This is a genomic window from Streptomyces sp. NPDC004561 (assembly GCF_053602155.1).
On the sequence record NZ_JBSGDB010000012.1, the window covers coordinates 1 to 47306 of the forward strand.

Consider the following 47306-nt stretch of genomic DNA (forward strand, 5'->3'; position numbering starts at 1 on the left):
GGCCGTGGAGCGCTCAGTTCGGATCGGTCGGTTCCAGGACGAAGACCGGGATCTCCCGGGACGTCTTCTCCTTGTACTCGGCGTACACGTTGTCAGTGTGCGCGATCACTGCCCTCACCTGCGGTTTCATGGCCTAGTGTGGGCCTGTGGGGCGCCCAGGGACTTCTCAGGGACATTCGGTTGTGGATCTTGATCGAACCACTCGTCCATGGCGGCCAGGCCCCGCTTGCCTGCCCCGGGCATGAAGTGAGCGTAGTGCGTCAGTGTGGTTTGCGGCGAAGCGTGCCCGAGCCACGCCGACACGCTCACGATCGACTCGCCTGCCTCAAGCTGGGTGCTCGCGTACGTGTGCCGGAGGACGTGGAACATGTCCTCCCTGGAAACTTCGTAGATGGGGTACCGACGGCTGTGGCCTCCGTATGTCCTGACTTTCTCGCCGACCTTCTTCAGGACACCGGCCGTTGTGAGCGCGGGCCGCCAGCTCAGCCTGTTCCACATCGAGTAGTTGATTCGATTGCCCTGCGAGGTGATCAGGACCAGCCGGACGGTGATCGGTTTGCGCTGTCGCGCTTCCAACTCGGTCGTCGGCGGCTCAGGGTTGCGCCACGGGAGCGTGCAGGCGACCGAAGGAAAGCGGCGCAGATGGTTACGGACACGCTTGGCGAGGTTGGGGGGAACGTCTCGCGTTTTGCCGCCTTTGGGCAGGCAGAAGTACGGCCTTCCCTTGGAGTCCCACCGCAGCTGTCGGCGGACGTGTACGACACCGGCATCGAAGTCCACATCCTCCTCGCCGAGCCCGAACGCCTCGCCTTGGCGCAGGCCGAGGCCGACACCGAGGTCCACCGCGATGCGGTATCGATCCTGGAGGCCCGCCCGGACGGCCTCCACGGTCGGCCTGGCCCAGGCCTTGGCCTTCCTCTTCGCTGGTTTGGGCGCCTTGACAGTCCGGCGGGCCTTGCAGGGGTTCTTGACCACGCGGCCGTCGTCGACGGCGGCTTCGAGGATCGTGGAAAGGTGGATCCAGATCACGTGGGCCGTGGACGCCTCGACCCGTGTCAGCAGTTCGGCCTTCCATGTGCGCAGCACGGCAGCGTCGATGTCCCGGAGCGCCGTCGTACCCAGGAACGGGATGATGTGGTTCCAGATCTTGCTGCGCATGGGGGCGGCGGTCGACGGTTCGTCCGATCGACCCGGCCACCAGTGCTTCTCGATGTACTGGGCGAGGGAGATCGCCCCGTCTCGGGGGTCGACGAATTCTCCACGCGTGGTGTCGGTCTGCGCCTTGGCGAGCCACTGCTTTGCGTCTTCGCTCGTGTCGAACGAGCGGTCCCGGACGCCCGGGATGCCCTTCACTCGATAGCGCTTTCCCTGGCCCCACAGGGCAGTGCGCTCCCGCTTACCGGTGTCCTTGTTGGGCTTCTTCTTGAGCCAGCGGTCTTCTATGTACCCCGCCAAGGGAACGTTCTCCTATGAACTCAGTTGGGTATGGTCGTATGGCATGGTGGGGAGTTGGGCGCCGGGACTCCGAAAGATCGACGCACCGCCTTCGGGCTCGTGGACAGCCTTCAAGGAGTGCGTACGGTGCGCTTCATCGGCTTCTGGGTGAGAGGATTGAGAGCAGCGTTGGAACGTGAATCCGCCTGCTCCTGCTCTATGACCCACTCGTTCAGCGCCGAGATCCTGTACATGACGCGGTGGCCCATGCGGAAGCTCGGCGGACCCTGCCGCCGGTGACGCCAGACATACAGGGTGTTCGGTGAAATTCCAAGATATTCTGCCGCCTTGTTCAGGTTCAAGAACGCGGCTTCATGCGTGGATGCGATCTGGTCGTGCATGTCCGGTCTCCAGTGTGAGAAGTGTTGATGCGCACACGATCCGGAGAAGTCCGGTATTGGTGAAACCGGGAAATTGTGGTAGTGCGTGTTTTTGGCTGCATCAGGGGTGCTGAGGTGCGACTGTTGATTCCGTGTTTAGCAGTCCATGGCGCTGGATCCTCCTCTCGCTGAGCTGCCGTTTTGCCAGCACCCGTACGTTGACATGGTGTTCGCGCAGGTCTCAAGTCATGGCCGTCTGCCGTAGGCGAACTGCCGTGAGTGCCAGCGACCGGTGAAACGACGGGGGCTGATAGCCGCGGCGCTTCCGTCAAACGCCAGTTGTGGCCGGCGTGATGTTGCGATCAACCAGTTGCCTGAAGGAGGTCGTTAATCCAGAGCATTGACGCGCGGAGGTGGACGCCGGGGAGGTAGCTCTCGGGCTGCAGCTGCCGAATATTTCATCCGACTAGATCAGGCGGGCGTGCTGATACGGGTGGATAACTCCGGCGAACCGGTCTCGGCGGCGTATGTCCACGACGGCTGCGGGAAAGGCCTGCTCGGCGTACGACGGCTGTCGAGATGAAGCTCGCCACGCGGTCTCCGGAGCGGCAAAGCGAGGACGACGTGGTGACCATCGGCTTCGCTGTGGTGATGCTGCTACTGATGCACAACCACGCAGGGCCATTTGCGCCGCCGGACACGTCGTGGAGTCCGGCGCCGGACATATCACGGTGGGCGCCACCAGCAGAGGATCCACCCGGGCCAACTCCGTGGGAGTCGGTATATTCGCCAGGGCCAAAGGTCTGAGCGGGTGGTGAGGTGACTCCTTGAGTGGATGGCTATGCCCGTCACGCGCTGGCCGGGCTGCCCGAACGGCGGCGTAGCAGAGCTCCTGCCGAGGCCGAGGTAGGGGCTCCTTCCGTACCAGCCATTCGCGAGATGCCCCTGCGTCTGACGGCGGGCGCCGCCCCTGCCCCGTTTCTGGGTGCGACAAGGAGTTGGACGGAGGCCGCGGCGTAGCTGTGACGTACGGCATGGTCACTTTCCGGTCAGTCGTGGACTGGGACGGCGTCAAAATTCCGTGACCAGGCAAGATCACGACTATCGTGCCTGGGTTGCTTCTGTTACGGATGGAGATGGCAGGGGCACCACAAGCGAGTGGCTAAGGCGCTGCTGAGGGGCTGATCGCACGGGGGAGGACTCGATGGCCGGCAACACGGGGGATCCGCAGGCAACTGCGGCTGCGCTGGAAGCGGCTGCCGGCGCGCTGGCCGCGTCTGGCATCGGGCCGATCGCAGGTGCCGGTGCCCTCATGGCTCGGGAGCTGCGGGTCGAGGCCGAGACACTGACTGCCTTCAAGAACCGGGTGAACGACCTGCTGACTCGGCTGGAGAAGTCGAAGGCTGCCCCGCAAAGGATCGCGGACGGCGCCCTGCCGACGGGACGGTTGGGCAACTTCGACGAGGCCGACGCGCTCCACGGTGCCTACACCCAGGTGCATTCCCAGCTGGAGCGCCTTTCCAAGCTGCTGGCGCTGCAGATCGAGGGGCTGATGGTCACGGTCGATGCGTCGAAGAGCAACTATCACAATCTCGACGCCGACGTTCGCGATCGCCTGCACCGCATCCGTGTCGAGGCCGACAAGCTGGCTGTCAATGAGGCCCGGCCGGAAGCAATGGGACACGTTGGCGGCGGGGCGGGTGCGTCCGGCCATGGCCGACACGGCTCCACGTCGGACTCGCAGGCAGGTGACTTGTGATGTCCGTGGTGATGAGACAGCGCGACGGGATGATCTCGACAGGGAACGCGGTGGGGCTCCATGTCTGACTTTGCCAGCCGCATGTGGGAGACGGTCAGGCAGGAGCGGTTCCTGCTTCAGGACCCCGAACAGCTCTGGGCCATGGTCGAGTCGGCCGACGGGCCGACGGCCAGCGGTCTCGGTGAGCTGCTGAAGGAAGCCGCCAAGACGATCAAGGAAATCGGCGGCGATCTGCGGACCCACAGCATGGCGGTCGAGTGGGAGGGCGAGGGCGGGGCGGCGTTTAGGACCTGGTGCTACCAAGCAGCGCTGACCACACTGAGCCTGGGCGATTACAGCGAGAACGCGGGCAAGTGGCTGGGCCACGCGGCGGACACGCTGCACGAGGTCAAGCCTCAGCTGGAGATCCTGCGGAAGCAGAGCGCGGGCCCGCGCTCGGTGCTGGAGGCGCATGCGTCGAAGGCGACGAACGTCGGCGATCACGGCGGCGGTCCGTCGGACTCCGAGGTGACGAAGGCCAAGACTCAGTACGCCAACACCCGTGCCGAGGCCGGTGGGCTGATGATGAAGCTTGCCCAGTCGTACAAGGCCTCCACGGAACAGATCCATGCGCTGGAGGCACCGAAGTTTCCCGAGCTGCCGCAACAGTTCGTGCCTACCAATATCCGTGGCGGAGCCCCTGTTGCTGTCCCGACCACGCAGGGGAACGCGGGTTCGGCGACAGTTGCCCGCGTGGAGCCGAACGCCCATGAGGCGGCGGTCGGTTCCCGTTCCGGCGCGACCGGCTCGCTGCCTCAGCCGTCCACGACGCATCGTCCGAAGGATCAGATCGACGTCCCTCATGACGTCCCTCATCACGTGCTGCCGAACGCTCACGTGGATGTACCGAACACGAGGATCGACAGCACTGGAACTCTTCCCCCCGCCCCGACGGTGCCTTCCGCCCATTCGGCGCCGCCGGCTGGGCCGAGCGGCCCGGACGTAAGGACGCCGTCGGCGACCGGTGTGCTCCCACCCGTTTTCGGGGTCGGAAAAGTGCCGACACCGGGTGTTCGGGGAGGCGGTGAGCGTCCCGTGTACAGAGGGCGGGGCTCATTGCCCACACCATCGGGACCGGGCACTTCCGGGAGTCCGCGCGTCCCGGGACGTGTGCCTTTCGGTCCCAACGTGAATGGGAGCGAGCCTGACCCTGAGCGCGGGCCGCTCAGTCCCACCCCCGCCCGAGGCGCCAACGGCGTCACAGGCGGCCGCCCGGTCTCACCGTCGGCAGGAAGGCCTCCCGGTGGGATTCCGCGCGGCAACGTCATTGGGGGTACTCCGAACGAGCAGCAGCCTCCAGGGGGCCGTGGCGCGACGCCCGGACGCCCTACTGCCAGGACCACGTCGACCCGCGGCGACGACCCCGTCGTGAACCGCGAGGGTGCACCGAGGGGGCGCATGCCTGCCTCTTCCAACGGCATCGTAGGGGGACAGCCCAGACCCTCCCGAGACCGCCGACGGGCAGGGACCACCTCGCACGGCGTACGACCCGCAAGTGAAACAACCGCAGACGAGTCACTGCCGCGCCGTGGTGGCCCATCCCGTGGCGCCTCCGCCTCGGCCCGGAAGCGTGATGACCGGTCCTCTCGCGACAGGCGCTCTGACAGCCGAGCAGCCGATCGGACAGAGGACAGGGATCTCCAGGCAGAAGCCAGGGAGAGCCGACCGACCCCGCCGCCCCTGCCCAAAGGGCCCGATGGAGACCTAGGACGAGAAGGATGACCATGCGCAGGCGCAGCGAGCGGGCCGGATGGCGCAGCCGGGCCGTGTCCGCAGCCGTCGGGGTCTTGTTGGCGAGCCTCGCCGTAACCCCCGCCCACGCTGAGACCATCAAAGACCGGCAGTGGCACTTGAAGGCCATGCAGGCCGAGCAGATGTGGAAGGTCAGCACGGGCAAGGGCATCACGGTCGCGGTGATCGACACCGGGGTGCAGGCCGGCATCCCCGACCTGCGCGGCCAGGTCGTGGCGGGCAAGAACTACTCCAAGCATCCCGGGGACGAACGCAGTGACTACGACGGTCACGGCACCGGTATGGCCGTCCTCATCGCCGGCACCGGCGGCCGGGGCACCGCCAATGGCTCCTACGGACTGGCCCCAGGCGCGAAGATCCTGCCGATCCGCATCCCGGACTTCATCGAGCAAAGCCGTGCCGACGGCAACCCGGACGACTACCCCACCTACATGGCCAAGGCCATTCGATTCGCGGCCGACTCGGACGCCCAGATCATCAACATCTCGCAGGGGAGCACCGCGCACTCCAAGGAGTTGACGGACGCCGTCGCCTACGCACTGTCCAAGGGCAAACTGATCTTCGCGGGCGTGGGTAATGACGGCGACGCCCTCAACGAAGTCAATTACCCGGCGGCTACTCCTGGCGTAGTGGGTGTTGGGGCCATCGACGAAAGCGTCAAGGCGACGAAGGAGTCCGAGCACGGCCCCCAGGTCGATCTGGTCGCGCCTGGTGAGGACATGGTGGCTGCGTGCCTCGAAAGCGCCACAAAGGTGTGTAAGACGCATGGCACCAGCGACGCCACGGCGATCGCCTCCGCCTCCGCCGCCCTGATCTGGTCCAAGCACCCGAACTGGACCAACGACCAGGTCCTGCGGGTCATGCTCAACACCGCGAGCAAGCCGACGAACGGCAAGGCGCGCACCGACTACCTCGGCTACGGCGCCGTTCGCCCCCGCATCGCGCTGACCGCCCCCGGCGACCCCGGCCCGGCCGACGTCTACCCGCTGCCCGACTTCAAGCAAGCGGCATCCAAGGCACCCAACGGGTCGGCCACGGCCTCCGCGAAGGATGACAGCAGCCCATCGCCGGCAGCATCCGCATCTGGGAGCGACGGCTCTGCACTGTCATGGATTCTCGGGGGCGCGGGGGTTGTCGTTGTTGCGGGTGGGGCTCTGGCCGCTGGGGCGGTGCGCAGGCGCCGACGCGCAGCGGCGGTAGCTCAGGCCCAGGTAGCCATGCCACCTGTGCCGGGGCAGACGCCGTGGTACGGAGACAGCAATTACGGGGGGAGGCCCTGAGATGGCGTGGGACGAGTGGGAGCAGCTGAAGGCCGACGCGCTGGCCCGTCGGCAGAACGGGATGCAGCTGGACAGCGCTGCGGGTACGGGAGGAAGCGGCGCCGCGGGCGCCCCTGACCTGAAGACGAACAAGGCGGGGAGCGACACCGCAGTCAAGGCCTTGCAGGATGAGATACCGCGGGGAACGGACAAGGCCGGCAGTCACGCGGACGAGTCCTCAGCCACGGCCGTGCGGGAGTTCAGCGGCTGGCAGACCGGTTCTGGGCTGAAGGACGCCCACACGGAATGGGAGTTGCAGGTCAAGAACCTGAAGGCGCGCCTGGGGCAGGACAAGGCGGCGCTGGAGGGCAGCGATCAGCATCTCCAGTATGTCGACTACGGAGTCGGCAGCCGGACGGCGCAGATCAATGCCGGGCCCCGCCAGGGGCGCGAGGTCTAGGAAACCGGGGAAACGGGGACGGGGAGAAGGACGGGCATGCTCAGCTATCAGGACGTGGTCACCATCAAGCTCGGCACGCTTACGACGGCGGCTACCGACTGGGACGACATGGCCCGCGGCTTCGAAGGCTTGGAGGTCCTCTACGCCGCGAAGGTGGAGTCGGCCGCGACCGAGGACACGGCAGGTCTCACTGCCACGGTCAGGGCCGCGCAATTGGCGGCCACTCGCCAGCAGTTCAAGGACGCGCACACAGAAGCACACGCCATCGCCTCCATCCTGCGGGAAGCCCATCAAGAGTTCTCCAAGCTGATCGGCCACGTGAACGACGTTGTCGATCAGGTGAAGGCGGACCATATGTCCGTCAACAGCCAGGGCGAGGCGGTCTACGACTTCAGCAAGCTCACCCCCATGCGACACGACGAGGAGTACCCCAAGTACGTGTCCCAGGCGAAGGCCGCCGAGGCAGCCTGGACGAAGAAGATCAAGGACGCTGTGCAGGCCGTGGACGACGCCGACCAGGGCGTCAAACACGCTCTCTACGAAGCGGCCGGCATCAAGAGCTGGATCCAGCGCGCGTTCGACGAGGCGATGGGGCAGGGCGATCACACCTTCAACGGCTCCGCCGTCGGTGACATCAAGGTGTACGAGGCCCGCGAGGCCAAGCAGTACGCGAACGTGATTCTGGCCGGCGACAAGCTGGACGGTGACGACCTGAAGGAGTGGCAGCGCCTGATGCGCGACCACTCCCATGACAAGTTCTTCAGCCAGACCCTCCTCAACTCTCTCGGCGCGGACAAGACCCTCAAGCTCACCAACAAGATCGACGACCTGGCGTACTACGACGACACGAAGGACAAGAACGCCTACCTGCAGATCAACGGAGGCCTGGCCGACTCGCTGGCGACCGCTACCCGTGTCCCGGACTTCAAGGACGCGAACGGCAAACACCTGCCCTTCGGGTCGAAGGGGTACAACGACGCCTTCGACAACTGGCTGCGGACCGACGACGCCCAGTTCTACGTCAAGTTCGGCAACGACCTGAGGGAACACGGCGCCGACGGGTACGATCTCAAGGCTGCCGGGGACAAGGTCAACACGGTCGCCAAGGGACACGGCCAGCAGGTGCGCGGCTATCAGAGCCTGGTCACCCTGATGCAGCAGGGACATAGTGGCTACTCACCGCAGTTCCTCGCCGACGTCACCGACGGCGCGATCGCCGCGGAGAAGGATCACCCACACGTCTGGAACCTCTACGGCAACTTTGACGGCAAGAACGGCGACGGCTGGTTCGCCAATGACCCGGTTGACGGCGCCCTGGGCATCATGGCCCGTGACCCGGAGGCGTCCACCGGCTACCTCGATCCGCACGCCGATGGCAGCAACGACCGTCTCCACTACCTCCTCAAGGACCGAGACTGGAACGTTGTCAACACCACTACGTGGCAGGGTGAGCGGGAAATCAACGGGCCCGATGCCCTGGACACGGACGATCGCAGGGGACTGGGCGACGCCCTGACCGCGGCGGCCACAGGTATTGATCCGCACGGGCCCCGACCGGTGGGACCGACGTCGCACACGGACGCCAACAACAGGGTGTTCGTGCACGCGCTGGATGACCTGTCCAAGCAGGGAGACGCCATGCCGGCGTCCCTGCGCGACGACATGGCGAAGATCATGACTAATCATGGTCATGAGACTTATGTGGCGATGAGCGACGCGAGCGGTACGCGCCATCCCGATGTCGGCCCCACGCTGAATCAGAAGCAGGTCATGGAAATGACCAAGCAGATCTCCCGGAGCCAGAACTCGTATGGTCTGCTTCATGAGGGCATGAACTACGCCATCATGGACGACATCCACGACAGATCGCGCCGACCGGAGGACACCCTCAGTTCGGCCGGATACGCCGTCGGGTTCATGGAGGATGCCCGGTACGCCGCGCTCAAGGGTGATCAACATGACTACACCTGGGACAAGACGTGGAGCTATCACGTCTTGGGAACGGGGCTGAACTTCATCCCCGGTCTCGGAGATGTCGCCCAGCGTGGAGCGGACGCACTCACCACCGCCTGGATCATGGATGAGCAAAAGCACCAGGCCGACAAGCTGACCAGCGATAGCCAGCAGACCTACTACCTGCGTCGCAATCAGCTAAATTCCATCGCCGATCAGTGGTACTCAGTCAACTCCGACTGGGCGTCCAGCCAAAGCCACCCGGGATATTCACCCAATGACGGCGTGTACAAGCAAATCGAAGGCTGGGCCAATGATGGCGGTGCCCAGTTCCGTGGGATGGCAGGAATTCACTGATGGTGAAAGCATGGCGCACTGCACAATTGGCCTTTTGTGGGGCTATCGTACTCATGGTGGCAGGGTGCAGTAAAACGCAACCTGGCATTCCAGATAATTTCTGCCATGTCCCCGTTGATAATTCGGTCATCGCGCCGCTTGTTCCAGACGGAGACAGCCTGGAGCAGAAATACACGCCCTTCGATTCACACCCCGGCGCACAGTGTGACCTGAGCGTGGACGGCCGTGGTGTCCTGTCCGTCGCTGTGCACCGATGGGATCGGGCGCCGGACACGACAGACTGGAACAAAGTGGGATCGCCGTACAAGTACGCTGCCCAACGAAAAGTCGCGTTCCCGGGGCACGCGTCGATCGGAAGTGACCATGCCGTGGTCGAGGCAACGTGTAACACCAGGACCGCATACGTGTCCGTAGTGGTGGACTTCTGGGGCAACCGCGTCGAGGACACTCCCGCCGGCTACAAGAAACTTCTGCGCTTCGTCAACGACTTCATCCCTCGCGAAACAAAGAAACTGGACTGTACCAATTAGCCGGCATTGATCGAAGTTCAACGCGCGCCGGACGGGCCTGGTGGAACGGCCTGCTCCCTCGCCTTGCGGTCGACGCCTTCTATGGTGCAAGTCCGCGGGGCCGACTGCCGGGCCGTGCGCGCGACGCGCGACCGAGTAGCCGGGCCGCTGTCGCACGTGGTAGGCAGAGATCCGGACCACCGTGAGGACGTCCATCAACCGGCGCATTACAGACTGTTGCCACGCAAACACCCGCGATAGCCTGCCGTGTGCCTTGTGCGGCACAACCGGCAACACGCGAAGGGCACCGAGGGGGATCGTGGAGCGGCGCGATGTGCATGGTCATTACGAGGAGTTGGCAGCCGAGTACGACGAGCACTGGGTCTACGGTCCGCACTACATCCCATGGATGTCCGGCCGGATCGCCGAGGCACTGCGGCTCGCCCCGATGGACCGGATCGCCGACGTCGGCTCCGGGACGGGCCTGTTCGCCAGAGAGGTGGCCAACCAGGTCCAGCCTCACCACCCCATTCTGTGCGTCGATCCTTCCGCGGCGATGCTCAGTCAGCTCGGCACACCGCCTCCGACTGGCCTGACGCCGATCGTTGCTTCCGCCGAGGACATCGCCGAAGGACGTACTCGTCTGCCGTACGAGCAGCTCGATGCGATGTGGCTGAAAGAGTCGGTTCACCACGTGGCCGATCCGGAACACACGCTCCGAGGCCTGGCCGACCGGCTCGCGCCCGGAGGCCGGCTACTGGTGGTGATGCTCCCGGCCACCAACCAGTACCCGCTGTTCAAGGCGGCTCTTGCGCGTTTCGAGGAACTGCAGCCGGATCCGGCCGTGATCGAGGGGCATCTTCGGGCAGCTGGGTTGGAAGCCAGTCTCAGCTACGTCGAGCACGAGCTGCGCATCGACCGGGACAAGTATCTCGGCATGGTGCGCTCCCGCTACATGTCCCTGTTGTCCACCTTCAGCGACAGCGAGATCGAGAAGGGCATCGAAGAGATGCGCGTCGCTCATCCGGAGCCCGTACTCGTGTTCCCTGACCGGTTTGCGTTTGTCCTCGGTCGGCGACGTTGGGAGTCCGCGTGAGCACCATGGTCGACGAACGGCTGCGGCGCCTGCGGAGTGAGCTCGACGACCACTCCCGGATCGCCGATCGACTGGGGCTCGATCTGGAGCGGCCGTTACGGTCCCTCAACGACGGCTATCCCGAGAACGCGGTCGCCTTGGTGGGGAAACTGACCGAGAAGCTGCTCAAGGAGTTGTGGCGCCACCACGACGTCGAGGGCGATCCTTCGACGAAGGCTCTGAACGACCTGGTCAAGCGCTGCCGTCCGTACATTCGCAGCAGCACGGTTCTGGACGCGCTCGACGATATTCGACGGCTGCGCAACCGGTCTACGCACGACGGTTACGACATCAGCGACGAGGACGGGCTGCTGGCGGTCCGCAGGCTCGTGGACGTGCTGGTCTGGTTCACCGACACCGGGAGCGCGGCGCTCCTCGGCGGCGAGCCCGACATGGCGCCCGAGGTGGCGCGCCGCTGCGAGTTCCTCGCCGGGCTTTACGTCACCCTCGGCTATCGGCAGGCCAAGCGGTTCGTCCTCAGCCCGGACACCGTGTACCAGCTGTTCTGCCGTGAGTCGGGGATGCGCCTGGAGTACGTGGAGCTGATGCTCTCCCGGGACGCCGACGACCTGAGTACCGTCCTTTCCTCCAGCGACGGGGAACTGCTGCGTACCCGGTTGCCCAAGCTCACGCGGTTCGTCGTCTTGGACGACGACGGCGGTGCGGAGCCCGGTGCCCTCCACCGGATGCTGGGTCTGGATTTCCGGATCGTGCGTTACGACGGCTTCGTCGACACCCTAGTCAATCTCGATACTCACCTCGCCAATCTCACCTCCGCGGACAACCAGGGGGAGCCGCGTTCTGCTGTTGCCGCGGCAGCGCTGACCATCGATCCGCGCACGGGCGAGTCGAGCATGGAGCAGTCCGGTGATGCGGCGAAGCTCCTGACCCGCCTGGCGTGTGGCAGTGCGAACGTGCTGGTCACCGGTCGTCCGGGGAGCGGCAAGAGCACGCTTCTGCGCTCGCTGGCTGCCAACCCCGAGGTCCGTCGCTTCCGCTTCTACTTCGACCTCGGTCTCAAACCGAAGGACGAGCCGTTCTCCGAGTACGCGGCCCGCCTCCTCGCACCGGCCATGATGTCGGACCGCTCGCGCGCTTACGACCTCTTCCTCTACCTCATCCGTTCCGGGACCGCGCTCTGCGTGCTGGATGCCGTCGACGAAGGCGTCGATGAACCTAGCTCTGCCGGCTTTCTACGCCTGTTCACCGATCTAGCGGCCGTTCTGTCCGCCGAATCGGCAGTGGTCATGAGTTCCCGGGTGTCCTTCCTCGCGGACTCGCCACAGGTACGTCAGCTGTTGGACAGCGGCGCGGGCCGCTCCGAGCAACTGGTCGAGCAAATGTACGCGAACGGCCTCGACCCTTCTCGCGTGCCCCACTTCCATGTCGTACGCCTGGCGGAACCTGACGCAACCCCTCTTGAGAAGCGCCTCACCACGTTGCTGAACCTTCCGCCGGGGAAGCCGCTCGCGGACATCCTGAGCACTCACATCACGCGGACGCTGGCCGAGGGTGGTCAACCCGACCTGGGAAAGCGGTTACCCGCCGCGTTCGGACATGCCTTCCTCACCGACCGTGCCGTGTTCTCCGTCCTCGACATACACCGGAAACTGGGGGCCAAGGCCTTCAAGGACGGACGCCTCGATCTCGACGCCTGTGTCCTCGCTCCGCTGCTGCGTCCCGCCGGGCCCGATCACGTCGCCTTCGTACACACGGCTTACCAGGAACTCCTGGCCGCCAGATTTCTGACCGAGCCGACGAACCGGGACCTTGCAGCTGACCTTCCGGGCGGCGGCGCCTTCCTCACCGAGCAGGTGCGCGCATTCCTCGCCGGTATGCCCAGCAGCCCAGGGACTGACGACTGCGTGCTGCCTGCGGGCGCCTACTTGGTCGGGCCGCCCGAACGCCTGCTGATGCGCCGAGTCGAGCTTCCCGTTCGCTTCGACCGCCACGCCGTGACCGTGGCACGCTACCGCCGCTTCCTTGATGCCCTCGACGCGGACGGCACCTCGCAGTGGGACCACCCCGACCAGCCGGCCGACGTCACACACCGCCCTTGGACCGACCGGCTGCGGCGGCCCGATTACTACGAGAACCCGCGCTACGACGCCCACCCGGCCATCTGCGTCAGCTGGTGGAGCGCATACGCCTTCGCCTCGTTCGAAGGTAAACGTCTGCCGACTTCCCTGGAGTGGGAGGCCGCTGCGCGCGGCACCGATGGGCGCCTGTTCCCCTGGGGCGACGCCCCCGACGGCACCCGCGTCAATTGCGCCGACACCTGGGTCGGCCGGCCTGTCGTGACGTACCAGGCGTGGTACCGGGACTTCGCAGGTGACGCTGTACGGCGAGCCGGGGCGACCCCCGTGGACGAGCGGCCGGACAACCGCTCGCCGTTTGGTGTCCTCGACATGGTGGGCAACTGCTGGGAATGGACATCCACCAGCCTGGACGACCCCGGAGAGGCTGTCATCTGCGGTGGCAGCTACGACAACCCGATGCGGGCGGTGCAGAGCAGCAGCAAGGGCATCTACCGCAAGCGCGGTGCGAGCAACGCAGTGGGCTTCCGGTGCGTGCAAGACCTCGACGCGTCCCAGGCAGAGGAGAAGACGGCATGAGCGGAGGCGGGCCGCGTCACGGAACCATTGTGGACAGGCGCCCAAGTGGCGGAGGGATAAGCGGTGCGCTCGGCTCCTACATCGTCCGGGACGACGAGGACGCGCGGTACTACAGCTTCGACTACCGGCAGATTGTGACCGAGGGATTCCGAACTATCCGCACGGGCGAACGCGTCCGCTTTCACGCCAGCACCCAAAGCCCCGACCGGGCGGAGTTCGTCATCCGCCTCGACCAGCCCGATCCCGCTGAGTACTACCGGTGAACGCCCATGGAGTTCGGCTGCTTGAGGATGTCACGGGTGCACGGCAGGAGTTGACGGTCGTCCTGCCTGTACGGCTGTTACACGTCCCCAACTGGCCCGAGGGCCCGTTCCCCTTCGAGTTGGGCAGTCGCCGCACCGACGCCCGCACTCGGTCCACCTACTTCGCCCCCGCCTCCGCCCGCGCGATCTACGGGGCACCCGGGCGGCCACGTCGCTGGCACCTGCCGCTGGACGTCAAGCAGGATGGGCTGCACCTGCTGGGCATGGAACTTCTCCGTGCGGCCACAGCTCGCAATCCAGAACATGCTCTGGCCGTCCTGCACTTGAGTGTGGAAAGACCGCTGCTGCCTGTACTGCGCTCTCTGGCCGACCGACGGCCGAGCCCCATCGACGATCCGCTCGCAGGTCCCCTTGACCCAGCCGGGCTTCTCGCTGGCATCGCCGACGTCCGCAACCCAGATGCACCCTTCGCCATAGCCAAGCCCTACACCATCGCCTTCATGACCCCTACGGCACAGCAGTCCCCAGCTCTCCGCTCCAGCCTGGAAGGGGCACTGCCTGCGAGCGCGGATCGCTGGCTGTGGCAACTGGCCTCACGCTCCACCCCGAAGGACTTTCCCCTGCCCCCAGAGACTGCCGGCGACCAGCTCAAGGACGTTGTCAGGATCTCCGCAGACTGGAGTGCCCTCGTACTACGTCAAGGGGCTGCCTTCCTCGGTCACCGAACCGACGCTGGCGCCGGCGACTTCTTCGAATTCGCCGCACTGCACTCCCGCACCGTCTATCTCGACGCCCTGCTTCTGGGCGCGCTCCAGCGCGATCACATCGACGAGCTCACCGACGAACTCTCCGAGGTGTTCAACTCCTCACAGCTGGCACGCCGGGTTGCCGCGCTGGAGAGGAACATCGCTCTCTTTCGCAGCACCTACTGGCGACAGCACCTCACAGCTCACGGGGCAGCGAACGATCTGCTGCTCGCATTCCAGAACCAGCACCGGCTCCCAGCGCGTTTCCACGAAATCCTCGCAGAAGCAGCCGACTACAGCAGACTCGTACAAACCCAGGAAAGCCAGCAGATCAGCGGGGCCCTCGGCGTCCTCACCATTCTCGGCCTGCCACTCGGCACGGCCCTCAGCATCCTGCAAGTCCTCGGCGACAACTCCGTGGCAGACCTGCTCATCGCACTGACACTGTCGGTCGTCGCGGCAGCCGGAGCCCTCACCACACGGTATGGGCGCTTGGTCTTGTCATCCCTGCGAGGCAGGGATGACAAGGCGTAGGGCGCTGCAACCTGCCAGGTGACCTGGTTGGGTAGACGGTCCAGTCGACCTTCGGGCGGCCGCTTTCACCGGTGATCGGCTGCCCCTGCGCGTTCTTCTCAGCCGTCGTCTACGGGGACTCCGTGATCTACAGGCCCGCCCACTACGGCTTGTGGGGCGGCTCTGTCGCGCCGCGGCGTGCGTCTTCTTCGCGCTCATCGCGGACACCAGTCGCGACTCGGATGGAGGTGACAGTCCTGCGACCCCTGCCCGCTGTGACCGGTCCGCCCGTACATTGGCGGGTAGGGCTCATCGTCAACGTGAGGGGTGTGGCGTGGATTTCCCCGAGGATCTGAGCATGGGTGAGCGTATCCGGGCCTTGAGGGAGTCGCGCGGTATGTCCCGCGCGGTACTCGCTGGCATGTGCAGCCGAGGTCCGGACTGGCTCAAGAAGATCGAATCAGGCGAGCGTGAACTCAGCTCGCATTCTCTACTACTGAGGCTCGGCGTGGCTCTGGGGGTGTCCGACCTGTCCGTCATCACCGGCAACGCTGCCGACGTCGCAGCGGTGACCCCGACTGGTCGGCTCAACCATCCAGGCCTGCCCGCCATCTGGGACGCCGTCATGACCCGGCCGCTTCTGCTGGGGCAGTCGCCCGTGACACCGGTGGATCCGGCGCAGTTGCAGGGGCGGGTCGACCAGTCCTGGAGGCTGTGGCATACCTCCGATCGCAATCGGACGGAGGTCGGAGCGTTGCTGCCCGACCTGATCCGCGATGCCGAGACAGCCGTCAGCCTCCTTGACGGCCAGGAAAGGCGGGCTGCGCTCGTCGCCTTGTCGGACGTGTACCGGCTGACCGGCCAGGCGACCGCGTATATCGCGCCGGCCGAGTTGGCCTGGGTGGTCGCCGACCGTGCGCTGAAGGCGGCGCAGGACGCCGACAATCCGGGGGCGATCGCAGCAGCGGCCTGGAACATGGGCAACATCCTCCGTGAGACGTCCTACCCCGAGCAGGCGCTCAAGGTCGTGATCGATGCGGGCGACCTGATCCGCCCGCACCTGGAGACGGCGCCCGATGACTGGCGCGGCGTCTACGGTGCCCTGCAGCTCCACGCGGCGGTGACACATGCCCGGGAGGGCAGCGAGGGCGACGCCTGGCGGCACTGGGAGAAGGGGAACCAGGTTGCGAAATCGCTGCCGGTTTCGTACGTACATCCGTCGACGGTTTTCAGTCGAGCGAACGTGGACTTCCACCAGGTCTCTGTACACACCGATCTGAAGAAGGCACAGAAAGCACTCGGACTCGCTGACGAGATCGACCCTGAGGTCATGCCCTCCACAGAACGCAAGGCCAGGCTGTGGGTTGAGGTCGCGCGCGGGCACCTCCAGCGCGGCGACCGTACGGCCGCGCTGATGATCATGAAGATCGCGTACGAGACTGGCGCCGAGACGGTGAGATTCACGCCATCGGCGCGGACGGTGGCCGCTGACCTGTGGCGGAAGGCTCCGCGTGCGCTCAGGCCCGAAGCGGCACGGTTGGCCGAAATGGTGGGGGTGAGCGCCGCCGGCTAGGGGGACGGCCCGTGAACCTGGGACATGCTGTCCCTGTTACTGCCTGGTAGGAGTCCTACGGTAGCGGACCTTGCACCGTCCGTATCTGACCGGAGGTCACTCGTGGACACTCCTACACCCTGGCACGCCTCACCCCGGCGCGGCGCGGCGCCGTACAGCGACAGTGAGACCGGCGAGGTCCGGATCCCGCTGTCGCTGTTCTGCGTCGACGCGCACCTGCGCGACGCAGACCTCGTCCTCGCACGGCCCGAGGGCGAACAGCTCTTGACGCAGCTCCGCTCTGCGCTCACTGCGTCCGTGGAAACGTCCGTCGTTCGCCGGCCGGAGGTCAAGCAGTGACCAGGATCGACGAACTGTACGAGGGCGAAGCGGCAGAGACAGACGACCTCTTCGGTGACGGGCAGGACCAGAGCAGCGGCCGGCTCGTGCACCTGCGCCAGGACCGGGAGCAAGCCGTGGCAAGTTGGATGCTGCTGTCGGCCCAGAGCGTGGACAGCGCACGGCAGGACTGGCACAGGGGCGGCATCGCGCTGCTCCGCTGTGGCGCGCTCTTCGCCGCGGTTCGCATGAGCGCCGACCTGGTGCACGCGGCGGCCGGCACGAGCGACGCCGAGAAGGTGAGCGAATACCTCGCCGAAGCGTTGCTCGGCGGGCCGGCTTTCCTCGACCAGCACAGCGCCCGGTACTACGTGCTCGTACCAGCGAGCACAGCGAACCGGGCGGAGTGGCATGACCGGCGCCATGCGCCGTACGCCGAGTGCCTCGGCCGCGACTCATACGTCGGTGTGCCCCGGCCGGATATCGACGCGCCTGATCGGCATTTCAGCTACTGGTGTGTACCGATGGGTGGGCCGGGGGCCCTGTGTGACGCCGAGGCCGTGTCGCAGCTCGCCTCCGATGGGCGACACCTGCTGGTGATGGGCGAGGGTGACAGTGGGACCTGAGCGGGTCGCTCCCTTCGACCTCGAGACCATCAAGGCAGCATGTCGTCGGGTGTTGTGGGACCTCACCCCGTACGAGTCAGGAGAGGCGGAGTCGCTCGTCGAGGCCCTCGAGGGGTTCGTCCGGCAGCTTTCGCCCGAGGTCGCGGCGCTCACCCCCACGCTCGAGGACGAGATGCAGGGCGCCGCGATGCACACGCTGCGGTACGCGGACGATGTGCTTGACCCAACGGCGCCGAGAGCCGACCGGCCGGCACGGCTGCATGACCTCGGCGTGGTTGCGCGCTCGCTGCTGACAGTTGTCGAGATGACCGCTGAGTATGAAGCGAGGCGGGGGCTCGATGGTGCGGCGGCGGGCCATCGGTAATTGATGGCTCGGCTGCGAAGGAGTGGCTTGGTGTACTGATGTGATGAAGGGGGCGGGAGACCCCCTTCATCGGATCAGTAAGTCACCACTGGGAGGCTGTGCAATCCCCGCTTCTGAAACGTCGGCCACCAATCCAACTCGTCAGCCGCTACCTCCAGTTCGAGCACGGAGAACCGTTCCAGGAGGGATTGTACGGCGATTTCCGCTTCCATCCGTGCGAGCGGGGCACCGAGGCAGTAGTGCACTCCGTAGCCGAATGCCAGGTGAGTTGGTGCACGGACCGGGTCGAACACCTCGGGAGACGCGAACTCCCGCCCGTCCCGATTCGCCGAAGCGATGGAGACCCACACTCGACTGCCAGCGGGGATGAGAGCGTTCCCGATGCTGACGTCTTCGAGGGCAAAGCGGCGTACCGCCAGTGCGAAAGGGGGGTTCCAGCGCAGCGTCTCCTCGACCACCGACCGTATCGGGACGGCGCCACCTCGCACCGCCGTCAGCAGTCGGGGGTGCAGCAGCAGACTCAGTGCTGTGCTGCCGATGAGATGCACGGCGTTGTCGTAGCCGGCGAACAGAGTGAGGAACGCCAGGGAGACGAGCTCAGGCTCGGTGAGTACGTCGCGGTCGTCGCGTGCTTGGACGAGGGCAGATAGAAGGTCCTCGGTCGGACTGTTTCGTTTGTCCTCGATAACACTTTTGAGAAATTGGTGCATCTGCCTCATCGCAGTGCGTGACTCCGTTGCCGCGCCCGGCGCTGGTGAGAAAAGCGTGTCGGTCCAGGCCCGAAAGTCGCGCCTCGCTGTCTCTGGGATGCCGAGCAGTTCACAGATCACGCCCATCGGCAGCGGGACAGCCAGGGCATGGACGATGTCCACGCGAGGGCCGGTCATCGTGGTGAGGAGTTCGTCGGTCAGCTTATGGATGCGCATGCGCAGGCCCTCGACGCGACGAGGAGTGAATGCCTTGGCGACGAGCCGGCGCAGGCGAGTGTGGTCGGGCGGATCCATGTTGAGCAGGTGAGCGTCGAGCTCAGGGGGCATGGAGGATCTGTACTCGCCACTGGTCTTGGCGTTTGCCTTGTTCAGGGATAGCCGGGGATCTGCCAGAGCCGCACGGGCCTCGGCGTACCGAGTGATCAGCCACACAGGTTCGCCGTCGGGAGTGGTGGTGCGGTGGACCGGGGCGGCTTCACGGAGCCGGGCATAGATGCCATGTGGGTCAGCGACGAGTGCTTCACTGAGCAGCGACGAGACGCTGCCGGTCTGTTCGGTACTGCTCATGCGTCCGTTTTCGCCGACTGGAGCCGCTCGAGAACGGCGGGGATGACGGGGGAGGTGCTGAAGGCGTCGGCGACCCGAGTCAGACGAGCACCTTCCTCGTCGAGGTCGCCGTTGGCGGCGTCGTCGAAGTCTGTGCCGTGTCCCCCTGACGCCTCGCGGCCGGTGGACCGAGCCTGGAGGGCTGCCGCGATCTGCGCAGCTTCTGCAACGGCATCCGCCTCGTCACCGGTGATGTTCTGGTTCGCCGCTACTTCTCGTGTCATGCGGCTGATCTCCGGGTCATGGTGGGTACGAAGTCTCATTTCGCCGTCGAGTATCTCGATCACCTGGCGACCGAGGAAGAACCGGAGGTCGCGAGCCAGTTCCCTGCGGGAGGCCGGCGGGGCGACGAGGACGACTTCGGGGAAGGCGCGGGTGACCGCCTGCCAAAGGGGGTAGCGGCGGTGGAAGGTGCGGTAGTCGGACATCCACGCCATGGCCCTGCTGAGGCCGACGCCCCAGGCGGGCATGGTGAACCCTATGGCGAAGAGTGCCGCGGAGACGCTGGCGAACATGGGGGCCACAACGGAGTTGACGAAGCCGAGCGGTGAGATGCCGAGCTTGTCCCAGATGAGGGAGATGACCTTGGGCAGGCAGTAGCCCAAGCCGGCGACTGCTCCCACGGCGACGATGCGCAGGCCGCGGCGCAGCCAAGGCTGGCTGACGATCTTGGAGTAGCGCCAGCAGAGCCGGATCAGGCCGATCATGCTGACCGTGTACAGGGTCTGGTGGACGAGGAGGAACTCCCAGATGTATGCGGTCTTGGCATAGTGAACGTCGAAGTCAAGGGCATGCGACGTATCGGTGGCGTCCCCCAGGAAGAACAGCACCCAGTTCGTGGTGACCGTGGCGAGGGCGTATCCGAGGATCAGCCGGTGACGGAGCCGGACCTTCGACTGCGCAGACGACCAGCTGACGAGGAGGGCCAGGAACGAGGTGAGGCAGACCTCCACGGTCGTGTAGATGATCAGCGAACTGATGTTGGGCGTGCCGATCAGAGCATCGACACGTACGTACACCGGGGGAGCGGCGAAGCCGAACGGTGCGGCGAACATTGCGATCGCCAGACACAGCCGCTGCAGTTCCTTGTTGCGCCAGTCGCGGGCGAGGTCTCTCAGCTTGAAGGCGAACGCGCTCCAAGTGATCAAGGAGAGCGTTCCGTAGACGACGTTGAATAACACTCGGCTATGTCCTTGGTGTGGAACTGCGCCCCAGGGAGCGCTCGAGGTGGCTGACGAGGTTGACCACGTCTTCCGAAAGACTTGGCGTCGGCCGGGGAGCGGCGTTGGTGGCCTGCAGGGGGATCAGCGAGGCAACAAGCTCGGCAGCCTTCTCCTCGCTCCGGTCGTAGCAGGTGCGCCCGAGGACGGTGCGCACGAGCGCAGGGTCGATGTTCGGCAGAAGGAGTCGGGAGACCTCTTCCTCCTCTGCTGGGGTGGACTCGTGCTCGCAGAGCATGTGGCCGATCTCGTGGAGGACGATGTGGCCTTGGTGCGCTTTTCTGGCCTCCGCCTGGTAGATGACGTAGTCCACGTCGGGGGTGGCGACCCACATGCCGCACAGGCCTCGGTCGGCAGGGAGCGGCATCGGTACGAGCGAGATGGGTCGTCCGCGGCGCTCCTCTAGCTGGTCGACGAGAGCATTGATGTTGAACGGCTCGGGGATGTCGAGTTGCCGGACCAGATCGGCGCAGTAGCGACGCAGTTCCCCGTCGTTCATCCCCGCTCCCCCCGGGTCGGCCCACTGCCACTGGACAAAGACCACTTTCGTGCTCCCCCCTCACCACTGCGGCGCCTGTCTCGCTCGGCAGCGGCGGAAGCCCGCATGGACCGCCGGACCCAACCCAGTTGGCTGCAGTGGAGCATCTTCGTATACCGCCCTACCAGCAGCTCACATCCGTTGCCTCTTGCTTGCCCGCTGCAGGTGCTGGATCACCGGGACGAGGGCAGCAAGCGCCTCCTCGTCCAAGTCGGCGACTGCCCGTAGAGCGATCTGGCGGGGGCCGATGCCCTGGGACTTCAGTGTCTCCACCAGGTTGAGATCCGCGGAGACCTGAGAAGCTACTTCGTCGTTGACGAAGTAGCCGACGGGTACGCCGAAGAAGCTTGCGAGCGCATCGAGTTGCTCAGGACTCGGCGAAGTCCAAGTGCCTTGCCGTAGCTGCTCGACTTGTGCTGCTGTGATCTCGACCCCGTGCGCAGTGATTGTCTCGGCAACCTCGTGCGAGGTGTACGTCTCACGCCCTCTGGGGTGCATGACCGCGAAAAGGCGATTCAGTCTCGCCGAGAGCTCCGGGACGGCGGACGGCGGCTGTGCAGGCCTCGGCGGGTTCTCGGCGTCCGCCTTCCGGGGTACGGGCACCGCCACTTCGCGCTCTGCCGGCGAAGTGGCCGGACCATCGTCCGGCCTCCCTGACGTCTGCTGCAGCGCGGCCAGCATGGGCAGCAGTACGCGGTTGAGGGCCTCAGCAGCTGGCGCGGTGAAGAACGCCTCGCCCCCCTCGACCCCGAAGAATCCCACCAGGCCGTGCAGCAGTTCAACACTGGGTACTTTGTCGCCGGAGCACACCTGGCGTGCCCAGAAAGAGGAAACACCCAGTTCTCGGGAAATGCTGCCAGCCAGGTCTGACATAGGCTTTCCGGTCCGCGCCAAGTATGCATCAGCGAGGACCTTGATACGTGCGCTGACCCGGGCGGCCACGGTGTCAGCCGGAATGTGGCCGCCTCCGAGCAGGACGGCGACGGCGTCTTCGGGTAGCGCCGCCTTGGCTGCCAACTCCCCGATGTCGAGCACTTGCGATCGATTCATGCCCCGTTCTTTGAGCAGTGCCTCGAGACGCGCAAGCGTCATCGGCAGCGGTGAGGCAGAGCCCACTGAGACACTCCCAGGCTACGGGTGGATTGGGTTGGTCTGTGCATGGCACCTTACAATGCCTCCAGTCGCAGGCTCAACGATCATTTATCGCCGAAAATGAGATCGCTGTGCATCGGTCCGCTCCTGCTGGCAGGGAGTCACGAGGCAGCGCGTGGCTACTCGACATCGTCATGGCGGGCGTTGTTGGTGCAGCTCCGCAGATGCGGCACGCCGTCATTCCGTGTTGCGGGCGCCGTTGGCGTGGCTCGTGACCTGCCTACGAAGTGCCGGACAGCCGCGGATGGGGCGTGGGTGAGTCCGCCACGTCAGGCAGCACCTGCAGCGCCACGCTGTCTGGTCTAACGCCCAGGTGTACAAGGCCAGAGGGCGTCGCGCACTGCATGCTTTCAACGATCCTTTAGCCGAAAACGATCGTTGACATTGCTTATTGGACCTAGCACGATCCTGGGCGAGTCGCGTCGTGTCCGATGGACAACTTCCCGTGACGGACATGGCCGTGATCCGTTTGATTTTCAATCGTTGAATCGGAGGCGCGTATATGCGTGCGCCAACTGTGCGGACGGCGCTTCAACTGACTGACGACGACTTCACCAAGGCGGATGTGGCCGAATTCAATCGCTTGATGGCGGAGATTGTCGTGGTGTGCAAGGCGATCGGGGAGCTGTACACGCCCGGGGGCGAATGGGCTCCGACCGCTTCCAGTCTCCTTGAGCAGTTTGAGGAATCCATGCAGGTCACCGCTGATATTTCCCGGCAGCTCAACAGGACGCGCAGGGGTATCCGGAGAATTACCGACAGGGCTCGTACACGCAGGGACGACGGTCATGGCGGCCGCTGCGGCCATACGTGGTGGCCCTAGGAAGGCAGTTCCTCGGCACGGCTGGCCTGCAAGCCCCATGCCTGGACCTGTGCCTGATAGTACTTCGCCCCTGGCCTGGCACCTGCCCCGCGGCCGCTGCCAGGGCCAGAATCTGTCAAGCCGATGCCCGAACGTCACGCCGGCTGACCTCCGGCGGACGCGTGGTGCGGCAACCCTTCGACGACTCTTCGAGTCTGCGCCGCACCGGTGCACTGAAGGAAAAGCACAAGGGGGAAACGCTCTGATGACATCCGTACCACATCCGCCCGCATCCAGTGCCGATCCAGCTGGCAGGGACAGTGGAGCCGGCGCCACACCAGGTGCCGGGTCGGCGCTCTACACCCGGATAGGGCGCAAGCTCAAGCAGGAGATCGTGTCCGGTGTGTATGCACAGGGCGCGTACCTGCCTTCGTCGGGCGAACTCGGAAAGTTATATGGCGCGAACAAGAACACCGTCCTCCGGGCGCTTCGGATGCTGCGCGCCGAAGGGTTGATCGACTTCGGCCGGGGCCGTGGCGCGGTTGTGGTGCACTCGGTGCGCAAAGTGGGCCTCGCGGAGATATCGGAGCAGCTCCGCTACGTCGTGAACCTTGCCGACGTCTCCGGGATTTCGAGGGCTGCCGTCGTGGCTGCAATACACCGGATTCCGCCATCGCAAGGCCCGCGCCCGGCTGGGGCCTTGCCCGCCGCGGCGGCTCGACGTGGGGGAGCGGGCCGCACGGCGTTCAGGCCGCACGGGCGTGGTGCCGCGTGACGGGCCGTGCCGCCGCGACAGTGGCAAGGAAGCTAATACGCAGGGTCACGATAATGCCAGGGAAACCATCTCTCCTGGCCGAGGATCCCTTCGTCCGCGATGTCTCGGAGCACGGGCAAAGGGCCAGGCAGGGCCGTAGCCACGAGGGATGGTTGATGTAATCCCCGTGGTGACCACGCAGAGTACAGGAATTGTTCTTTCATTGATCGCTGCATTCGCCTGCGCCTAGATTCACTGGCGACCGGAAGACCCTACGGGGCACCGCGTCCACTCCATACGGAAGGGAGGTGAACAGCATGGGACGGAAGATCTACGAGGCGCCGGCGATGTTCATTGCCGGCGACTTCCGACTGGACACCGGATTCCTGCGGCGCGGTCCGCACGAGCCCAAGGTCCGTCTGCCGCTGGGTTGGTAGCGATCTCTGGAGAACTATGTCGAGCCACGGCGAAAGCTGGTTTGTGGTACTGCCTGATTGTGAGGCCGGCCTCGCCGTGGCCTCGCATCTCGAAGAACAACGAAAAAGCAAGGCCCCAAAGCGGGTGCTCCATCCTTCCGGCCGGCCCCTGCTGATCGGCTCCTGGGGCTCCGCGTTCGTCACGACGACCCGGCACGGTCTCCAGGTCGCGGTCATCGGGTCGAGCTCCGCGGACGAGGACGGTATCGCGCAACGCCTCGCTCACGAGCGTGACATCGCGTCCGTCGCCCGCAACCTGGCGGCCTTGCGCGGCGACTTCCACATTGTCGTCGCGGCGGGCAGCCGGTTGCGGGTCCGGGGGACCGCGTCCGGGATGAGGCGGGTGTTCCACGCCGACACCGCAGGCATGACAGTGGCGAGCAATCGCGCCGACGTCGTCGCCGGGCTGGTCGGCGCTCCCCTCGACGAGGAACTGCTCGCCGTCCGTCTGCTGGACTCGGTCCCCCATCCGCTCGGCGATGTGCCGTTGTGGCGGGGCGTTCACGCTGTGCCACCGGGCTTTCAGTTGGACACGGGCCCGGACGACGTTTCCCGCACGCGGTGGTGGAGTCCCCCCGAGCCCCGGCTGGGCCTGGAGGAGGGCGCGGCACTGCTACGCCGGGAACTCGACTCGGCGGTCCGTGTGCGCACGAGGGCGACGGCGACGGTCAGTTCCGACCTGTCCGGAGGACTGGACTCCACGGCTGTCTGCGCCGTGGCGGCCGCTGCCGGTGCCGCACCGCTCGCCCTCACCATGGCGAGCCGTGACCCCGGGGACGACGACGTCCACTGGGCGAAGCTGGCTGCGGCCGGCCTCGAGCACACGGAGCACCTCGTGCTCCCCGTCGACCAGGTCCCGCTGTTCTACAGCGGACTACTGGAGGTCACCGGACCGGTCGACGAGCCGACGCCGACCATCCTCGACCAGCCCCGGCAACTCGCTGGTCATGACGAGATGGCGGCCCGCGGCTCAGAACTGCATCTCACCGGGATGGGCGGCGATCACGTCCTGTGGGGGCACCCGGCGCACGTACTCCAACGGCTGGCCACCGAGCCGTTCGGCGCACTGCGTCACCTTCGCGCATACCGGGCGCAAAACAGGTGGTCACTGCGGGACGCCCTGTCGGTGATCGGCGACCGCAGACCCTATGGCCAGTGGCTGGCTGCCAGTGCCGACCGGCTCACCGCTCCCCGGGCGGCGCCGCACAGTGCGGACGTCCTCGCCTGGGACGTCCCACCCCGGATGCCCGGCTGGGCGACGCCCGACGCTGTCGCCGCCGTACGCCGCCGAATGCGGCAGGCGGCACAGTCAGCTACCCCCCTGGGCAGGACCCGGGCTCAGCACAACGAACTGAACATCCTGCACCATGGCACACGCGTGACCCGCGTCCTCCACCAGGTGTCCGAGCAGGGCGGCCTGCCGATGGCCAGCCCGTTCTTCGACGACCACGTGATCGAGGCCTGCTGGTCGGTACAGCCCGAGGACCGCTCCTCACCCTGGCTGTACAAGCCCCTTCTCAAGGCCGCGATGCGGGGCGTGGTGCCTTCCGAGGTGCTCAAGCGCGAGACCAAGGGTGAGGCGTCCGTCGACGCGGCCAACGGCCTGAGGGAAAACCGGGCCCGGATCGCGGAGCTGTGGCACGACTCCCGTCTCGCCCGGCTGGGGCTGGTCGACGCGGACAGACTCCTCGCGACCACGCTGAAGCCGTCCTCGCCCGAACTCCGTTACGCAGGTCTCGATTCCACGCTGGCGTGCGAGATATGGCTGCGCACCGTCTGAGCGCCGTCCGAAGGGGGAAACGATGCGGCTGAGAGCCGACGTGTCACTGGTGGAGACCGACTACGGGAAGGTTCTGCTGGACGGACGCACCGGGAGGTACTGGGAACTGAACCCGACGGGCAGTTTGGCGCTGGACGAACTGACCTCAGGCGGCGACATCGACTCCGTCACCACCCGGCTCACCGACGAGTTCGAGGTCGGTGCGGAACGAGCACGCTCCGACGCCGAGGCGCTCGTCGCGGCCCTGGTCGAGGCGGGGCTGGTGGACCGGTGAGCTTCCAGACCGTCCTGCGTCCCCCGTCAGCCGTCCCCTGGCGTGCGCGGCTGGCCGCGCGCCTGGCCGTGGGGACGGCCAAGCCGCTCACACGCCTGTCACCGGAGCGCATCCGCCGACTGCTGACCGCCCTCGCACGAGGGGCACAACCAGCCCGCTTCGAGCAGGTACAGGCCGCGCGGGACGCGGTCACCACCGTCAGCCTGCTGTGCGCGGGACGCGAAGGGTGCCTGCAGCGGTCGATCGCGACCGCGCTGCTGTGCCGGGCCCGCGGTGTCTGGCCAACGTGGTGCGTCGGCATCCGTACGGCCCCGCCGTTCGCCGCGCACGCCTGGGTGGAGAGCGACAGCCGCATGGTGGGGGAGGACGTCCCCGTGGGCTACTTCCGGGTGCTGTTCAGCGTGGCACCACACGATGCGAAGGAGGGGCCCGATGGCCGGCACGGCTGCGGGTGAAAGCGTCGGTTACCGCGACCTGTTCGCGCTGCTCTTGGAGCGGCGGACGACGGTCGCCTGGGCGCTCGCTCTGACGGTCGTGGGCACGGTGCTCGGGCTGTTACAGCCGCTGCTCACGATGCGGCTGATCGACCGGGTGGGGACCGGCGAGCCGCTGGCCGGCCCGGCACTGCTGCTCGCCGGGCTGTTCGCCGCTCAGGCATGCATCGAGGGCCTGGGCCAGTTCCTGCTCGACGTGGCTGGCGAGGGGGTGGTCCTGCGGCTGCGCAAGACTCTGGCGAGCCGGCTGCTGCTCGCCCGCATTGGAGACTTCGACCGCCACCGGACCGGTGACCTGCTCTCCCGCGTGGGCACGGACACGACCGTGCTGCGCGACATGGTGGCGGGCAGCTTCGTCCAACTCGTCACCGTGGCGCTCACGGCCGTCGGTACGGGTGGACTGATGTTGTGGCTCGACCCCGTCATGTTCGGCGTCGTCATCGCCACGATCGCCGCAGCAGCTGTCGTCGTCGCCGGTGTCATGACCGGGATCCGCGGGACCACCGAGCAGTCCCTCACGGACGTCGGCACCATGACAGCCGATCTCGAACGGGCGTTGGGCAACATCCGCACCGTGCGCGCCTGCCGGGCGGAACTCCGCGAAGCCCGACGCATCGGCGCGGCCGCCGAGGCCGCCTTCACGAGTGGGGTGCGATCGGCCCGTCTGGGTTCACTCGTGGGACCGGTGATGGAGGTCGCGGTCAACGGATCGTTCCTTCTCGTGCTGCTCATCGGCGCGGTACGAGTCTCGAACGGCGACATGACGATCAGCGCACTCGTCGCCTTCCTGCTCTACGCGACCTATCTGGTGATGCCGCTGGCCGGCCTGTTCAGTGCCGTCGCCCTCATTCAGCGCGGCCTCGGGTCACTGAAACGCATTCAGGAAGCCCTGAGACTGCCCGTGGAGTCCACTTCAGACCCCGCCGAGGCCCCAACCCGAGGGCTGGGCCCCCTGCTCGAACTGGTGGACGTCTCCTTCTCGTACGGGGACCGCCAGGTCCTGAGTGGGGTGTCGCTCCAGATCCCGGAGTACGGCTACCTCGCGATGGTGGGCAGGTCCGGCGCGGGCAAGACCACGGTCACCTCCCTCATCGAGCGCTTCTACGACCCGGATGACGGAGCGGTGCTCTTCCGGGGCACCGACCTCAGGAAGTTGGAACACCGCGGCTACCGACGGCATGTGGCGCTGGTGGAACAGCACACACCGCTGCTCTATGGTTCCCTGCGCCACAACCTCACGTACGCCGAACCGGAAGCATCCGAGGACGCGATCCGCGACGTGCTCGACACGGTTGGCCTCGACGCACTCCTGCGACGCCTGCCGGACGGGCTCGACAGCGAGGTGGGCGAACGAGGGCTGCGGCTGTCGGGCGGCGAGCGCCAGCGCGTGGCCATCGCCCGCGCCCTGCTCGCCGAGCCCGACCTGCTGGTGCTGGACGAGCCCACCTCGCACCTCGACACCGTCAGCGAGGCGGAAATCGCCGAGGCCCTGCTGAGGGTCTCCGAGCGCTGCTCCCTGTTGGTCATCGCCCACCGGCTGTCGACGGTCCGCTCGGCGCGACGGATCGTTGTCATGGACGGCGGGCGGGTCAGTTCCATCGGAACACATGAGGAACTGCTCGCCAGAGACCGGACCTATCAGCAGCTGGTCGAAAGCCACCTGCTCCAGTCGGAGAAATCCGCACATGCGTGAGGTCCCTGGACACGAACCCCACTGGAAGGCTGCCCTGCAGCGACTGGACCGCCTCACTCCACGGGAGTCGGAGGTTTTTTCCATGATGGCGGAAGGTCTGTCGAACGAGAGTATGGCGAAACGTCTTCATTTGACTGAACGAACCGTGCGCGCGCATCTTTCGGCGATAGCTGAGAAGTTGGAACTAAACTCCCGTTTGAGCCTCTGTCTGGCGTCGTATGTTTCTCGCAATACTGTCGCGAACGACAATGTCTGCCGGTGTGGCCGACGAGCAGAATAGGAATCAAGCAGAGGTCGACTCTGCGTCATTCCGTAATCCGACGGAATTGTCACGTGAAAGGAAAACGCATGTCCGGCAACGCATTCGATCTGGACGTCCGGGTTACCTCGCCGTCCACCGCCGGCCTGGACAGGGCGCCGGCATCCATCTCCTCGCTCCTCACCCGCGCGGTCTGCACCCGGGTGACCTGCAAGGCCAACTGCACCTACGTCTGCACGACCGTGTGCACCTCGGGCATCTGCCCGAAGGAGCACTCGCACTGAACCGGATGAGCCCGCTCTGATCGGGCTCACCTTCGACAACGGGTGTTGCCGTGGGCTCAGCACGGCAACACCCGTTTCCACTGCGACAGCCGAGCGGCCGCGACACGAGGGATGGACATGCGTGAGAACCGGGAATCAGCCGGCTGGCCGGCTCGGGGCGAGGAGGACACGCTCATCGAACGCGCACACCGCGCGGTCCGCCTGGTCGCCGAACGGACCTCGACCACCGGCCAGGTGACCGAACTGGCCCTGACCGCTGCGGAACAGTCGGCGTACCCGGTGGGCTGGTACCCGCCGAGCCTCAGCCACGGCCAGGCCGGAACAGCCCTGTTGCACCTGTACACCGCCCGCGCGGGACTCGGCGACCGGGACACCGCCTTCGAGCACATCCGGGAAGCCGTGCTCGGCACCCGCGTCGTACCACTGGAGGTTCCCGGGATCTTTGGTGGCACCAGCGGACTGGCCCTGGCACTGGCCGACTGCGCCCACGACGAGCCACGCTTCCTGCCGAGCCTGCGCCGGGTGCACGAGCAACTCGCCGCCCAGGTGCTCGACACCGACTACCCGGTCGTGGAGCGCGCGGTCACCGACGCCGACTATGACTGGATCAGCGGAGCGGCGGGGGTCCTCGCCTACCTCGTCTCCATCGAGAACCCTAGCCCCGCCGTCCGGGAGGCTGTGGGCCGGCTCCTCGACTACCTGGTGTGGCTGAGCGAGCCTGCGCAGACCCGGAACACTCCGCACCGCTGGCTGCTGGTCCCCGACGTCTACACACCCGTCGGGAACGACCGCGACAGGTATCCGCACGGGTACCTGAACCTCGGCTTCTCGCACGGCGTGCCCGGAATCGCCGCGGCGCTGGCTGCGGCTGCTGCGTCCGGCCACCGACACCCGGGACTCGACACGGCCGTCACCACCTTCACCGCCTGGATACTCGCTCATCAGGCCGCCGACGAGTTCGGTCCGCTGTGGCATGACGGCGTGGCGGTCGACGTGGACGGCAACGAACAGCCCCGCCTGTACGGCCACGACCAGATCGCCTGGTGTTACGGCACGGCCGGTGTTGCCTCGGCCCTGCTCGACATCTCGCGCAGCACCGGTGACAACGGCCTACTGACTACGGCTGTCACCGCGTTCGAGGCCGTCCTGCGGCGGGCTGCGCAGGCCGGACCGCTGTCGCCGACCCTGTGTCACGGACAGGCCGGCCTGTTGATGATGTGCCGTGCCTTCGCACCCTTCAGCGGCCTCGCCCTCGAACGGATCCCCGTCCTGCTCGACCGGCTGCTCGAGCATGCCGACGAGGCACGACCGGCGGTGTTCGCGGATCACCAACTGCCCGGACACCTGGTGGACGACCCGGGCCTGCTGTGCGGAGCCGCCGGAGTCGGCCTCGCGATCCTCGCTGCCCTGAACGACGACCGTCCGGCCTGGTTCCGGGCCTTCTTCGCAAGGTGATGTTCATGTCCCGGTACGTACCCGCCGACTTCTACCTCCTGCGCTCTCCCGCGCTGCCCGCGGAGACGTTCCGCGCGTTCATGAGCGATCCTGATCACACGTCCGACGCTCTGCTACGGCTGGCTGACGACCCCGAGGTCCGGCGGGCGATCTTCGTCGCCAGCGAGGGCCTGGCGGAGGGCCTCACACAGCTGGAGCGGATGTCCCCTAAGAGTGTGGCGCGCGTCCACTCACGGCTGTGGCGCTATGTCACCCGGATGTCGACCCGGCCCACACCGTTCGGGGCGTTCTCGGGCGTCGCCGCCGGGACCTTCTCCGGACGTACCACCGCCCGGTTGGAGACCCCCGTGATCAGCAGCACCCGGGTGCGCGCGGACATGGCATGGATCCTCGCCTGCATCAAACGACTAGAGGACGACCAGGAGATCTGGCGGAGCCTCAGAATCGTCCGCAACGCGACAGCCCATGTCTCCGGTGACCGGGTGGTCCTGCCACACGCCGACGTCTACGGGAACAGCGACCGCACGTCGGTGCGCGTCCGGGCAACCCCCGCCGTGCACACCGTCCTGGACGCCGCCGCCACCCCCGTTACCTACCCCGAGCTCATCGACGCGCTAACGGCCGCATTCCCCGAGGCGACCGGTCCGCAGAAGGAGGACCTTCTCCAGCGGTTGTGGGACCTGAACTTCCTCACCAGCGACCTTCGCCCGCCGCAGACGACCGCCCAGCCGGAGCAGTACCTGCTCGACGGGCTTGCCGGAATCCCGCAGGCGGCAGAGGTGGCCGAACGACTGTGCGAGGTCGTCGAGCTGGTTCGGCACGCAGACGACTCTGCCTCGCTCGCCCGGTTGCGAGTGGCACAGGAGAAGCTCGTACCGGGTTACGCGGGACAGACGTACCAACTGGACTCCGCCATCGGCCTGCGGTCCGACGAGCTCAATCGGTCTGTGGGCGAGGCGGCGGCTGACGCGGTGGACGTCCTCATGCGTCTGAGCGCGGCCACGGGTGCCACCAACGCACATCTGAGCCGGTACCGGGAGGAGTTCCTCGAACGGTACGGCCACGGCGTGCGCGTGCCGGTTCTGGACCTGCTCGGTCCGGACCAGGGTCTGGACGCACCCGAGTCCTACACGGAGCCGACCCGCACGGCTGGCCGGCTCGACAGTGCCACCGACCCCGAGGACACCTCCTCCTACGACAGGGCCGTCGTCGAATTCGCGCACCAGGCCTGGCGCGAGGGGATGGTGGAAGCGGAACTCACCGACGCCTGGCTGGACCGCCTTGCCCCGGCGGCGACCGTGGGACCGTTGCTTCCCGCGGTGGACCTCTACCTGCAGATCGAGGCCACCGACCGGCAGGCCGTCGACCGGGGCGAGTGGCGGGGCGTCCTCCGAGCCGACTGCCTCGCCCACGGCGGACGCACCTTCGGGCGCTTCTTCGACCTGCTCGGCGACCGGCTGGCGGACCAGCTGCGCGACCTCGCCCGGTGGGAGCAGAAACTTCAACCGCACGTGGCGTACGCCGAGGTGGCCTACCTCCCCACGTACGGCCGGGCCGGGAACGTCGCCGCGCACCCGGACCTGGGGACGTACGAGATACCCATCAACACCAGTCCCTCCGTGCCGGCCGACCGCGTACTGCCGTTGGACGACATCCTGGTGGGCGCCGACGACCGGCGGTTCCACCTCTGGTCGCGGCGGCTGGAGCGCGAGATCGTCGTGACGCAACACCACATGCTCAGCCCCCTCGCCGCCCCGAACGTTGCCCGCTTCCTGCTGGAGGCCTCGCACGACGGGTACGTGCTGCCCGGCGGATTCCATTGGGGACCTGTGTCGAACGCGACCTTCCTACCCCGGGTGACCCGCGGCAAGGTGGTGCTCCGGCCGGCTGAATGGCGGCTGGACGGACATGGCCTGGAGGACCTCGCGGCATGGCGCGAGCGGTGGCGCGTGCCGCGGTACGTGCATCTCGTCGACCTCGACAACCGGCTGCTGCTCGACCTCGACCACCCCCGCTGCATCGGAGAACTGCGGGAGGAGATCGGCCGCGCGGGCGGTGGAACGGTGCTGCTCCACGAGATGCTGCCCGACTTCGAGCATCACTGGCTGACCGACGACCTCGGACGGCGGTACACCGAAGAGATCGTCGTCCCCGTCATGGCCGCCCGGGCCGAGACCATCGCCCGGCACCCGGCCGGGGCGCCGGTGGAGATCCCCTCACGGCGGTACCCGCCGGGCAGCGAGTGGTCGTACGTCAAGCTGTACGCCGCCTTCGAACGCCACGACGAGATCATCGCCGGTCCACTGCGGGAACTCATCGCGGAGCTGCGCGCAGAGGACGCAGTGGACCGCTGGTTCTACATCCGGTACGCCGATCCGCGCCCGCACCTTCGCATCAGAGTGCGCAGCGAACGGCCGTCGGTCCTGGGGCGACTCGCCGCCTGGGGCAGGAGCCTGGTGGACGCCGGTCTCGCCCAGGACGTCACCATGGACAGCTACTGCCCGGAGACCATGCGCTACGGCGGCCCCGACACCTTCGAGTCGATCGAACGTCTGTTCGAGGCCAATAGTGACACCACCGCCCATCTGATAGCGGCCCGCGCGGACCTGCCGCAACTGGTGGACGAGCACATGGCCGTGGCCGCGGTGGACACCCTCCACCGTCACTGGGGCGTCCCGCTCGCCGAGCGCATGGACCTCCTCCCCGGCCACCCGGACGACAACGCCACGCGCGACGAATTCAGGAAGGCTCGCGCCTACCTCTGCGAACTGCTGTTGCCCTGGGACCGGTCCACCCATGAGGAGGGCCGTGCACACCGCATGCAGATCGCGGCGGCCCTCGCGCCCCAGGAGCCTGCGGTCCGTGCGGCATCCGCAGCGGTCCGCAAGGCCGCCGAGCACGGCCGTCTCGCGGTGCCGCCCGCCCATCTCCTCGGCAGCCTTGCGCACATGCAGATCAACCGCCTCCTGCCGGTCGATCTGGCCCGTGAGGAACGCTGCTACGGGCTGCTGCGGCACACCTTGCGTGCCCTCCGGGGCCGCCTCGCTGCCGAGGAGGCCAGGTGATCTGGCTCCGCGTGCTGCGGCTCTTCTGGAAGATGAGCGCTCGGAAGGTCACCGCCTTCGCCGTTGCCTCGGTGCTGTCGGCCGCGATCCCCGGCGTGCAGGTCGGGCTCACGGCGAGCGCGGTGCAGTCGGTGGCGCAGGCTGCCGGCGGCAACGAGGGGGCCGGACGGCAGGCTCTGCAGGCGGGTGTCGTCCTGCTGCTGATCGCGGTCGCCGGGCACCTGCTGGACGTGTGGGGCCAGTACCTCGACTCCCTGCTCCGCCTGGAACTCACCACCAAGATCGGTGAACAGGTGATGGTCAAGGGCACCCGGCTCGACCTGGAGCAGTACGAGAACGCCGACTCCTACGACAAGCTGCAACGCGCCTTCCAGGAAAGCAACGGGGGACGCATTTACCAGCTGTTCTCCGAAATGCTCACCGTCACCCGCGAGCTGGTCACCGTCGTCTCGGTCGGCGCAGTGCTGTTCACCTGGTCACCGTGGGTGGCCCTGTTCATCCTGGTGTCACCGGTCCCGTCCGTGGCCGCGCACATGATCTACACGAACAAGGCGTACGCCATCGAGTACGCGCGTGCAGCAGACCGCCGGCGGATGTACTACTACCAGTACCTGACCACGACGGATCACACCTTCAAGGAAGTGCGCCTGTTCCAACTCGGACCGTACCTCGTCGAGCGGTACCGCAGACTGGTCCACGACTTCTTCCGGGTCGACCGGCAACTGGCCCGCCGCCAGTCCGGCATCGTGGGCTTGCTGGGCCTGCTGAGCGTCCTCGCCTCCTCCGGGGCGCTGCTGTGGGCGATCGGATCGGCCGCAGACGGCGGACAGGTGGGCCGCCTCGCGGGATACCTCCAGTCCATGGGCGCCATCCAGGTGTCGGCCCACGGACTGCTCCTGGGGATCGCCTCGCTCTACAAGGACACGCTCTTCCTCGGCAACCTCTTCGCGTTCCTGGACCTGCCCGAGCGCCGGATCACCGGTGGGAACAGGCCGTTCCCGGCGAAGCTGCGCAAGGGAATCGAGTTCCGGGACGTCAGATTCGTGTACCCCGGCACCGACCGGCTCGTCCTAGACGGTGTCGACCTGCTCCTGCCGGCCGGGGAGTGCGTGGCGCTCGTGGGGCAGAACGGCGCCGGGAAGACGAGCATCGTCAAACTGCTGACCCGGCTCTACGAGCCGACGGGCGGGCGGATCCTGATCGACGACGTGCCGATCGAGGAATACGACGTCGACGACCTCCAGCGGCACATCGGCGTCATCTTCCAGGACTTCATCCGCTACGAGATGTCCGTCCGCGACAACATCGGCTTCGGCCGCATCGAGGCGATGGACGACGACGAGCGCATCCGGGCCGCAGCCGTAGCCGGAGGAGTCGACACCGTGGTGTCCGCCCTTCCGGACCGGTACGACACCATGCTCGGCCGGCACTTCGAGGAGGGTCGGCAACTGTCAGGCGGTCAATGGCAGAAGGTGGCTCTGAGCCGGGCCTTCATGAGGAGGGCCCCGGTGGTCGTACTTGACGAACCCACGTCGGCTATCGACGCGGAGGCTGAGTCCGAGATCTTCGGCCGGCTTCGTGACATCGCGAGGGACGCCACCTCCCTCATCATCGCCCACCGGTTCGCCACGGTGCGCATCGCCGACCGGATCGTGGTCCTTGATCAGGGCAGGGTGGTCGAGGAAGGGAGTCACGAGGACCTGCTGAGCGCCGACGGAATGTACGCCCATCTGTTCAACCTGCAGGCAGCGGGATATCTCGGCGAACCCGCCTCTCAGTGAAGGCCAGTTCATGGACACATCGCTCATCTTTCCGGTCATGCCCACGGACCCCTCCGACGCGGTTCCCTTCGCGGAACTCGTCAGGAGCGAGGACATGCCGCGGTTGTGGCAGGGCCAGTCCGTCACCATCGAAACCCATCAGATGTTCGCCTACCTCGCGGGCATGGGATTCCGAATCCCGTTCGGCACGGCCGTCACCCTGATGCCTTTACGCCACCCCATGGAAGCAGCGGCGCACGCCCGGTCCCTGGCCCGTCTGACCGGCAGGCGGGTGACGCTGGGAATGGGCCCGGGATCCCCCGACTTCGTGGCGAGTCTGCGCGGCAAGCCGTACGACAGCCCGAAAGCCGCGTGTGCCGACTATCTCCGGCAGGTGCGCGGATTCCTCACCGAGCAGAGGCACAAGGTGCCAGAGGCCGGTCGGCAGGCATCGGACCTACCGGATCTCGGTCATCCCGGTGTGGATATCGGCCTTGGAGTCCTCCGCTCCACGCTCGCCCGCCTGGCGGGCGAGACTGCCGACGTGGCGATCACCTGGATGACGCCGCCAGGATACCTGGCACGTGATGTGGTGCCGGCTCTCCGGCGCGGTGCCCGGGCGGCGAGCCGCCCGACCCCGCGCCTGGTCACCGTCGTACATGTCGCGGTCGCCCGCCACGGGCGCGATCCCCGCCAACTCGCCTACGCAGCCGCCCACACCCACCTGGGCGCCCCGCACTACACGGACATGCTCAGGCGCGCAGGGCTGCGGGTGCACCCATCACAGCCCTATCTCAACGCACGTGCCTTGGTCGACTCGGGAACCTTCGTGTACGGAACTCCACGGGAAGTGGCCGGCGCACTGGCCGAATACGCCCGAGCGGGCGTGGACGAAGTGGTCCTCAACTGCGCAGGCGTAGGTCTCGCGCATGGCTGGAAATCGGCCCTGGAGGACGTGGCGGAACTCTCGGCCGAAATGCGTGCGGTCCGTTCGGGCGTGATCGCATAAAGGCTAGGCTCACCGTGCCGAGAGGTGACGCGAAAGGGAATAGCGATGACCGAGGAAGTGCAACGATGGCTGAAAGAGAACGCCTTGCCATTGAAAGGCCTGCACTCCGAGGCATCGGACCCGGGCTACGGTGACCTGGAGCCACTGCGCAAGGTTCTGCGCGACGTACGTGTCCTGGGGATGGGAGAAGCGACGCACGGGACCGCCGAGTTCTTCCGTCTCAAACACCTGTTACTGCGGTTCCTCGTCGAGGAGATGGGGTTCACGGCTCTGGCCATGGAGGCCAGCGCCTCCGCTGCCCAGGCGGTCGACGACTACGTGCTGCATGGAATCGGTGATGCCGTCGACGCAGTGGTCGGCCTCGGCTTCTGGACGTGGCGGACCCGGGAAATGCTCGACGTCGTCGAGTGGATGCGCGACCACAATCGAACGGTCCCCGAGGACCGGGCCGTACGATTCGTGGGCATCGACCCTCAGCGATGCGGCCCCTCCCTGGCGGCACTGGCGGCCGTGCTGCGTACGGTGGCACCGGAACGGGCGGACATCACCGGCGGCCTGCTCGGCGCACTGGCTGAGGCCAGGACCGGATCACTCGTGGCCCAGCGCCCCCAGCTCCTTGCCGAGGCACGTGACCTGGAGCGATTCCTCCAGGAAGAGCGTCCGCGGCTTGCCTCGCACATCGGGGACACGGCCGTCGATCAGGCACTCAGGCATGCGCGCCGGATCGTGGCCGCGGCTGACGTGGCCTCCCGGCCGCCGCGGGGCGAAGGCGAGGAGATGGGCGCGCTGGCCGCCCGGGACCGCCACATGGCCCAGGAAGTGATTTCTCTGGAGGAGGGGACTGTCGGCAAGGTGGCCGTCTGGGCTCACAACGGCCATGTCTGCACCGATTGTTACGCCCGAAACATTCCCGCCATGGGACATCACCTCAGGGATCACTACAGTGAGCGGTACTACGCCCTGGGCCTGCTGTTCGGCGAGGGCGCCTTCCGCGCGCGTCCCGGAAACTCCGCGACACGACCGCCCAGGAAGCACACCATCAGCGCGGCGGGTCCGCGCTCCGTCGAGGCCCAACTGGCTTCGGCCAACTCCCGAGATCACCTGATCGACCTCCGGGCCGGCCGGACCGAGCCCGCCGTTGCCGAGTGGCTGGAGAGCCCGCAGTTCATGCGGTCCTTCGGCGCCGGCGTGCCACGCGTGACGTACCGCTTCTCGATGACTCAGACGGTGCTCATGCGTGAGTACGACGGATTGGCGTACGTGGCCCGCTCGACGCCTTCGGCGCTACTGAGCTGAGAGCCAACGCAGCTGTCCGGACCGCAGCCCACATTCATAGCCGTGACCGGGTACAGCAGCTCCTGCGTGACGGTCTTGCCACGAGGCAGGAGATAGCCGTTGATCCTGGGCACAAGCGCGCTGGTACGTCGGCGTCCTAGCAGGTCGACGGTGGATCGTGTTGTTCGGCTGGACCTCACTCTTGTGGTCCGGAATCGCGGTACGAGCGCCAGACGTACTCGCGGACGTTCATCGGCGTGGCCGCGGCGGGGCACCGCCTTCATGGGCCTATCTACGCACAGGGAAAGTTTGCATACTGCATGTAGCCATCTTGTCTGGCGTGGCAACTCACTTGCCGCCGAGGCAGTCACATGAATAGCATCCCGTTCACTATCGCGAACTAAATGTTGCTTCGGCGCATCGGGGGCCTGGCGTGACACTGATGATGGCGGTGGCAGCCGTCTGGGGTGTGCTGCAGTTGTTCGCCGTTTCCGGGCCGACGCGTTCAGTTCGATTATCGACCGTGCTGCTGGCACTCATGGTGGGTGTGTACGGGTGCGGCGTGGTGACAGCGTTGGTTCAGCTTGCCTACACCCGCCTCTACGCGGACCAATCAGGACAGTTGCTGGCAACGGTGGTGAACACCACCAGCTACACGGTGGCTCCCCCGGTGGAGGAACTGATCAAGGTCTCCCCGCTGCTGCTGGTCGGGTTGAGCCCGAAGCTTCGCCGCCAGTGGGGGCTGACCGACTTCGTGGTTTTGGGCGCGGCTCTCGGGGGCGGGTTCGGGCTGCTGGAGGCCGTACTGCGGTACGGCCTTGATGCACCCCGTGCGTTGGCCCGTGGTGGGGGCTGGATCATCCCCGACAGTCTGTCCCCGCCCTATGTGCCCGGCCCGGGACAGGTCTTCACAGCCTGGCTCCCAGCGCCGTTCGGCCAAGGGGACATGACGGACCCTCCCGGCACTCAGACCTTCTCGCACCTGGTGTGGACGGCGATGGCCGGCTTGGGGGTTGGGCTTCTGTGGCGCGGACGCCGTTGGACGCGTCTGTTCTCGATACTCCCGATCACGGCCGCTGTCATCCATCACACGGTGAACAACTACGCAGCCCAGAAGCCCACCAGCCACGCCATGCACTGGCTTGAAACCCTGGACGCGAGGGAGTGGACGGCGCCGCTCGCGTGCCTGGCCATCGCCATGGTCGTCGACCTGCGTCAGATCTACCGCGGGAAGCGCACCGTGCCGGGCGTACTTCTTGCTGCCGAAAGGGCTGACGGCGACAGCGCGGGAGCAGTGCTGCGGTACGCGGCCTGGCGTCTGCCGTGGAGCATGCTGATCGCACTGCGCTACGTCAGGCTCCGGCGCTCATTGCTGTATGCCGCCGCGTCGGCGCCGCTCGACGCCGCTGAGGAACTCCGCCACGTCGTCGCCGGGATCACTGCCCGGATGGACGCGTCCGACGACCAACGTGCCTGGCAGGGGCTGGACATACGGAAACTGCTGAAGGCCGTCCGAGCGGCTCGTCGATCTCGACGGCGATGGCTGCTGCCGATCCCGTGCGTACTCGTGCTTCCCTCGGTTCTTTTCCTGGGTGTCGGTTCGTTCACCTCCACTGCCGGCCTTCAGAGGTTCTTCAGCACCGGCCCGGGGCCGAAGATCCTCATGGGCTTCGGCATCGCGGCGCTGGCCTGGATCGCCTACCAGTTCAGCACTCTGGTACGGACCTGGCGAACAGCCTCGATCCAGCCGACGGGGGAACTGCTGGCGGCGCACCGCTTCCGTGTCGCAACCGCGCTGGGGGCGGCGACCACCGGTGCGCTGCTGCTGTGGCGGGGGCTCGGCAGCACGGGCCCCGGGGGCAGGGCGATCCACACGCTCCATCTCCTCGACGCGCTGAACACGTTCCTGGTCTACCTCGGCTTCGCCCTCCTCCTGCTCTCCCTGCTCGCCCTCTTCCCTCCCGTAGGCCTCGCGCTCGCTGGAGGCGGAGTCGCCGGTGCCGTCACGGCCGAAGCCGCCCTCAATGCCGGTGTCCTCGGTGCGGCCGGTGTTGTGCTGATGACGGTCGGGGCAGGGGGATCCGGTGCCGGCGAGTCGAGCGGAGGGAAGCGCAGCGAGGTCCCGCAGTGGCTGCGTGACAAGTGGAACGAGGGACGGCAGTTCAACGAGGACAACTGGCCGCGCTACCCGGCGAACGAGGTGTATCTCGAAAACGGCAAAGTCCTGGACTCGTACCGACCAGGAAAGGAGATCGTATCCCGCAAGCAGACGCAGATATGGAGGATCAAGCCGGACACGTTCAGGAACTATCTGCGTGAGATCAACCAGAAGTACAAGGCGGGAACGAAGATCCCGGACACGCCAAAGGCGCGCAGGGAATATCCGCAGTTGATCGGAAAACCCTTGAAGGGCAAGTACTATCTGGAAGTCCCGGTTCAGTCCCAGCCTGTGCCAGAATGGGCACTCAGGGAAGCGGCAGACCATAACGTGATAATCCGGGACGTGCAGGGCTTCGTCTACCGACTACCGAAGGGTGCGGGCTGAATCAGTCATGATCTGGACCTACTGCGAGCAGTGGAACAACCTCACCGAGACGCCCATGAACCCGCTGACGCCCGAACAGACGCAAGCCAGGCACGCATCCGGCCAGTTGTACACCGCTGTCGCCTCCCCTGATGAGCACTCCGCCGCGACGCTGCGCGTGGAAATGCGCCTGGAAACCGGGTACACCTCGGTCATTTTCATGGATGGGTACGGCCGTGACTCCCTCGACTACACGTTCACCCTCATCGACGGCTCTCTTTTCCTGGAGACGGCAACCTCCTACGACTACGGCGATTCGCAGGAGCGAGGCGGATATGCGGACGCGGAACGCATGGAATCCTACGAGTTCACCACGGATGGCATCATCCGGCGCACTGTAGAGGTCGATGGTGAGGAATCCAAGGAAAGCCGTCACGGCATTGACGTCACCGGCAACTGGGAGCCGGTTCCCAACTTCGGCGCCTATGAAGCATTGATCCGCCGCGACCGTGCTTGACCCTGACGGACGGCAAGTTGAAGGACGACGTGCCTCCCGGCAACCAGTGGTGTCGCCGCCGTGGACGAAACGATGGCCACAAGTGCCCTGGATGCTGACGGGTGTTCATGAGCAAGTGCGGTAGCGGCACGGTCGGCCTCTGCCGGCCCGCTCCCAGCTGTCGGTTCCAAGTTATCCATGACCAAGCTGTCAGGGGTATCTCCCCAAAGTGAGGTTGTGATGCTGACTAACCTCGGGCTGGCTTTGAGCTCGACGCGTCGGCACGCAGAGGCCATCGAGGCCCTAGCTGCCGCTGTATCCCGTGCTCGAAGGATCGGCGACCGCAGACGCGAAGGTGTGGCTCTTCTCGGACTTGGGGAAACCTGGGCGAAGCTTGGTCAGTTTGCGGACGCCATCAATGCGCTCACTATTGGCACGGTCATTTTTCGGGAGACGGGTGAACGTCACCGTGAAGGCTCAGCGCTAAGCATCCTTGGTGAGAGCTTGGGTCACGTGAACCGCATTGACGATGCCATCGAAGTGCTTTCCGCAGCTGTCGCTATCGGTCGCGACGTGGATGATCGCCTGCTTGAAGGTCGGGCTCTGACTGTCCTCGGCTCAATTATGAGACAGGCACACCGCTTCGAGGAATCCGTTGATATTCAAAGAGAAGCTGCCTCCATATTCCACGAGATCGGTGACTCTTATCGCGAGGGCATTGCGCTGGCAGAGACTGGTGAGGTCCTCCAGGACTCGCGAAAATTTGAAGAGGCGCTGGATGCACACAAGGCTGCAGCGGAAATATTCCACACGTCTGGAGACATTCACAAGGAAGCCTTGGCACGAGCAAGCGTTGGTGCCTCCCTGGTTGAGCTGAAATATTTTAATGAAGCGATTGCTGTCCTCACCCCCGTCGTTGTTACTCTGCGAGAATTTGGTGATGCGGCTTGTGAGGCGGTAGCGCTAGCCAACCGCGGATTCGCTCTCAGGTCTGTTCGGCGGTTCGACGAAGCCGCCGTTAACCTCGCTGCTGCTGCCGTATTCCGCGAGATTGGAGACCACAATCGCGAGTATATGGCAGCGATCAACCTCAGTACGGCACTGCAGGGTCTGAGTTCTCAGTAATAATTGTCTTCCAATTTCCAACTGGTTCCCGGGTTTTTAGGCTCAGTGGTGAAGTTCCATGCTTGCTGTTGGACTCCTCTATCACTTGTGACGGAAGATGTTGTTTGTGTGTCGTTGTGTCGTGCATTGGGGGCTTCTCCGGGCGCAACGGAAGTTCGGTCGGAAATTATCTGGTTGGTCTACGAGGAACCACAGCTCTTCGTAGCGCGTCTACTTCTGCTGTATCGGTAAGAACGGAAGGCGGTGCAGGGTGGATCCGGTGTCGGTTGGCCTGTTGGCAGCGTTGGCGGGTGGAGCTGGCGGTGAGATCGGCAAGCAGGTGTGGACGGGGCTAAGCGAACTGGTGCGGCGCCCGTTCCAGCGGGGTCTCGGCGCTGTGGACGTATCTGCAGTGAGTTCGGGGGAGGCGGAATTGGCAAGGCTGGAGCGGGCGCCAGCTGATCCGGCGTGTGCCCAGGCACTCAGCACGGTGTTGGCGGTGCGGGCCGCCATGGATGCGGACTTCCGCGTCGGTCTGCAGCACTGGCACGAGACGGCGAAGTCGGTACGTGCGGGCGACGGCGACGTGACTAACACGATCAGCGGCGGCACTTTCAACGGTGCAACGCTGCAAGGCAGGGACTTCTCCGGAGTCTCCCTCGGCACCGCGTCTCTGCCGCCAGCCGGTCCCGGCGTTCATACACCACCGCAGGGCTGAGGAGCGTGAATGGCGCTCCCGACAGCCTGGACCGGGCCGATCAGCGGAGGGCGTGCCCTTCCCACGGTCACCCAGGGCGGGGGCATCACAGCGCACGAGGCTCCCGTGCCGTTGGGGAGGTGTTCGAAGTCTCAACCCAGAGGCACAGGAGCCGCGTTGGTTCCGTATTCTGCCGCACTCGACCTGCCGCACGCCCTGGTCGGCCTGGTGTACCTGCGCCGCCACGACCCCCTCGCCCAGCTCGCTGCCGGGTTCGGCATCTCCGTCGGCACCGCCCACGCTTACACGAGCGCCGTCGTCGACCTGCTCGCCGACCGCGCCCCCAGCCTGCTGCGCGCCCTGCGTGAGGCGGACCCGGACTACGTCCTTCTGGATGGCACCCTCGCAGAGTGCGACCGGGTCGGCGACAGCCGGGCCGACTTCTCCCACAAGCACCGCCGACATGCGGTAAACGTGCAGGTGGCGACCGACCCGGCCGGGCGGCTGCTGTGGATCTCACCCGCACTGCCTGGTCGTGCACACGACCTGACCGCCGCTCGCACTTATCATCCGGATCTGCGAACGCCAGGGCGTTCCCATCCTCGCCGACCGCGCACCCGTGCGGGGCCCTGCAAGCGCTCGGCAGGCCGCTCCGAACCAGGGACTTCCCAGGGATTTTCCGCTGAGTAAGCGGGAAAGACCCTGACAGCTTCGAAAGACGCAAAGCCCCAGGTCAGAGCCTGTTTGATGTCGGTCGACGCCGCTCACCCAGGCCGTGTCCCCGCGCAGTCCACATGGGCTGAGCGAGGAGGAGCGGATGAGGACCTCGCGGGCGCCCCGAGAGTCACCCCACGGCAGCGCCGTCGTGGGCACTGGTCCGGGTGAACTCGCCCTGGAGCAGCGCCACTTGGCGGCGTCGCCGCACTCGCTAGTACGTGTAGAACCCCGACCCGGTCTTCCGGCCCAGCCGGCCCGCCTCGACCATGCGCTGCAGCAGCGGGGGAGCGGCGTACAGCGGCTCCTTGTACTCGGCGTACATCGAGTTGGCGATGGAGACGATGGTGTCCAGGCCGATCAGGTCGGACAGCTTCAGCGGGCCCATCGGGTGGGCGCAGCCCATCTCCATGCCGTTGTCGATGTCCTCGCGGCTCGCGATGCCGGACTCGAACATCCGGATCGCCGAGAGCAGGTAGGGCACGAGCAGCGCGTTCACCACGAACCCGGAGCGGTCCTGGGCGCGGATGGCGTGCTTGCCGAGCACCTTCTCGGCGAAGCCCTGGGCGCGGCTGAGCGTGCCCTCGGAGGTGGTGAGCGCCGGGATCAGCTCGACCAGCTGCTGCACCGGGGCGGGGTTGAAGAAGTGGATGCCGACGACATGGTCGGGGCGGGAGGTCGCCACCGCCAGCTTCACCAGCGGGATGGAGGAGGTGTTGGAGGCCAGGATCGCGTCCGGCCTGGTTACCACCTGGTCCAGGACCTGGAAGATCTCGGTCTTCACCGGCTCGCTCTCCACGACCGCCTCGATCACGAGGTCCCGGTCGGCGAACTCGCCGAGGTCGGTGGTGAAGGTGAGGCGCGCCTGCGTGGCGTCCCGTTCCTCCTCGGTGATCTTGCCGCGCTCGGCGGCCTTGGCCAGGGAGTTGAGCAGCCGGGTACGGCCGATCTCCAGGGCCTCGCCGGTGGTCTCGGCGACCTTCACGTCCAGTCCCGCGCGGGCGCACACCTCGGCGATGCCCGCGCCCATCTGGCCGCAGCCCACGACTCCGACGCGCTCGATGTCGGTCACATCGTCCCCTTCGCTGGTTCTCCGGCTCTCGGCAGACCTCCGGGTTCGGCGCCTGCTCCGTTCGTGCACGTTACCGCCAAGTATCGATGATCGATCGTGCGGGTGGGGGCATCCTAAGGCCCGTGACGATCCGTGACGGAGCGGATCCGGAGCGTATGGGGTGGTCGGATGGGACGCATGTCACGGCGGGCCTTCACCCTGGCGGCGCTGTCGACCCTGGGCACGGCCGCGTGCGCGACGGCGGCACCGGCGCCGGCGCCGGCGAGCGGGGCCCACGGGGCGGGCCGGACGCCGGGCGAGCGCGCGGCCCGCGGGACGGCCGGCCCCGGAGCGCACGGCGCCCGCGCGGCCACCGAGATGCGGGGCGTCTGGATGGCGACCGTCGAGAACCGGGACTGGCCCTCGCGCCCCGGTCTGAGCGCCGCCGCGCAGCGCAAGGAGCTGACCGCCCTCCTCGACAAGGCGGCCCGCGACCGGCTGAACACAGTGATCCTCCAGGTGCGGCCCACCGCCGACGCCCTGTGGCCGTCGCCGTACGAGCCCTGGTCCCAGTTCCTCACCGGCACCCAGGGCGGTGATCCCGGCTGGGACCCGCTGGGCACGGCCGTGCGCGAGGCGCATGCGCGGGGCATGCAGCTGCACGCCTGGTTCAACCCGTACCGGATCGCGAACCACACCGACCCGGGCCGCCTCGCCGCCTCCCACCCGGCCCGCAGGCACCCCGACTGGGTGGTGCCCTACGGCGGCAGGCTCTACTACAACCCCGGCCTGCCCGAGGTCCGTGCCTTCGTCCAGCGGGCCATGCTCGACGCGGTCGCCCGCTATCCCGTCGACGCGGTCCACTTCGACGACTACTTCTACCCCTACCCGGAGGCCGGGCAGGCCTTCGGCGACGACGACGCCTACGACCGCCACGGCGGCGACTTCACCGGCCGGGACGCCTGGCGGCGGCACAACGTCGACCAGCTGGTGAAGGAGATGGCCGCGGGCATCGCCCGGGTCCGGCCCGGCACCCGGTTCGGGATCAGCCCCTTCGGGGTGTGGCGCAACGCCTCGACCGACGCCCACGGCTCCGAGACCGACGCGGGCGTGCAGACCTACGACGACCTCTACGCGGACACCCGCAGATGGGTGCGCGAGCACTGGATCGACTACATCGTGCCGCAGCTGTACTGGCAGATCGGCGCCGACGGCGCCGACTACGCGACGCTGGTCGACTGGTGGGCGTCGGTCGCCCAGGGCACGGGGACCGACCTCTACATCGGCGAGGCCCTGTACCGGGCGGGGGGCGCCCAGGAGCCCTCGGCCTGGCAGGACCCGGTCGAGCTGTCCCGGCACCTCACGCTCGCCGCCCGGCGGCCGCAGGTGCGCGGCCATGTGTTCTTCGCCGCCCAGGAGGTGGCGACGGATCCCATCGGGGCGATGGCACGCGTGGTCGCCGACCACTACGAGCGACCGGCGAAGCCACCGAGGTGAGCCGGGGCCCGTCCGGCGGGGTCCCGTCGCGGACGCGGGGGCCGGCACGCCCAGCCGGACGCACCGGCCCCCGCTCACCCGCGCCGATGGGGCGCGGTCTTGTCCTCTGCGGCCTGACCCGCCGGACAGGCCCTAGTGCTGTTGCTCGTCCTTGTGCTTGACCTGGCAGTCGGGTCCCGGCGACATGATCGCCTCGTGCCCGTCCTGGAAGCGGACCCGGTAGGGCGGGTTGCCCTCCTGGCCCATCACTTCGACGACCTCGCTGACCTGGTCGTGCTGGCCGACCACCCTGCCGTGCTGGACCAGGTGGTCCCCCTTGGATGCGCGCATCTGCAGGCCCTCCTCACGATCACGACCGCTGCGTGACGGCGATGCACACGAGCACGGCGACGGCGGTCAGGGGAGCGGCCGCCGTGAAGTGCTCGCCCAGCAGCAGCGCCGACCACACCAGTGTGAGCAGCGGCTGGGCCAACTGCAACTGGCTGGCCCGGGGGACGCCGATGACCGCCATGCCCCGGTACCAGACGACCAGGCCGAGGAACTGGGAGCCGAGCGCCACCCACAGCACGCCGACGACGCCGTGCCAGGTCAGGTGCACGGGCTCGTGCGTCAGCGCCAGCGCGGCGGCCGGCACGCCGAGCGGCAGGCACAGCACCAGCGCCCAGCCGATCACCTGCCAGCCCGGCATCACCCGCGCCAGCCGGCCGCCCTCGGTGTACCCGGCGGCGCACACCAGCAGCGCCGCGAACAGGTAGCCGTCGGCCGCCGTGAGCGCGCCGCCGCTCTGCCCGATCGTGAATGCCAGTACCGCCGCCGCGCCCGCCACCGCCGCGAGCCAGAACCGGCGGGAGGGGCGGTGGCCCGTGCGCAGAGCCGAGAACACGGCCGTGGTCAGCGGCAGCAGCCCGACCACGACGGCCGCGTGCGCGGTGGTGGAGGTCTGGAGGGCGAGCGTGGTCAGCATCGGGAAGCCCAGCACCACGCCGGCCGCGACGACGGCCAGCCCCGGCAGATGGCGCCGCTCGGGCAGCCGTACCCGCAGCGCCAGCAGACAGCCGCCCGCCACGAGCGCCGCGAGGACGCTGCGCACGGCCACCAGCGACCAGGGACCGAAGCCCTCCAGGCCCCAGGCGGTGGCCGGGAAGGTCAGGGAGAAGGAGGCGACGCCGAGGGCGGCCAGCCCGGTGCCGAGTCCGTGCCGCTCCCGCGGGGTGGTGACTGCTATCGGGGTAGCGGTAGTAGCGCTACTCTGTGCTCTCATGAACCAGCGTAGCAGTGTGGGCGAACTGGCAGAACAGCTTCGACGGGACCTCGACCGCTACTCTCCTGGAGGAAAGCTGCCATCGAGCCGGGCGCTGGTCGAGCGGTTCCGGGTCAGTCCGGTGACGGTCTCGCGGGCCCTGGCCCAGCTGGCCGCCGAGGGGCTGGTCGTCACCCGGCCCGGCGCCGGTGCCTTCCGGGCCCGGCCGCGCACCACCCAGGCGCCGGCCGCGGACACCTCCTGGCAGGAGGTGGCGCTGAGCGCCGACGGCGCCGCCGACCACGTACCGCGCACGGTGGAC

Annotated in this window: 41 protein-coding genes and 1 pseudogene; 33 read left to right on the forward strand and 9 right to left on the reverse strand. The window is 66.8% G+C overall.

Translation table 11 applies throughout. The features are described from left to right. Positions 1-126 precede the first annotated feature (126 nt). Entirely contained in the window at positions 127-1455 is a 1329-nt protein-coding gene (locus tag ACWEN3_RS02965) for a tyrosine-type recombinase/integrase (protein WP_452964896.1), read from the reverse strand. Between the two features lie 110 nt (positions 1456-1565). After that, positions 1566-1835, reverse strand: a complete 270-nt coding sequence (locus tag ACWEN3_RS02970) for a helix-turn-helix transcriptional regulator (RefSeq protein ID WP_452964897.1) — start codon at positions 1833-1835, stop codon at positions 1566-1568. A 1183-nt stretch (positions 1836-3018) separates the two neighbouring features. Here ACWEN3_RS02970 and ACWEN3_RS02975 point away from each other — a divergent pair. The 13 genes from ACWEN3_RS02975 to ACWEN3_RS03035 all read left to right on the forward strand — a co-directional run bounded on the left by ACWEN3_RS02975 (position 3019) and on the right by ACWEN3_RS03035 (position 18055). Then, positions 3019-3573 (forward strand): hypothetical protein, encoded by a 555-nt coding sequence (locus ACWEN3_RS02975; RefSeq protein ID WP_392219350.1) that lies wholly within the window; start codon positions 3019-3021, stop codon positions 3571-3573. A gap of 1763 nt (positions 3574-5336) precedes the next feature. Then, the gene (gene mycP / locus ACWEN3_RS02980) at positions 5337-6644 is read left to right on the forward strand and encodes a type VII secretion-associated serine protease mycosin (protein ID WP_452964900.1); all 1308 of its coding nucleotides are present in this window, start codon (positions 5337-5339) and stop codon (positions 6642-6644) included. A gap of 1 nt (position 6645) precedes the next feature. Further along, positions 6646-7083, forward strand: coding sequence for a hypothetical protein (locus ACWEN3_RS02985; protein WP_392219347.1), 438 nt, complete (start codon positions 6646-6648; stop codon positions 7081-7083). Positions 7084-7119: 36 nt separating this feature from the next. Further along, positions 7120-9393 carry a hypothetical protein gene (locus tag ACWEN3_RS02990; RefSeq protein WP_452964903.1) on the forward strand — a complete coding sequence of 758 codons (2274 nt, stop codon included), beginning with the start codon at positions 7120-7122 and terminating at the stop codon, positions 9391-9393. Next, complete coding sequence (locus ACWEN3_RS02995) at positions 9393-9923, forward strand: hypothetical protein (RefSeq protein WP_452964907.1); 531 nt, start codon at positions 9393-9395, stop codon at positions 9921-9923. The genes ACWEN3_RS02990 and ACWEN3_RS02995 overlap by 1 nt, the downstream gene beginning before the upstream one ends. A 298-nt stretch (positions 9924-10221) precedes the next feature. Beyond that, complete coding sequence (locus ACWEN3_RS03000; RefSeq protein WP_452964909.1) at positions 10222-10998, forward strand: class I SAM-dependent methyltransferase; 777 nt, start codon at positions 10222-10224, stop codon at positions 10996-10998. A gap of 5 nt (positions 10999-11003) precedes the next feature. Beyond that, positions 11004-13652, forward strand: a complete 2649-nt coding sequence (locus ACWEN3_RS03005; protein WP_452964974.1) for an SUMF1/EgtB/PvdO family nonheme iron enzyme — start codon at positions 11004-11006, stop codon at positions 13650-13652. Further along, positions 13649-13915 (forward strand): hypothetical protein, encoded by a 267-nt coding sequence (locus ACWEN3_RS03010; protein WP_452964911.1) that lies wholly within the window; start codon positions 13649-13651, stop codon positions 13913-13915. The genes ACWEN3_RS03005 and ACWEN3_RS03010 overlap by 4 nt, the downstream gene beginning before the upstream one ends. After that, complete coding sequence (locus tag ACWEN3_RS03015) at positions 13912-15195, forward strand: hypothetical protein (RefSeq protein WP_452964914.1); 1284 nt, start codon at positions 13912-13914, stop codon at positions 15193-15195. The genes ACWEN3_RS03010 and ACWEN3_RS03015 overlap by 4 nt, the downstream gene beginning before the upstream one ends. Before the next feature lie 337 nt (positions 15196-15532). Continuing rightward, entirely contained in the window at positions 15533-16747 is a 1215-nt protein-coding gene (locus tag ACWEN3_RS03020; protein ID WP_452964916.1) for a helix-turn-helix domain-containing protein, read from the forward strand. Positions 16748-16849: 102 nt separating this feature from the next. Then, complete coding sequence (locus ACWEN3_RS03025) at positions 16850-17086, forward strand: hypothetical protein (RefSeq protein WP_452964918.1); 237 nt, start codon at positions 16850-16852, stop codon at positions 17084-17086. Beyond that, the gene (locus tag ACWEN3_RS03030; RefSeq protein ID WP_452964920.1) at positions 17083-17691 is read left to right on the forward strand and encodes a hypothetical protein; all 609 of its coding nucleotides are present in this window, start codon (positions 17083-17085) and stop codon (positions 17689-17691) included. Before ACWEN3_RS03025 ends, ACWEN3_RS03030 begins: the two co-directional genes overlap by 4 nt. Further along, positions 17681-18055: a DUF6415 family natural product biosynthesis protein gene (locus ACWEN3_RS03035; RefSeq protein ID WP_452964976.1), complete on the forward strand. Its 375-nt coding sequence runs from the start codon at positions 17681-17683 to the stop codon at positions 18053-18055. The genes ACWEN3_RS03030 and ACWEN3_RS03035 overlap by 11 nt, the downstream gene beginning before the upstream one ends. Before the next feature lie 74 nt (positions 18056-18129). Here ACWEN3_RS03035 and ACWEN3_RS03040 read toward each other — a convergent pair whose 3' ends face one another. From ACWEN3_RS03040 to ACWEN3_RS03055, 4 genes are all read right to left on the reverse strand, one after another. Then, entirely contained in the window at positions 18130-19332 is a 1203-nt protein-coding gene (locus tag ACWEN3_RS03040; protein ID WP_452964923.1) for a cytochrome P450 family protein, read from the reverse strand. After that, positions 19329-20552, reverse strand: a complete 1224-nt coding sequence (locus ACWEN3_RS03045; protein ID WP_452964926.1) for an MAB_1171c family putative transporter — start codon at positions 20550-20552, stop codon at positions 19329-19331. Before ACWEN3_RS03045 ends, ACWEN3_RS03040 begins: the two co-directional genes overlap by 4 nt. A gap of 4 nt (positions 20553-20556) precedes the next feature. Then, positions 20557-21090, reverse strand: a complete 534-nt coding sequence (locus tag ACWEN3_RS03050; protein WP_452964929.1) for a hypothetical protein — start codon at positions 21088-21090, stop codon at positions 20557-20559. Between the two features lie 171 nt (positions 21091-21261). Next, on the reverse strand, positions 21262-22179 hold the full coding sequence (locus ACWEN3_RS03055) for a hypothetical protein (RefSeq protein WP_452964931.1): 918 nt from the start codon (positions 22177-22179) through the stop codon (positions 21262-21264). Positions 22180-23348: 1169 nt separating this feature from the next. Between ACWEN3_RS03055 and ACWEN3_RS03060 the strand changes: the two genes are divergently transcribed. The 18 genes and pseudogenes from ACWEN3_RS03060 to ACWEN3_RS03145 all read left to right on the forward strand — a co-directional run. After that, entirely contained in the window at positions 23349-23858 is a 510-nt protein-coding gene (locus tag ACWEN3_RS03060; protein WP_452964934.1) for a GntR family transcriptional regulator, read from the forward strand. A 296-nt stretch (positions 23859-24154) separates the two neighbouring features. Further along, on the forward strand, positions 24155-24274 hold the full coding sequence (locus tag ACWEN3_RS03065) for a keywimysin-related RiPP (RefSeq protein WP_227025760.1): 120 nt from the start codon (positions 24155-24157) through the stop codon (positions 24272-24274). Between the two features lie 124 nt (positions 24275-24398). Then, positions 24399-26093: an asparagine synthase-related protein gene (locus ACWEN3_RS03070; RefSeq protein ID WP_452964937.1), complete on the forward strand. Its 1695-nt coding sequence runs from the start codon at positions 24399-24401 to the stop codon at positions 26091-26093. Positions 26094-26115: 22 nt separating this feature from the next. After that, on the forward strand, positions 26116-26367 hold the full coding sequence (locus ACWEN3_RS03075) for a lasso peptide biosynthesis PqqD family chaperone (RefSeq protein WP_208035481.1): 252 nt from the start codon (positions 26116-26118) through the stop codon (positions 26365-26367). Beyond that, positions 26364-26822, forward strand: a complete 459-nt coding sequence (locus ACWEN3_RS03080; RefSeq protein WP_452964939.1) for a lasso peptide biosynthesis B2 protein — start codon at positions 26364-26366, stop codon at positions 26820-26822. The genes ACWEN3_RS03075 and ACWEN3_RS03080 overlap by 4 nt, the downstream gene beginning before the upstream one ends. Then, positions 26800-28554: an ABC transporter ATP-binding protein gene (locus tag ACWEN3_RS03085; RefSeq protein WP_452964942.1), complete on the forward strand. Its 1755-nt coding sequence runs from the start codon at positions 26800-26802 to the stop codon at positions 28552-28554. The genes ACWEN3_RS03080 and ACWEN3_RS03085 overlap by 23 nt, the downstream gene beginning before the upstream one ends. Further along, positions 28547-28834: a response regulator transcription factor gene (locus ACWEN3_RS03090; RefSeq protein WP_452964944.1), complete on the forward strand. Its 288-nt coding sequence runs from the start codon at positions 28547-28549 to the stop codon at positions 28832-28834. Before ACWEN3_RS03085 ends, ACWEN3_RS03090 begins: the two co-directional genes overlap by 8 nt. 68 nt (positions 28835-28902) lie before the next feature. Further along, the gene (locus ACWEN3_RS03095; RefSeq protein WP_069777648.1) at positions 28903-29097 is read left to right on the forward strand and encodes an FDLD family class I lanthipeptide; all 195 of its coding nucleotides are present in this window, start codon (positions 28903-28905) and stop codon (positions 29095-29097) included. A 117-nt stretch (positions 29098-29214) separates the two neighbouring features. After that, on the forward strand, positions 29215-30552 hold the full coding sequence (locus ACWEN3_RS03100; protein WP_452964946.1) for a lanthionine synthetase C family protein: 1338 nt from the start codon (positions 29215-29217) through the stop codon (positions 30550-30552). 5 nt (positions 30553-30557) lie between these two features. Next, positions 30558-33617, forward strand: a complete 3060-nt coding sequence (locus tag ACWEN3_RS03105; protein WP_452964949.1) for a lantibiotic dehydratase — start codon at positions 30558-30560, stop codon at positions 33615-33617. Further along, positions 33614-35398 (forward strand): ABC transporter ATP-binding protein, encoded by a 1785-nt coding sequence (locus ACWEN3_RS03110; protein WP_452964951.1) that lies wholly within the window; start codon positions 33614-33616, stop codon positions 35396-35398. The genes ACWEN3_RS03105 and ACWEN3_RS03110 overlap by 4 nt, the downstream gene beginning before the upstream one ends. Before the next feature lie 10 nt (positions 35399-35408). After that, positions 35409-36386 (forward strand): LLM class flavin-dependent oxidoreductase, encoded by a 978-nt coding sequence (locus tag ACWEN3_RS03115; protein ID WP_452964953.1) that lies wholly within the window; start codon positions 35409-35411, stop codon positions 36384-36386. Between the two features lie 45 nt (positions 36387-36431). Then, on the forward strand, positions 36432-37682 hold the full coding sequence (locus tag ACWEN3_RS03120; RefSeq protein WP_452964956.1) for an erythromycin esterase family protein: 1251 nt from the start codon (positions 36432-36434) through the stop codon (positions 37680-37682). 421 nt (positions 37683-38103) lie between these two features. Further along, positions 38104-40206, forward strand: coding sequence for a PrsW family glutamic-type intramembrane protease (locus tag ACWEN3_RS03125; RefSeq protein WP_452964979.1), 2103 nt, complete (start codon positions 38104-38106; stop codon positions 40204-40206). Positions 40207-40213: 7 nt separating this feature from the next. After that, the gene (locus ACWEN3_RS03130) at positions 40214-40702 is read left to right on the forward strand and encodes a hypothetical protein (protein ID WP_452964959.1); all 489 of its coding nucleotides are present in this window, start codon (positions 40214-40216) and stop codon (positions 40700-40702) included. Between the two features lie 177 nt (positions 40703-40879). Next, entirely contained in the window at positions 40880-41806 is a 927-nt protein-coding gene (locus ACWEN3_RS03135) for a tetratricopeptide repeat protein (RefSeq protein WP_452964961.1), read from the forward strand. 259 nt (positions 41807-42065) lie between these two features. Then, positions 42066-42503 (forward strand): hypothetical protein, encoded by a 438-nt coding sequence (locus ACWEN3_RS03140; protein WP_452964963.1) that lies wholly within the window; start codon positions 42066-42068, stop codon positions 42501-42503. A gap of 156 nt (positions 42504-42659) precedes the next feature. Beyond that, positions 42660-43098, forward strand: a pseudogene (locus ACWEN3_RS03145) (transposase family protein); the annotation flags it as partial. Positions 43099-43410: 312 nt separating this feature from the next. Here ACWEN3_RS03145 and ACWEN3_RS03150 read toward each other — a convergent pair. Further along, complete coding sequence (locus ACWEN3_RS03150; RefSeq protein ID WP_452964966.1) at positions 43411-44268, reverse strand: 3-hydroxybutyryl-CoA dehydrogenase; 858 nt, start codon at positions 44266-44268, stop codon at positions 43411-43413. A 177-nt stretch (positions 44269-44445) separates the two neighbouring features. On the opposite strand from ACWEN3_RS03150, the gene ACWEN3_RS03155 reads away from it, so the two are divergent. Continuing rightward, positions 44446-45744 carry a glycoside hydrolase family 10 protein gene (locus ACWEN3_RS03155; RefSeq protein WP_452964982.1) on the forward strand — a complete coding sequence of 433 codons (1299 nt, stop codon included), beginning with the start codon at positions 44446-44448 and terminating at the stop codon, positions 45742-45744. Between the two features lie 132 nt (positions 45745-45876). Here the strand turns inward: ACWEN3_RS03155 and ACWEN3_RS03160 are convergent, their stop codons facing one another. Further along, positions 45877-46074 carry a DUF1918 domain-containing protein gene (locus ACWEN3_RS03160; RefSeq protein ID WP_452964969.1) on the reverse strand — a complete coding sequence of 66 codons (198 nt, stop codon included), beginning with the start codon at positions 46072-46074 and terminating at the stop codon, positions 45877-45879. A 19-nt stretch (positions 46075-46093) separates the two neighbouring features. Further along, positions 46094-47005, reverse strand: coding sequence for a DMT family transporter (locus tag ACWEN3_RS03165; protein ID WP_452964972.1), 912 nt, complete (start codon positions 47003-47005; stop codon positions 46094-46096). Between ACWEN3_RS03165 and ACWEN3_RS03170 the strand changes: the two genes are divergently transcribed. Then, on the forward strand, positions 46968-47306 hold a 339-nt coding region (locus ACWEN3_RS03170), incomplete at its 3' end, for a winged helix-turn-helix domain-containing protein (protein WP_452964984.1). The genes ACWEN3_RS03165 and ACWEN3_RS03170 overlap by 38 nt on opposite strands.

Bases quoted from the DNA above. Each gene is read 5' to 3' on its own strand.
- ACWEN3_RS02970 (WP_452964897.1), bottom strand. From the start codon at position 1,835: ATGCACGACCAGATCGCATCCACGCATGAAGCCGCGTTCTTGAACCTG.
- ACWEN3_RS02975 (WP_392219350.1), top strand. From the start codon at position 3,019: ATGGCCGGCAACACGGGGGATCCGCAGGCAACTGCGGCTGCGCTGGAA.
- mycP (WP_452964900.1), top strand. From the start codon at position 5,337: ATGCGCAGGCGCAGCGAGCGGGCCGGATGGCGCAGCCGGGCCGTGTCC.
- ACWEN3_RS02985 (WP_392219347.1), top strand. From the start codon at position 6,646: ATGGCGTGGGACGAGTGGGAGCAGCTGAAGGCCGACGCGCTGGCCCGT.
- ACWEN3_RS02990 (WP_452964903.1), top strand. From the start codon at position 7,120: ATGCTCAGCTATCAGGACGTGGTCACCATCAAGCTCGGCACGCTTACG.
- ACWEN3_RS02995 (WP_452964907.1), top strand. From the start codon at position 9,393: ATGGTGAAAGCATGGCGCACTGCACAATTGGCCTTTTGTGGGGCTATC.
- ACWEN3_RS03005 (WP_452964974.1), top strand. From the start codon at position 11,004: ATGGTCGACGAACGGCTGCGGCGCCTGCGGAGTGAGCTCGACGACCAC.
- ACWEN3_RS03010 (WP_452964911.1), top strand. From the start codon at position 13,649: ATGAGCGGAGGCGGGCCGCGTCACGGAACCATTGTGGACAGGCGCCCA.
- ACWEN3_RS03020 (WP_452964916.1), top strand. From the start codon at position 15,533: ATGGGTGAGCGTATCCGGGCCTTGAGGGAGTCGCGCGGTATGTCCCGC.
- ACWEN3_RS03040 (WP_452964923.1), bottom strand. From the start codon at position 19,332: ATGAGCAGTACCGAACAGACCGGCAGCGTCTCGTCGCTGCTCAGTGAA.
- ACWEN3_RS03050 (WP_452964929.1), bottom strand. From the start codon at position 21,090: ATGAACGACGGGGAACTGCGTCGCTACTGCGCCGATCTGGTCCGGCAA.
- ACWEN3_RS03055 (WP_452964931.1), bottom strand. From the start codon at position 22,179: ATGAATCGATCGCAAGTGCTCGACATCGGGGAGTTGGCAGCCAAGGCG.
- ACWEN3_RS03060 (WP_452964934.1), top strand. From the start codon at position 23,349: ATGACATCCGTACCACATCCGCCCGCATCCAGTGCCGATCCAGCTGGC.
- ACWEN3_RS03065 (WP_227025760.1), top strand. From the start codon at position 24,155: ATGGGACGGAAGATCTACGAGGCGCCGGCGATGTTCATTGCCGGCGAC.
- ACWEN3_RS03075 (WP_208035481.1), top strand. From the start codon at position 26,116: ATGCGGCTGAGAGCCGACGTGTCACTGGTGGAGACCGACTACGGGAAG.
- ACWEN3_RS03085 (WP_452964942.1), top strand. From the start codon at position 26,800: ATGGCCGGCACGGCTGCGGGTGAAAGCGTCGGTTACCGCGACCTGTTC.
- ACWEN3_RS03090 (WP_452964944.1), top strand. From the start codon at position 28,547: ATGCGTGAGGTCCCTGGACACGAACCCCACTGGAAGGCTGCCCTGCAG.
- ACWEN3_RS03095 (WP_069777648.1), top strand. From the start codon at position 28,903: ATGTCCGGCAACGCATTCGATCTGGACGTCCGGGTTACCTCGCCGTCC.
- ACWEN3_RS03100 (WP_452964946.1), top strand. From the start codon at position 29,215: ATGCGTGAGAACCGGGAATCAGCCGGCTGGCCGGCTCGGGGCGAGGAG.
- ACWEN3_RS03105 (WP_452964949.1), top strand. From the start codon at position 30,558: ATGTCCCGGTACGTACCCGCCGACTTCTACCTCCTGCGCTCTCCCGCG.
- ACWEN3_RS03115 (WP_452964953.1), top strand. From the start codon at position 35,409: ATGGACACATCGCTCATCTTTCCGGTCATGCCCACGGACCCCTCCGAC.
- ACWEN3_RS03120 (WP_452964956.1), top strand. From the start codon at position 36,432: ATGACCGAGGAAGTGCAACGATGGCTGAAAGAGAACGCCTTGCCATTG.
- ACWEN3_RS03125 (WP_452964979.1), top strand. From the start codon at position 38,104: ATGATGGCGGTGGCAGCCGTCTGGGGTGTGCTGCAGTTGTTCGCCGTT.
- ACWEN3_RS03130 (WP_452964959.1), top strand. From the start codon at position 40,214: ATGATCTGGACCTACTGCGAGCAGTGGAACAACCTCACCGAGACGCCC.
- ACWEN3_RS03135 (WP_452964961.1), top strand. From the start codon at position 40,880: ATGACCAAGCTGTCAGGGGTATCTCCCCAAAGTGAGGTTGTGATGCTG.
- ACWEN3_RS03155 (WP_452964982.1), top strand. From the start codon at position 44,446: ATGTCACGGCGGGCCTTCACCCTGGCGGCGCTGTCGACCCTGGGCACG.
- ACWEN3_RS03160 (WP_452964969.1), bottom strand. From the start codon at position 46,074: ATGCGCGCATCCAAGGGGGACCACCTGGTCCAGCACGGCAGGGTGGTC.
- ACWEN3_RS03165 (WP_452964972.1), bottom strand. From the start codon at position 47,005: ATGAGAGCACAGAGTAGCGCTACTACCGCTACCCCGATAGCAGTCACC.